Annotated in this window: 56 protein-coding genes and 5 pseudogenes (2 of these 61 cut by a window edge); 46 read left to right on the forward strand and 15 right to left on the reverse strand. The window is 47.0% G+C overall.

Translation table 11 applies throughout. From position 1 onward, the window contains the following. From AC58QD_RS19710 to AC58QD_RS19725, 4 genes and pseudogenes are all read left to right on the forward strand, one after another. Positions 1–196: the 3' portion of a carbohydrate ABC transporter permease gene (locus tag AC58QD_RS19710; RefSeq protein WP_497336407.1), read on the forward strand. 668 nt of this gene lie to the left of the window's left edge; 196 of the gene's 864 nt are visible here — the last part of the coding sequence; its start codon lies beyond the left edge, outside the window; its stop codon occupies positions 194–196. A gap of 51 nt (positions 197–247) precedes the next feature. Beyond that, the gene (locus AC58QD_RS19715; protein WP_497336409.1) at positions 248–847 is read left to right on the forward strand and encodes a YdcF family protein; all 600 of its coding nucleotides are present in this window, start codon (positions 248–250) and stop codon (positions 845–847) included. 139 nt (positions 848–986) lie between these two features. Next, positions 987–2,090, forward strand: coding sequence for an SGNH/GDSL hydrolase family protein (locus AC58QD_RS19720; protein ID WP_497336411.1), 1,104 nt, complete (start codon positions 987–989; stop codon positions 2,088–2,090). Positions 2,091–2,159: 69 nt separating this feature from the next. Next, positions 2,160–2,267 (forward strand): annotated as a pseudogene (locus AC58QD_RS19725) (Nif3-like dinuclear metal center hexameric protein); the annotation flags it as partial. A gap of 16 nt (positions 2,268–2,283) precedes the next feature. On the opposite strand, the gene AC58QD_RS19730 reads toward AC58QD_RS19725, so the two are convergent. Further along, positions 2,284–3,471: a CapA family protein gene (locus AC58QD_RS19730; protein ID WP_497336413.1), complete on the reverse strand. Its 1,188-nt coding sequence runs from the start codon at positions 3,469–3,471 to the stop codon at positions 2,284–2,286. Between the two features lie 222 nt (positions 3,472–3,693). Between AC58QD_RS19730 and AC58QD_RS19735 the strand changes: the two are divergent. The 15 genes and pseudogenes from AC58QD_RS19735 to AC58QD_RS19805 all read left to right on the forward strand — a co-directional run. Further along, a pseudogene (locus AC58QD_RS19735) lies at positions 3,694–4,101 on the forward strand (His/Gly/Thr/Pro-type tRNA ligase C-terminal domain-containing protein); the annotation flags it as partial. Positions 4,102–4,188: 87 nt separating this feature from the next. Continuing rightward, the gene (locus tag AC58QD_RS19740) at positions 4,189–4,863 is read left to right on the forward strand and encodes an RNA polymerase sigma factor (RefSeq protein ID WP_497336415.1); all 675 of its coding nucleotides are present in this window, start codon (positions 4,189–4,191) and stop codon (positions 4,861–4,863) included. Between the two features lie 65 nt (positions 4,864–4,928). After that, entirely contained in the window at positions 4,929–5,327 is a 399-nt protein-coding gene (locus AC58QD_RS19745) for a VOC family protein (protein ID WP_497336417.1), read from the forward strand. Positions 5,328–5,536: 209 nt separating this feature from the next. Then, a complete protein-coding gene (locus AC58QD_RS19750; RefSeq protein ID WP_497336419.1) occupies positions 5,537–5,692 on the forward strand; it encodes a hypothetical protein in 156 nt (51 codons plus the stop codon). Positions 5,693–5,842: 150 nt separating this feature from the next. Beyond that, positions 5,843–6,838: a glycoside hydrolase family 130 protein gene (locus tag AC58QD_RS19755; RefSeq protein ID WP_497336421.1), complete on the forward strand. Its 996-nt coding sequence runs from the start codon at positions 5,843–5,845 to the stop codon at positions 6,836–6,838. Between the two features lie 73 nt (positions 6,839–6,911). Then, positions 6,912–8,780 (forward strand): sensor histidine kinase, encoded by a 1,869-nt coding sequence (locus AC58QD_RS19760; protein WP_497336423.1) that lies wholly within the window; start codon positions 6,912–6,914, stop codon positions 8,778–8,780. Then, a complete protein-coding gene (locus AC58QD_RS19765) occupies positions 8,758–10,320 on the forward strand; it encodes a response regulator transcription factor (protein WP_497336425.1) in 1,563 nt (520 codons plus the stop codon). The genes AC58QD_RS19760 and AC58QD_RS19765 overlap by 23 nt, the downstream gene beginning before the upstream one ends. A 29-nt stretch (positions 10,321–10,349) precedes the next feature. Further along, positions 10,350–12,020: an extracellular solute-binding protein gene (locus AC58QD_RS19770; protein ID WP_497336427.1), complete on the forward strand. Its 1,671-nt coding sequence runs from the start codon at positions 10,350–10,352 to the stop codon at positions 12,018–12,020. Positions 12,021–12,129: 109 nt separating this feature from the next. Then, a complete protein-coding gene (locus tag AC58QD_RS19775; protein WP_497336429.1) occupies positions 12,130–13,161 on the forward strand; it encodes an ABC transporter permease in 1,032 nt (343 codons plus the stop codon). Positions 13,162–13,212: 51 nt separating this feature from the next. Beyond that, the gene (locus AC58QD_RS19780) at positions 13,213–14,085 is read left to right on the forward strand and encodes a carbohydrate ABC transporter permease (RefSeq protein WP_497336431.1); all 873 of its coding nucleotides are present in this window, start codon (positions 13,213–13,215) and stop codon (positions 14,083–14,085) included. A gap of 88 nt (positions 14,086–14,173) precedes the next feature. Beyond that, positions 14,174–15,757 (forward strand): extracellular solute-binding protein, encoded by a 1,584-nt coding sequence (locus AC58QD_RS19785; protein ID WP_497336433.1) that lies wholly within the window; start codon positions 14,174–14,176, stop codon positions 15,755–15,757. Positions 15,758–16,569: 812 nt separating this feature from the next. After that, entirely contained in the window at positions 16,570–17,442 is an 873-nt protein-coding gene (locus AC58QD_RS19790) for a phosphotransferase family protein (RefSeq protein ID WP_497336435.1), read from the forward strand. Between the two features lie 210 nt (positions 17,443–17,652). Next, positions 17,653–18,105 (forward strand): GNAT family N-acetyltransferase, encoded by a 453-nt coding sequence (locus AC58QD_RS19795; protein ID WP_497336437.1) that lies wholly within the window; start codon positions 17,653–17,655, stop codon positions 18,103–18,105. A gap of 26 nt (positions 18,106–18,131) precedes the next feature. Beyond that, positions 18,132–18,722 (forward strand): hypothetical protein, encoded by a 591-nt coding sequence (locus AC58QD_RS19800; RefSeq protein WP_497336439.1) that lies wholly within the window; start codon positions 18,132–18,134, stop codon positions 18,720–18,722. A gap of 104 nt (positions 18,723–18,826) precedes the next feature. Next, on the forward strand, positions 18,827–19,174 hold the full coding sequence (locus tag AC58QD_RS19805; RefSeq protein WP_497336441.1) for a VOC family protein: 348 nt from the start codon (positions 18,827–18,829) through the stop codon (positions 19,172–19,174). 72 nt (positions 19,175–19,246) lie between these two features. Here AC58QD_RS19805 and AC58QD_RS19810 read toward each other — a convergent pair whose 3' ends face one another. Next, a complete protein-coding gene (locus AC58QD_RS19810; protein ID WP_497336443.1) occupies positions 19,247–19,438 on the reverse strand; it encodes a PLDc N-terminal domain-containing protein in 192 nt (63 codons plus the stop codon). A 237-nt stretch (positions 19,439–19,675) separates the two neighbouring features. Further along, positions 19,676–23,704: a right-handed parallel beta-helix repeat-containing protein gene (locus AC58QD_RS19815; RefSeq protein ID WP_497336445.1), complete on the reverse strand. Its 4,029-nt coding sequence runs from the start codon at positions 23,702–23,704 to the stop codon at positions 19,676–19,678. Positions 23,705–23,983: 279 nt separating this feature from the next. Between AC58QD_RS19815 and AC58QD_RS19820 the strand changes: the two genes are divergently transcribed. Genes AC58QD_RS19820 through AC58QD_RS19830 form a run of 3 tightly spaced genes read left to right on the forward strand, consistent with a single transcriptional unit; the run spans position 23,984 to position 25,265 of the window. After that, entirely contained in the window at positions 23,984–24,349 is a 366-nt protein-coding gene (locus tag AC58QD_RS19820) for a VOC family protein (protein WP_497336447.1), read from the forward strand. After that, positions 24,346–24,471: a VOC family protein gene (locus tag AC58QD_RS19825; protein ID WP_497336449.1), complete on the forward strand. Its 126-nt coding sequence runs from the start codon at positions 24,346–24,348 to the stop codon at positions 24,469–24,471. Before AC58QD_RS19820 ends, AC58QD_RS19825 begins: the two co-directional genes overlap by 4 nt. A 20-nt stretch (positions 24,472–24,491) precedes the next feature. Beyond that, the gene (locus AC58QD_RS19830; RefSeq protein WP_497336451.1) at positions 24,492–25,265 is read left to right on the forward strand and encodes a helix-turn-helix domain-containing protein; all 774 of its coding nucleotides are present in this window, start codon (positions 24,492–24,494) and stop codon (positions 25,263–25,265) included. Positions 25,266–25,440: 175 nt separating this feature from the next. Here AC58QD_RS19830 and modB read toward each other — a convergent pair whose 3' ends face one another. Both modB and modA read right to left on the reverse strand, forming a co-directional pair. Further along, positions 25,441–26,118: a molybdate ABC transporter permease subunit gene (modB, locus tag AC58QD_RS19835; RefSeq protein ID WP_497336453.1), complete on the reverse strand. Its 678-nt coding sequence runs from the start codon at positions 26,116–26,118 to the stop codon at positions 25,441–25,443. Continuing rightward, positions 26,115–26,933 (reverse strand): molybdate ABC transporter substrate-binding protein, encoded by an 819-nt coding sequence (gene modA / locus AC58QD_RS19840; protein ID WP_497336455.1) that lies wholly within the window; start codon positions 26,931–26,933, stop codon positions 26,115–26,117. Before modA ends, modB begins: the two co-directional genes overlap by 4 nt. A gap of 211 nt (positions 26,934–27,144) precedes the next feature. Between modA and AC58QD_RS19845 the strand changes: the two genes are divergently transcribed. From AC58QD_RS19845 to AC58QD_RS19855, 3 genes are all read left to right on the forward strand, one after another. After that, positions 27,145–28,098 (forward strand): substrate-binding domain-containing protein, encoded by a 954-nt coding sequence (locus AC58QD_RS19845; protein WP_497336457.1) that lies wholly within the window; start codon positions 27,145–27,147, stop codon positions 28,096–28,098. A 261-nt stretch (positions 28,099–28,359) separates the two neighbouring features. Beyond that, positions 28,360–28,575: a hypothetical protein gene (locus AC58QD_RS19850; protein ID WP_497336748.1), complete on the forward strand. Its 216-nt coding sequence runs from the start codon at positions 28,360–28,362 to the stop codon at positions 28,573–28,575. Then, a complete protein-coding gene (locus tag AC58QD_RS19855) occupies positions 28,511–28,729 on the forward strand; it encodes a helix-turn-helix transcriptional regulator (protein ID WP_497336459.1) in 219 nt (72 codons plus the stop codon). The genes AC58QD_RS19850 and AC58QD_RS19855 overlap by 65 nt, the downstream gene beginning before the upstream one ends. A gap of 155 nt (positions 28,730–28,884) precedes the next feature. Here AC58QD_RS19855 and AC58QD_RS19860 read toward each other — a convergent pair whose 3' ends face one another. Then, complete coding sequence (locus AC58QD_RS19860; protein ID WP_497336461.1) at positions 28,885–29,838, reverse strand: alpha/beta fold hydrolase; 954 nt, start codon at positions 29,836–29,838, stop codon at positions 28,885–28,887. A gap of 191 nt (positions 29,839–30,029) precedes the next feature. Here AC58QD_RS19860 and AC58QD_RS19865 point away from each other — a divergent pair, with 191 nt between their 5' ends. Then, positions 30,030–30,326, forward strand: coding sequence for a hypothetical protein (locus AC58QD_RS19865; protein WP_497336463.1), 297 nt, complete (start codon positions 30,030–30,032; stop codon positions 30,324–30,326). Between the two features lie 298 nt (positions 30,327–30,624). Then, positions 30,625–30,846, forward strand: coding sequence for a hypothetical protein (locus AC58QD_RS19870; RefSeq protein WP_497336465.1), 222 nt, complete (start codon positions 30,625–30,627; stop codon positions 30,844–30,846). 123 nt (positions 30,847–30,969) lie between these two features. Here the strand turns inward: AC58QD_RS19870 and AC58QD_RS19875 are convergent, their stop codons facing one another. Then, a complete protein-coding gene (locus AC58QD_RS19875) occupies positions 30,970–31,776 on the reverse strand; it encodes a hypothetical protein (protein ID WP_497336467.1) in 807 nt (268 codons plus the stop codon). A 240-nt stretch (positions 31,777–32,016) separates the two neighbouring features. Here AC58QD_RS19875 and murD point away from each other — a divergent pair, with 240 nt between their 5' ends. The 4 genes and pseudogenes from murD to AC58QD_RS19895 all read left to right on the forward strand — a co-directional run. Further along, positions 32,017–33,348 (forward strand): UDP-N-acetylmuramoyl-L-alanine--D-glutamate ligase, encoded by a 1,332-nt coding sequence (gene murD / locus AC58QD_RS19880; protein WP_497336469.1) that lies wholly within the window; start codon positions 32,017–32,019, stop codon positions 33,346–33,348. A 278-nt stretch (positions 33,349–33,626) separates the two neighbouring features. Further along, positions 33,627–33,824, forward strand: a complete 198-nt coding sequence (locus AC58QD_RS19885; RefSeq protein WP_497336471.1) for a hypothetical protein — start codon at positions 33,627–33,629, stop codon at positions 33,822–33,824. Then, complete coding sequence (locus AC58QD_RS19890; RefSeq protein ID WP_497336473.1) at positions 33,821–35,008, forward strand: winged helix-turn-helix domain-containing protein; 1,188 nt, start codon at positions 33,821–33,823, stop codon at positions 35,006–35,008. Before AC58QD_RS19885 ends, AC58QD_RS19890 begins: the two co-directional genes overlap by 4 nt. 129 nt (positions 35,009–35,137) lie before the next feature. Continuing rightward, positions 35,138–35,446 (forward strand): annotated as a pseudogene (locus tag AC58QD_RS19895) (AAC(3) family N-acetyltransferase); the annotation flags it as partial. Positions 35,447–35,478: 32 nt separating this feature from the next. Here the strand turns inward: AC58QD_RS19895 and AC58QD_RS19900 are convergent. Beyond that, the gene (locus tag AC58QD_RS19900) at positions 35,479–35,862 is read right to left on the reverse strand and encodes a hypothetical protein (RefSeq protein ID WP_497336475.1); all 384 of its coding nucleotides are present in this window, start codon (positions 35,860–35,862) and stop codon (positions 35,479–35,481) included. Between the two features lie 274 nt (positions 35,863–36,136). On the opposite strand from AC58QD_RS19900, the pseudogene AC58QD_RS19905 reads away from it, so the two are divergent. Together AC58QD_RS19905 and AC58QD_RS19910 are read left to right on the forward strand one after the other, a co-directional pair. After that, a pseudogene (locus tag AC58QD_RS19905) lies at positions 36,137–36,412 on the forward strand (metalloprotease family protein); the annotation flags it as partial. 497 nt (positions 36,413–36,909) lie between these two features. Then, positions 36,910–37,362, forward strand: coding sequence for a VOC family protein (locus AC58QD_RS19910; RefSeq protein ID WP_497336477.1), 453 nt, complete (start codon positions 36,910–36,912; stop codon positions 37,360–37,362). 422 nt (positions 37,363–37,784) lie between these two features. On the opposite strand, the gene AC58QD_RS19915 is transcribed toward AC58QD_RS19910, so the two are convergent. Together AC58QD_RS19915 and AC58QD_RS19920 are read right to left on the reverse strand one after the other, a co-directional pair. Continuing rightward, on the reverse strand, positions 37,785–38,597 hold the full coding sequence (locus AC58QD_RS19915) for a helix-turn-helix domain-containing protein (RefSeq protein WP_497336479.1): 813 nt from the start codon (positions 38,595–38,597) through the stop codon (positions 37,785–37,787). 23 nt (positions 38,598–38,620) lie between these two features. Next, positions 38,621–39,412 carry a VOC family protein gene (locus AC58QD_RS19920; protein ID WP_497336481.1) on the reverse strand — a complete coding sequence of 264 codons (792 nt, stop codon included), beginning with the start codon at positions 39,410–39,412 and terminating at the stop codon, positions 38,621–38,623. Between the two features lie 410 nt (positions 39,413–39,822). Between AC58QD_RS19920 and AC58QD_RS19925 the strand changes: the two genes are divergently transcribed. The 5 genes and pseudogenes from AC58QD_RS19925 to AC58QD_RS19945 all read left to right on the forward strand — a co-directional run bounded on the left by AC58QD_RS19925 (position 39,823) and on the right by AC58QD_RS19945 (position 45,369). After that, positions 39,823–40,506, forward strand: a complete 684-nt coding sequence (locus AC58QD_RS19925; protein ID WP_497336483.1) for a Type 1 glutamine amidotransferase-like domain-containing protein — start codon at positions 39,823–39,825, stop codon at positions 40,504–40,506. Positions 40,507–41,238: 732 nt separating this feature from the next. Beyond that, positions 41,239–42,990 carry a hypothetical protein gene (locus AC58QD_RS19930; RefSeq protein WP_497336485.1) on the forward strand — a complete coding sequence of 584 codons (1,752 nt, stop codon included), beginning with the start codon at positions 41,239–41,241 and terminating at the stop codon, positions 42,988–42,990. 284 nt (positions 42,991–43,274) lie between these two features. Next, positions 43,275–43,811, forward strand: coding sequence for a dihydrofolate reductase family protein (locus AC58QD_RS19935; RefSeq protein ID WP_497336487.1), 537 nt, complete (start codon positions 43,275–43,277; stop codon positions 43,809–43,811). A 176-nt stretch (positions 43,812–43,987) separates the two neighbouring features. After that, positions 43,988–44,944, forward strand: a complete 957-nt coding sequence (locus AC58QD_RS19940) for a sigma-70 family RNA polymerase sigma factor (protein WP_339371163.1) — start codon at positions 43,988–43,990, stop codon at positions 44,942–44,944. Positions 44,945–45,047: 103 nt separating this feature from the next. Then, positions 45,048–45,369: pseudogene (locus AC58QD_RS19945) on the forward strand (SRPBCC domain-containing protein). Positions 45,370–45,448: 79 nt separating this feature from the next. On the opposite strand, the gene AC58QD_RS19950 reads toward AC58QD_RS19945, so the two are convergent. After that, on the reverse strand, positions 45,449–45,865 hold the full coding sequence (locus AC58QD_RS19950; RefSeq protein WP_007729208.1) for a VOC family protein: 417 nt from the start codon (positions 45,863–45,865) through the stop codon (positions 45,449–45,451). A 713-nt stretch (positions 45,866–46,578) separates the two neighbouring features. On the opposite strand from AC58QD_RS19950, the gene AC58QD_RS19955 reads away from it, so the two are divergent. Next, on the forward strand, positions 46,579–48,405 hold the full coding sequence (locus tag AC58QD_RS19955; protein WP_497336490.1) for a glycosyltransferase: 1,827 nt from the start codon (positions 46,579–46,581) through the stop codon (positions 48,403–48,405). A gap of 80 nt (positions 48,406–48,485) precedes the next feature. Here the strand turns inward: AC58QD_RS19955 and AC58QD_RS19960 are convergent, their stop codons facing one another. Further along, positions 48,486–49,850, reverse strand: a complete 1,365-nt coding sequence (locus AC58QD_RS19960) for a hypothetical protein (RefSeq protein WP_497336492.1) — start codon at positions 49,848–49,850, stop codon at positions 48,486–48,488. Positions 49,851–50,053: 203 nt separating this feature from the next. Between AC58QD_RS19960 and AC58QD_RS19965 the strand changes: the two genes are divergently transcribed. Then, positions 50,054–50,209 (forward strand): hypothetical protein, encoded by a 156-nt coding sequence (locus AC58QD_RS19965; protein ID WP_497336494.1) that lies wholly within the window; start codon positions 50,054–50,056, stop codon positions 50,207–50,209. Positions 50,210–50,644: 435 nt separating this feature from the next. On the opposite strand, the gene tgl is transcribed toward AC58QD_RS19965, so the two are convergent. Then, positions 50,645–51,286: a spore coat transglutaminase TGL gene (gene tgl / locus AC58QD_RS19970; RefSeq protein ID WP_497336496.1), complete on the reverse strand. Its 642-nt coding sequence runs from the start codon at positions 51,284–51,286 to the stop codon at positions 50,645–50,647. A gap of 270 nt (positions 51,287–51,556) precedes the next feature. Between tgl and AC58QD_RS19975 the strand changes: the two genes are divergently transcribed. Further along, on the forward strand, positions 51,557–52,192 hold the full coding sequence (locus AC58QD_RS19975) for a hypothetical protein (protein WP_497336498.1): 636 nt from the start codon (positions 51,557–51,559) through the stop codon (positions 52,190–52,192). A gap of 171 nt (positions 52,193–52,363) precedes the next feature. Here AC58QD_RS19975 and AC58QD_RS19980 read toward each other — a convergent pair whose 3' ends face one another. Further along, the gene (locus AC58QD_RS19980) at positions 52,364–53,167 is read right to left on the reverse strand and encodes an HAD family hydrolase (protein WP_497336500.1); all 804 of its coding nucleotides are present in this window, start codon (positions 53,165–53,167) and stop codon (positions 52,364–52,366) included. A 186-nt stretch (positions 53,168–53,353) separates the two neighbouring features. Between AC58QD_RS19980 and AC58QD_RS19985 the strand changes: the two genes are divergently transcribed. The 3 genes from AC58QD_RS19985 to AC58QD_RS19995 all read left to right on the forward strand — a co-directional run bounded on the left by AC58QD_RS19985 (position 53,354) and on the right by AC58QD_RS19995 (position 56,569). Next, positions 53,354–53,713 carry a hypothetical protein gene (locus tag AC58QD_RS19985; protein ID WP_497336502.1) on the forward strand — a complete coding sequence of 120 codons (360 nt, stop codon included), beginning with the start codon at positions 53,354–53,356 and terminating at the stop codon, positions 53,711–53,713. Between the two features lie 225 nt (positions 53,714–53,938). Continuing rightward, positions 53,939–55,108 (forward strand): non-hydrolyzing UDP-N-acetylglucosamine 2-epimerase, encoded by a 1,170-nt coding sequence (wecB, locus tag AC58QD_RS19990; RefSeq protein WP_497336504.1) that lies wholly within the window; start codon positions 53,939–53,941, stop codon positions 55,106–55,108. A gap of 222 nt (positions 55,109–55,330) precedes the next feature. Further along, the gene (locus AC58QD_RS19995) at positions 55,331–56,569 is read left to right on the forward strand and encodes a MerR family transcriptional regulator (RefSeq protein ID WP_497336506.1); all 1,239 of its coding nucleotides are present in this window, start codon (positions 55,331–55,333) and stop codon (positions 56,567–56,569) included. 16 nt (positions 56,570–56,585) lie between these two features. Here AC58QD_RS19995 and AC58QD_RS20000 read toward each other — a convergent pair whose 3' ends face one another. Continuing rightward, a complete protein-coding gene (locus AC58QD_RS20000; RefSeq protein WP_497336508.1) occupies positions 56,586–56,867 on the reverse strand; it encodes a toxin-antitoxin system YwqK family antitoxin in 282 nt (93 codons plus the stop codon). A 71-nt stretch (positions 56,868–56,938) separates the two neighbouring features. On the opposite strand from AC58QD_RS20000, the gene AC58QD_RS20005 reads away from it, so the two are divergent. Continuing rightward, the gene (locus AC58QD_RS20005; protein ID WP_497336510.1) at positions 56,939–57,241 is read left to right on the forward strand and encodes a hypothetical protein; all 303 of its coding nucleotides are present in this window, start codon (positions 56,939–56,941) and stop codon (positions 57,239–57,241) included. A gap of 136 nt (positions 57,242–57,377) precedes the next feature. Next, on the forward strand, positions 57,378–57,671 hold the 5' portion of the coding sequence (locus AC58QD_RS20010; protein ID WP_497336512.1) for a DinB family protein. The gene runs 195 nt beyond the window's last position; only the first 294 of its 489 coding nucleotides appear in the window; the start codon lies at positions 57,378–57,380; its stop codon lies beyond the right edge, outside the window.

Here is a 57,671-nt window from a genome sequence, read left to right on the forward strand (position 1 = left end):
AGTGTTTTTACGTAACATCGTGCTTTCCGGTGAAATGATGAATGGTGAAGCTTCGGCTGCCACTGACCTTCAAATCGTAGGAGAAGCGTTAAAATATGCGACCATCCTAGTATCGACCGTCCCGATTTTGTGCGTGTATCCGTTTATTCAAAAATATTTCGTTCGCGGAGCGCTGATCGGTTCCGTCAAAGGCTAGTCCCAACAGGAAGCACGGATATCGAATTAGGATAGAGAAAAGGAAACCGTTATGACTATACTACTGACAATAGCAGGCATCATCGTCGCATTACCGCTCGGATATTATATTTGGATGCACACGACTGCCCTGCATCATGCGGATGCAGATGCATTAATCGTGCTCGGCTACCGCTGTGACAACGACGAAATGCATACTCTGTTGCGTGAACGACTGGATACGGCTCTATGGCTTATGGATAGGCACAATTACCGCAGCATAATTTTGTCGGGCGGGTCCGTAGGCTCGACGAAGAGTGAGGCGGAAATAATGCGGGAATATTTAATTCACCGTGGCGTAAAGCCGGAGCTTCTTGTGGTTGAAACATGGTCCTGCAACACGGTGCAAAATATGGTCAACTGCGAGCTGCTGATGAAGGAGCGTGGCCTCGAAACATGCCTTGTCGTCTCCAATTCGTTTCACATTCGGCGTATGAAATATATCGTCAAGTCACTCGGGATGGAGGTGCAGTTTTACGCGAGCCGTAAGCCTTCCAATTTAGCTGGTCAAATGAAGCTCACTTGGCAGGAGATCCGGGCATTTCGGCTCACCCTGCCATGGTTGGATAAGGTTGCGGGTATGAGGGAGAGGAAGATTATGGGAAAAATATGAAATGAAACCCGAAAGACGGTTAGTCAGGGAGAAACCCTTGGCCCGGCCGTTTTTTTTCTACGACTGTCCAATTTAGTCACCAGGGTGCCGTTATGATAGTTTTAAATAAATAATAGTATAGTCAGGAGGAGAAGGAACAATGGAGAGAAAAGAAAAACCAGTCAACGCGATACAATTGGACGCTAACATGCGAATTGAACAGTCAGACGACAACAATCTGAATTGGTATGCGCCGACGGAGGAACCGTTCCAGGTGGCGGGTTTTGCCTGGCGGCGGCAGGAGGGACGCTACAGGAGGTTGCCGGCTGCCCCCGCCTGGGCGCTGCCTGAGGCGGTGGATATACTGGCGAATTGCACGGCGGGCGGGCAAATACGGTTTACCACCGATTCCACAGCGCTCTCCGTAAAGGTGAAGCTCACGGGAGCGGCCAACATGTACCATATGCCGGCAACGGGGCAGTGCGGATTTGACTGCTACATCGGTGATGTCGGTGAGCAGTACTATTACAGCACGACCCGATTCGATCACCGGCTTGCCGAATACGAAAGCGTGCTTTTTGCGGGCATGGAAAAAGAACAGCGGACAGTAACGCTGAATATGCCGCTGTATCAGGGCGTGGAGGAAGTGCTCATCGGGCTGGACAAAGACGCGCAGGTCGCGCCGCCGCCGTCGTACTACTCGGATAAAAAAGTCGTCGTCTACGGCACCTCCGTCACGCAGGGCGGCTGCGCCTCCCGTCCGGGAATGGCGTACACGAACATACTCAGCCGCAGGTTTAACCTGGAGTTTCTCAACCTGGGCTTTTCGGGTAACGGCAAAGGGGAACCGGAGCTCGCCCGCATACTTGCGGAAATTGAGGACCCGGCATGCCTGATCCTGGACTACGTGGGGAATGTCTCCACAGAGCAGCTGCAAAAGACGCTTCCGGATTTCATTGCCATCTATAGGGAGAAACATCCATACACACCCATTCTGGTTATCTCAAGAATTACCCATGCGAAAGAAAGATTTCAGTCCCAAATGGCGCAGGAGAGGGCGGAACGGAAGCTGATCCAGATCCGGACTGTTGAGCAATGCCGGGAGAGAGGGGACGCAAACATCTTTTTTTGCGACGGGTCCGAGTTTCTCGGCGAAAACGCGCATGAATGCACGGTTGACGGCGCCCATCCAACGGACCTCGGATTCTTGCGAATGGCTGATGGTTTGGAGCCGGTTTTGCAACGTATTTTTCCCGTTGATTAAAAGCAAACGGCAATGGGCTATTGAACGTGGAGACGGAGAGAACGAAAAATCCAGGTTCAGGATGGACTAAGCCATACATTTACAGAGATATTCGGTGTTAAGTCTCTTGTCGAGAAGTTGAAAAATGAGTTTAACGAGATTGAGGTTATCTATCTTGAAGAGGAACACTTCGAGTAAGGATCATAAAACACCGTCAACGACTGGCCATCCGTTCTTGCATCCGAATAGTTGGACCATCCATGGTCACCCCATAGGAAATCGATTCTAGATAGCTATGTTGCTTACTCACATACTCTTCGCCTTTGGATATAATCTGGTTTTTCTCAATGTAATATGGAGTAAAAGACATATCGATCCGATCACGATATAGCGTAAGAAAGAGCAATCCCGTATCAGCTTTCGGTCCGCTTACATAGTCGGGAAAGAGAAAATTGCCAATAGAATAAGCGATAGGCTTCCCCTGATAGTACTCAAATCCTTGCAGCACATGTACATGGCTGCCGACGATTGCATCCGCCCCGGAGTCGATCATCTGTTTGGCGAACTCTCGCTGCCAAGGTTCAGGCCGATTGTTCATTTCGACTCCCCAATGAATGTAAACCATTAAATAATCGGTTTCATTTCGCTCCCGGGCGATAGCCTCCAACACCGGCTTGCGGTCGTACGCTTGTGCGATCCCAGGCTTGTTAACTCCCGCGAACCATTCTCCGGTAGGGATGAACCGAGAGAACGCGAGAAACTTAACCTTTTTCCCATTTAAAATCACATTTTTGGCGCTATAGGCTTCCTTAGCATTCATACCACCTCCAACATAGAGCAGTTCAGCTTTATCTAGATTTTCAAGTGTATCGAGGAACCCTTTCTGTAAGAAATCCATGCTATGATTATTGGCTACCGAAACCATATCAAACCCGGCATTCTTTAGCCCCATGAGTGATTCTGGATTGGATTTGAAATTATAAATCTGATTCGTATCCTTGGCACTCTCCAGCGTTACAGCTGTTTCGAGATTGACGAAGGCAAAGTCCGCTTTTTCTATTTGCTCTTTAACGTGTAAGAATGGAAAGTCGGGACCATGTTGCGCTATGGCTTCTCTAACAGACCAGTCAAACATTACATCCCCTGCAAATATCAGATTTATCGGATCATCGATCTCGTAGCTGGATTGGGAGAAAAAGCTCGTTGATGGAGAAGGCATAGGAGTTTCCACAGGGCTGAGGTTAGGCAGGTTAGGTGTTGTGCTGTCGAGGAAAGGTGTTTGAGACTGCACCTGTTCCGTTGAAACATTGTCAGCTGTCAACGGGACCTGGGAGAATTGGCAACCATGTAGCACTAAAGAAATTAGCGCCATGATAAGGCAGAGAACCAACTTTCGACTCACTAAAATCACTCCCTTGTCTTGGAAATGGGCTTTGCAAAGAAAAAGGACCCGAGTGGGTCCTTTACTATCCTTGGTCGCTAGAGGTTCGCACTTGGTGTCGCACAATTTGACTAAAACCATTTCTTAACCGCATAATCTCTCTCAGATTATTCGCTGCATAGCGTAATTATGACTTGCGAAACAATCAAGGTTATCTTGATCGGGCATTATAGCGTAAGATAATCGGAAAAATACCGACCAGTTGTTATTCATCGTGCAGTGTATGGCTCAATAGACCGGTTTATTGGCATTTTAACGGAACATTACAGTGGTGCATTTCCGCTTTGGCTTGCGCCAGTTCAAGTAAAGTTGTTACCAGTGTCGGATCACTTCCTTGACTATGCTCTTCGAGTAAAGAATGCTCTTGAAGATGTCGGCATACGAGTTGAGGTGGACGGGCGTAACGAAAAGTTGGGATACAAAATCCGCGAGGCTCAGCTAGAAAAAGTACCGTATATGCTTATAATCGGAGAAAGCGAAAAATTTTCGGGAACAGTAGCTGTCAGAAAACGTGGCGAAGGAGACCTTGGGACAAAAAGTCTACAGGAACTTATTGCCATGATATGTGAAGAAATAAATGATAAAAACTAGTGATATGGTATAATTTGGGCATATAAGCGACGACGGCGGTGATCACCTATCCCACATGTGAAGTTTGTAGAACAGTTAGAGCCTCATTTGGGTGTATTAGAAGCATATTGCAAACGTCTCACCGGCAACGGTACGGATGGCGAAGACCTGTATCAAATTACACTTGAAAAAGCCTATCGGGCTTACAGCGAGAAGTCAGCGATGAACCGGGCTTATTTGTTCCGTATTGCGAAAAACGCATGGATCGATCGCCATCGGACGAAAACCGTTCGCGAGGTGCCGCTGTTGGATGAGCATGTCGCGCATCAAACGGTGAACGATCTGAATGTCAGGGAAGCGTTCGAGGTCATGGCGGAGCGTCTGTCTGTCAGGCAATCCATCCTGCTTTTAATGATAGAAGTATTCAGATTTACAGCCAAAGAAACCGCGGCCCAATTAGGCTCCACGGAAGGCGCTGTGAAGGAAGCGCTAAAACGGGCCCGCCTCCGATTAGCTCGTTATACCCCGGAACCGGATGCCGATACTCGCCCGAAACCCGCTCTGTCTTCTTCGGCTGACGGGATGTCGCGGGAACGGATGGAGCTTTTTATCCGAGCGTTTCGAAGCGGAAACATCCAGCAAATCTTCACTTCATATAGGCAACTTCGCAATTGTGGCATCGACGTGGCCAAAGTTTGCATGCAGGAGGAGTACTTCTACTTTGAATTTCTTGATCCGAACGGTCATTTGATGCGAATCTTCTCGAAAAAAGTTTTGGGATGACCATTTCTTTTATACTCAGGGAACCGTTATATACTATTGAAGAACCATGTTGGGAGGGATCGTAGTTGACGGCAAAGAGATTTCATCTACAAGTAATAGAAGTACCGGTAAGAAATTTGAAAGAATCGGTGGAGTGGTATACGGGCATGTTCGGGCTCGGCTTCTGCTTCCCCTACAACGAAGGTGACGAGGAAGCTTGGCTGAATGTGAACGGGATGGGGTTCGGTTTGATCCATACGAATGAGGTTCCGAAAATGGAATTTGTCTCCGCCAAAGGGGAAAGGAAGATTTTCTTCTCTTTTCAAGTGGATAACATCCATGAACTCTACGAAGAGATGAGGCAGAAGGGCGCTGACGTCAAGGAGATGGTCTATAAACCAGGCGGTGGCTACAGCTTCCAATTTGTCGACCCTGACGGCAATTGCATGGGCATATGGGGTGGGTGGCCGAAAGAGGAGAAGTAGAAGAGGGGCGGCAACCCCTCTTTTAATGAATGAGTGTTGTTAGACAAGCAAACCCCCTTCAGATACATTTGAAGGGGGTTTCTAAATACTATTCTTTCTCGTTGATAACGTTGTGCGGAGGACCGTCCATTACTGCGGAGGAACTGATCAGAATCGCAGGTTCCGTCGTTTGCACCACCCCACGCTTCGAAAGAATAGGCGGTTGGAAGATGAGACTGCTTCAATGGCATGTGCCGAGAGCGAAGGAGATTCTGGACCGCTACGATCAATACGCTGGCGACTGCCAGGAATTCAGACTTGAATACGTCGGAAGCGGTCCGTCTACCTCCTATGAAGCAGGTAATACCGCAACCGTTGCGGCATAAAGGAGAAGAATCGTTAGGTACTTTGCTTCAAATAAAACCTGAACAAACCGACAACCTAAAAATTTTATCCGTTTCTCAATTGTTGCTAGCTGTGGAAGGGTACGAAATCTATTACAATAAGGAGGACATGTAATTAAGGAGGATGCAGCTATGACGCTCATCGGCTCGCTTAAATCCAGCCCGATCATAAAACGCTATCCCGGCAACCCGATTCTGACGGCGAACGATGTCCCCTATAAGCCTGCGCTCGTCTTCAATGCCGGCGTGGCCAAATATGAAGGCCAATACGTGATGGTATTCCGCAACGACTACGGCGATGCGGCGAGTGAAACGCTGCTGCCGCACAATACGACGAACTTGGGGCTCGCTTACAGCAAGGACGGCATCCACTGGGACGTGCAGCCCCAACCGTGCTTCGGGCTTGAGGACGACGAGATTATCCGTACGTACGATCCGCGTGTGACCGTCATGGACGGACGGTGCTACCTCTGCTTCGCGGTCGACACCAAGCATGGGGTCCGAGGCGGCATTGCAGTGACGGATGACTTCGCTAACTTCGAGGTGCTGAGCATGTCGGCGCCGGACAACCGCAACATGGTGCTATTCCCAGAGCGGATCGGCGGCAAGTATGTTCGACTCGAGCGTCCATTCCCAGTGTACGGCAAAAGTGGCCGGGACAGCTTCGACATCTGGATCTCCGACTCACCGGATCTTAAATATTGGGGCAACACCGAGCTGCTGCTCGGTCTGGAGAAGGTACCGTTCGCGAACGACAAGCTAGGTCCAGCCGCTCCGCCGATCAAGACGCCGCACGGCTGGCTGACTCTGTTCCACGCGGTCGACATCGACCCGGCTCGAGGCAAAAACGGCTGGGAGTCCTTCTGGCGGAAGCGGTACACGGCGGGGATCATGCTGCTCGATTCGGACAACCCATACAAGATCGTAGGCATGTACCAAGAGCCACTGCTCGCGCCCGAGGTCGGCTACGAAACGGAGGGCGGTTTCCGCAACGACGTGATTTTCCCGGGCGGCATGATTCTAGAGAACGATGGCGAAGTGAAAATCTACTACGGTGCCGCCGATACGGTGGAATGTCTAGCGACCGCCCACGTAGACGATTTGGTACGCTTATGTTTGACCCAGTAAATAGGTGGGGGCAGGGAAGTTGCGCTAAGGCGGCTTCTCTGCTTTTATTTGGTATCGGAGGAATCCTGGCCCCATGAAGCATCCATCGCTCATCCGTTACATCAATCAGCGGTTCAAGGTCAAGCTCATCCTGAGCCTCTCGGTCATCATCATCGTGTGTTCGATCGTCACCGGGTATGTGTCGTATCGCATTAACTTGAATTTGTTCGAAGGCGAAATCAGCAAGCAATATCGGAAGACGAGCGAGCAGACGATGGAACAGATCGGGTTCAAAATCCAGGACATCTATCGGATCACCGACTTCGTGTTCTTCCACCCGATGGTGGAGCAGTATGTGCAGAGCATGCACGCCGTCCCGGGAGAAGGAGAGAGCGAGGCGTATCGGAACTTCATGCTGGAGCGCGAGCTGTCCTCAGTGCTCTTCCCGCTCAAATACGAGTCGCCGCAGATCCGGGGCCTATATATAGTAGATCTGCAAGGGCGGAACGTCTATTTCAACCAATCGACCGCTTCGATCCAGATCAAATTTCCCGAGTTCTATGAGCTTCTCAAGCAGGCCATGAAGCCGGGCTCGGCGGAGATCGTCTGGCAGCGCATGGAGATTACGGATTCGTCAGAGCCCTCAAAGAAAAAAAGCAATCTGGTCGCGGCGCGGTGGTTGAAGTCGACTAAGCAGCAAACGGTGTACGGCATGATGATTCTGATCCTGGACGAGACGTTCCTCGGCGGCTCGCTTGATCCGCTGATGGCCGGTAGGACGACTGGGACGTACATCTACGACCAGAATAACAAGCTGCTGTACAGCCTGGAACCGGAAGGCCGGAAGGGCCATGAGCCGAAACTGGACAACAAGGCCGGCATGTACATCCAGCATTTGGACGACGAGGACTTCCTGTTCGTGAAAAGCGTCTACGAGCCCCGATCGTTCTCTCTGGTGAGCGGTATCTCGCTCGCGGATATCAAGGTAAAGGGGCGTAGTGTGTACCAACTGGCCTTAGTATCGGGACTGGTCAGCGTCCTTCTCATGGCGCTCAGCGTCTCGTTCTTCAGCGGCAAGATGCTGCGGCCCTTGCATATGCTTGTCCGGGCGATGCAGCGGGTGCGGGAGGGAAACTTCCGGGAGGTGATCCCGAAGACGTCGAATGACGAGTTCGCCTTCCTAGCGGACAGCTTCAATATGATGGTCGCCGACATCCAATCGCTCATCCAAGAGGTGTACGTCAGCAAGCTGAGCGAGAAGGAGGCCGAGCTGAAGGCACTGCAGGCCCAATTGAATCCTCATTTTTTGCATAATGCGCTCAATTCGATTTATTGGAAAATCATGTACCTGTACGACGACGCCGAGACGGCTTCGCTCGTGACCAGCCTCTCGGAGTTGCTGCGCTACTCGCTCGCTTCGGTCTCCACTCCGAGCACGCTCAGGGAGGAGCTGGCCCAGATTCGCAATTACATGACGATCCAGGAAGCGCGCCACGGCGAGGAGCTGACGGTCTGCATCGAAGCCGACGAGGAACTGCTGGAAGGCCGGTTGCAACGACTGCTCCTGCAACCGCTCGTGGAGAATGTGTTCGTCCATGCTTTCCAGGACCAGACTTCCGATAAACGGCTGTCGATCCGAGCGTTCCTGCAATTCCAGCCAAGAGCCCAGCTCATCGTCGAAATCGAAGACAACGGCTGCGGCATGTCGCCTGAGACGATCCGCCGGGCACTGGAAGACCAGGGAGTCTATGAGGAGCGGAGAGAGCGGGAGAGCATTGGTATCCGCAATGTCGCGCGGCGCATTCATTTGGTGCACGGAGAGCCGTATGGCCTGGACATCCGGCCTCTGTCCCCGGGGACGCTAATCCGGCTTACATTGCCTTATGAAATCCTGAGTGAGAGCCATAGGGAGATCTATCTTACGGAAGGAGGAGCGGCAGATGACAAGCATCGTACTGGTTGAAGATGAGCCGTTGTTCCGTAAGGGACTGGCCAAAATGATCGCGGGCTCCGGCACAAGCTGGACCGTATGCGGAGAGGCAGATAACGGACAGGAGGCCGAACTGCTAATCGCGGATTGCCAGCCGGATCTGGTTATGACGGACATTCGTATGCCGATCATGGATGGCTTGGAGCTGTTGAAGCGGGTGAAGGTCCGGTATCCCCAGATTGAATTCATCGTCATCACGGGGTATCAGGATTTCCAATACGCGCAGACCGCTCTAAGGTACGGCGCGCTCGATCTGCTGGTCAAGCCGTGCAGCAAAGATGACATCGACGAAGTGTTGTCGAAGGTGGAAGCTCTCCTGGCAGAGCGTCAGGCGAAGGCGCGCAAGGCCGCGAGCGAGCACCAGCTGTGGCTCGAGAGCACGCTGCGCTCTATCCTCCTGCGGCTTCCGTACCCTGCGGAGCTGCTGGCGGAGCTAGAGGGGAAGGCGGCCGACCAGCGGCTTCTCGTGTTTCAGATCTCGGATTTCTTCCCTGCCCACAAGCAGTTCAAGAAGCAGGATGTACCTCTCCTGCAGTTCGCCGTCCTGAATATCATCGGTGAGATGATGGACACACATGGGATCTCAGGCATGCTCTTGCTGATCGAGGCCGGCCGGTTCGGGCTGCTGCTGCAGCCTTCGACTCAAGAGCAGCCGTTCGGCGAGGCCGTCTGTCGGACGATCGGGCAGCTGCTCGGGCTGGTGGTGCTCGCCTCGCCGGCCGGCCTCGTACCGCGCCTACTGGAGCTGCCCGATATGTACGAGTCCGCAGCCGCTGAGGCGCGATCGGCACAGCCAGAGGACCGCGGCAGCAGTGCAATCGGGAGCGGCGTCTTGGACGCGTTCCCGATCAATCGGGCACGGCAGCAGCTGATACGTGCACAGACGGTCGCGTTCATTGCCGCCGGGCAGGTGGAGGCGCTGCGGGGCTACCTGGATACGCAGATTGAGGAGATCGGCGCGTATTGCATCAAGACCGACACGTGGAAGATCGAGGCGTTGTCGCTCAGCTTCGCCCTGCTGGATACCGCCCGCAAGCAGCTTGAGCGCGTGTACGATCCGCAGGCGCTGACCGAGCGAATCGGCAAGCTTCATGAGTGCCGCACGATGGAGGAGGCGCGCTGCTGGATGGCGGTGGAGACGGACGCGTTCCTGCGGGCTTTTCAGGAGTGGCAGATGAAATACAGTGCTAGCGCGATCAACCGCGCGATGCGCTATATCGAGGAGCACTTTGCCGAGCCTCTGTCCCTGCAGCAGGTGGCGTCGCACATTCATCTGAATGCGGCTTACTTCTCCCATCTGTTCAAGAAAGAGACCGGCCGCAGCTTCGTGCAATTCCTCGTCGACCTGCGGATGGAGCGGGCGAAGCAGCTGCTGGCCAACACCGATATGAATGTGACGGAAGTGTCCGGCGAGATCGGGTACGATTTGCCAAACTATTTTGCCAAGCTGTTCAAGCAAGCGACCGGCCATTCGCCTAAGGAATACCGCAAGCTGTATCAGACCAGACCATAAGTCGATCGGAAAAGGGGGAGACAACGGCTATGATCATTTTCCGCAACAAGGGCTTCTTCCTGCCGGTGCTCTTCGCAACGGTGCTCCTAGCACTAGCGTCCGGGTGCAGGTCTGTCGGGGAGCTATCGAATAGCGAGCCCCCCGCGGCGACAGGCCAGCGGGGAAGTATGTCGGTATCGATCTATGAGCGCGGCACGATTCCGTCCAGCGAAGGGACGGTCGAGAACAATCGGATCACTCGCTGGATCAACGAGAACGGACCCGTGGACGTGAAATTCGTCTCCGTGCCGCGCATTCAGTCGGAGCAAAGGCTGAATACGCTGTTCGCCGCGGAGGAAGCCCCGGATTTGATTCTCGAATACGCGCCGCAGATTAAATTCCCATGGATCGACCAGGGGCTGCTGCGTCCGATCGACGACATGATCGAGAAATACAGCGTAACCTACAAGGAGCAGTTGAAGAAGTATCCGATCCTAGTGAAGGCCGGGACCGGAGCGGACGGCAAGCTGTATCAGTTCGGGCGGATCAACGAAACAATCCCGATGCGGGGGTTGTTCATCCGCACTGACTGGCTGGATAAGTTGAAGCTGGACATTCCGCGCACGACTGATGAGCTCTTTCTCGCGTCCAGGGCGTTCACCGAGCTGGATCCGGATGGCAACGGCAAAGACGACACGTACGGAATCGCCATGTCCTACAACTCCGGGGCGGTGCTGGACGAAATGTTCGGCGTGACGTATCCGGATTTTGTTGTGCGGGGGGGCGAGCTCGTGCATGGATGGGAGAACATCGCGGCTGTGACGGAATTTAAGAAACGGCTGTACACCGAAGGGCTCGTCGACCGCAATTATATCAATGACAAAAACGGGTGGAAAGCCAAACAAGATTTTCTGAACGGGAAGATCGGCATTTACATGGAACAGTTTAACGTCCCGATTACGTTCTACACCGACTTTTATTTGCCGCTGAAGAAAAATGTGCCGGAAGCCGAGCTCACGGTCATGCCTTTTCCGAAGACGTCAGTCGGGCAGTTCAATCCGGTCTTCGTGAATCCGATCCAGATGACGGGGGTCGTCAACGCCCGGGCGAAGGACCTCGAAGCGGTGATGAAATACGTGGACTTTGCCGCCTCGGAGAAATTCATGAAGACGATGTACTACGGGTTCGAGGGCGTACACAGCATGACCGTCCCGGGCAAATGCCCGCAGATGCTCAATCTCGACAGATGGCGGGCGGAGTTCAACTTCGGCACGGGCGATTATGCGATGCTGGCATCGCCGCTCCTGGCAGGCAATTGCTATTACGGGACGCACAAGCTGGACGAGCAGGACCCGCTCCAATCAAAGGTCAAGACGATGTTCGAGATGAACTCGGAGTTCGTCAACTTCGACCTGCAGGTTGCGGGGCCGACGCATTCCGAGCAGATGCCTCAGTTGTCGAAGGAGCTGCAGATGATCTTGACCGCGACTTCGAAGCAGGTTGGCTCTGCCGACGGCGACATCTGGATCAAGGCGATCTTGACGCCGGGCTATACCCCGGACATGGCCAAGCAGGATGCGATCGCGGCATGGGAGAAGGCGGGCGGCAAGCTAGTCGACGACTGGTACCAGCGCTTCTATGCGAACGACAAGGATAGAATCATCCTGACGAAGGATATCTATGATATCTTCAGGCAACAGCGGGCGGAGCAGAAGAAGTAGGCTGGACTAACAGAATTTTGAGAACCACCTTACAAAGTTAGGGGCTTTCCCGGATAGGAGGGAAGCTCCTTTCTGCTTTCTACGCTTCCCCGCCAACAGTACTAAACCCATGTCCCAGACCTCACCTAAAAATCGTATCCATTTCTCCATAGTTCGTAGATGTTCGCCTGGCCCGGAAATCGTACACTTAAGCCAACAACGACGATCCGAGGTGAACGAGATGGGCGTGTCCAGCTGGAAGCAGACGCTTCGCTATTTGAACCAAAAAAAATACTTATACATCTTGCTAATTCCGTGCGTGCTCTATTTCTTTATCTTCAACTACATCCCGATGTACGGCGTCATCATGGCGTTCAAGGACTTCAACTTCGCTAAGGGCATCCTTGGCAGTCCCTGGGTCGGGCTGGACAACTTCCGGTACATGTTTGGGCTAAGCGATTTCTACACGGTTTTCTGGAACTCGTTCTATCTGGGCATCCTGCGGCTGCTGTTCGGATTCCCGTTCCCGATCCTGCTCGCTCTGTTCCTGAATGAGATGCGCAGCATGATTTTCCAACGGGTGTCACAGACGATCATCTATTTGCCCCACTTCATCTCCTGGGTCGTCATCGGGGGCATTCTCGTCAACTTCATGTCCCCAACGTGGGGCGTGGTGAACATTCTTCTGGTCAAGCTGGGCTTCGACCCAATCTTCTTCCTCGCCGATCCAGACTACTTCCGTCCGATCGTCATCCTTAGCAGCATCTGGAAGGAATCGGGCTGGGGCAGTATCATCTACCTCGCTGCGATCGCCGGCATCAATTCGGAGCTATATGAAGCGGCGAGCATCGATGGGGCGGGTAGGCTAAAGAAGCTGTGGCACATCACGCTGCCAGGCATCAAATCGACAATCGTCGTACTGTTTCTGCTGAGGCTCGGACAGATAATGGGCAACGGCTTCGAGCAGATCTTCGTCCTGCAGAATCCGTTGAATCTGGGCGTATCCGAAGTGTTCGAGACGTACGCGTACCGGGTCGGCATCCTGGGCGGGCGCTTCTCCTTCGGGACGACGGTAGGGCTGTTCACCTCGGTCATCGGGCTGATCTTCCTGCTGATCGGCAACACGATCGCCAAGCTGTTCAAAGAGGATGGCATATGGTAATCCTCGAGCCGACATACCAGTCTAACGCATCACGAGGAGGAGGCCGTTGTTTTGAAGATTAGATCCATCAGTGACCGATTATTCGACATCATCAACTATTTGTGCATCGGGATTTTCGCTTTGGCTTGCTTGTTTCCCTTTTATTATGTAGCGGTCCTATCCGTCACGCCTTATTCCGAATATCTTGACAATCCGCTGCTGCTGTTCCCGAGCCACTTCGAGTTCGGCGCATACAAGCAAATTTTCGATATGCCTCTTATGTGGTCCGGCTACCGTAACACGATCCTGATCACGGTATTCGGGGTGGCTCTGAATATCGCGCTTCTGCTCGTCTCAGCTTATCCGCTGTCCAAACGAGATCTCAAGGGCCGCAACGTTATCCTCATTCTCATCACGTTCACGATGTTCTTCAATGGCGGATTAATTCCGAACTTCTTCCTCGTCAAGGAGCTGCATCTGTACAACACGCTATGGAGCATGATCCTGCCGGGAGCGCTTGGAGCGTACAACCTGATCCTGATGAAAAATTTCATTAGTGAAATCCCGCCCAGTCTGGAGGAATCGGCGTTCATCGACGGGGCTAACGAGATTACGGTGCTGACCCGTATCATTATCCCGTTGTCCAAGCCGGCGATCGCGACGTTCGTCATCTTCCATGCCGTGACCCAGTGGAACACGTTCTTCTCGGCGATCATCTACACGTCTAAGCGGGACCTATGGCCGCTCATGCTCATTCTTCGCGATATGGTCGTCGATGACGGGGGGATCGCGAAGGATGCGATGGACGCGAGCAGTGCGGGGGTGACGGTATTCACGATCAAGATGGCGATTATCATTTTCGCAACGTTGCCGATCATTCTCGTGTATCCCTTCCTGCAGCGGTTTTTCATGAAAGGTCTGATGGTGGGATCCATCAAGGGGTAGTTGAGTCGTTCGCATAACCATTTGCTTATAGCTGCAGGCCTCGCTTGCAGTTGTAATAGATCTTACAGTCAAAGGGAGAGTTGGGTATATGGAAAAGAAGGCGGTCAAGCATTTCGTTCGCAGTCTGGCAACACTGACGTTGATCGTGCCGTTAGTGGTGGCTTGCGGCAGCAACGGCGACAGCAAGGACACTGGCAATAACGCGGCTAGCACCACTCCAGGGGGCGTCAAGCCAGCGGTGGCTACTACGATCAAGATGTTTAATCGGGTGAACGCCGGCATCGTACTGGAGAACAATCCGGTTATCGCCGAAGTCGAGAAGCTGGCTAATGTCAAGCTGTCAATCGAAGCGCCTCCGATCAATAACTACGTCGACAAGCTGCAGGTTATGATGGCTTCGGGCGATTTGCCTGACCTCGTGTACAACTGGGGCGGCGCGGACGCCAACATGGAGACGTGGGCAAAGAACGGACTGCTCACGCCGCTGGATGACAAGATTGCTAAATATCCGAACCTCATGAAGAACATCACGAAGGAAATGTGGGACGGTGCCAAATCGACAACGGACGGCAAGCTCTACATGATCCCAAGACCGAATGTCGTCAACCATTGGGGGTATATGATCAACCAGCAGTGGCTAGATAAAGTCCAAATGAAAGCGCCTGTTACACTCGACGAGTTCGCCAACGTGTGCAAGGCGTTCACGAAAAATGATCCGGACGGCAACGGCAAGGCCGACACCTACTGCGTCAGCTTCTCCAACCCAACACTCGGCAACAACTCGATCTGGAATGCGTCGAATTTCCTCGCTTCAGCGTTCAGCCTCCCGATCGTGAACGGGGCGAAGGATACGGATGGCAGCTACAAGATCCGTGAGAAAATGTCCGGATACATTCCGTTCCTGACTTATCTGAAGCAACTGAACGATGAGAAGCTGATCGATCCGGAGTTCCTGATCAATAAGATCTACGTCGACCAAGACAAGCTGAACCAGAACAAAATTGGGATCATCTATTCACACCAATATGCTGTTATGGGCAACCTGGCAAAGGACAAAGAGTCTGACAAGAAATATACGTACCATGGCGTATTGAAGGACTCGAGCGGCGTAGCGAGCGACTGGGTTACACCTGCGGTATGGGGCGGCTGGATGATTCCAAAATCAAGCAAGAATGTCGATGCGGTGTTGAAGTTCCTAGATTGGGGCAATACGACGGAAGCGAACGCGCTGCTTCAAATTGGAGTGAAGGGGATCACATTCGAATCGTATGACCCGGCGACAAAGAAGATCAGCCGCACAGTGGATCAGAATACGAAGCTGTCAACGCTCACGAGCACGTACATGACGCTGGCCAACGCCATCGACGGCAGCGCCTCTACGATCGAGGGTGCAGACACCGAAGAACGCTTGGGCAAATACAAGGCGCAGTTGGATAACGCGCTGAAGCAAATGAAAGTGATCAACATTCCGGCGGTCCGCTCGCCAAAGATCCTGAACTTGAACAGTGCGATCCCGGATCTGGTGAAGAAGAAGGACGACCAGGAGATGAAATTCATTCTAGGTCAAATTACGCTTGCGCAATTCAAGGATTTCCTAGATAAGGAATGGTACCCGGCAACGGCGGATGCGGAGAAGGAATATATCGAGTACATGAACAAGCAGGGCAAGTAAGATAAGGTAATTGAAGGTAAGATAAGGTAATGCAACGATCGCCCTCGTCTCGGCTTACAGTTGGGGGGCGATCGTGTCATTTTCTGAATATAATTTTGTTGCAGACAGCTCAAGGAATCGATTGCTAATCAACACAAGGAACGGCGGCAGGTTTATAATCTGCTGCCGTTTTCTCAACGGGAGTTTAATGTAATAAACGTTTAATTGGATTCTGTAATCTTTACGCCCTCCTTATTACAAAATGTGGTAAAATATTGGGGCAATAAGGTTTTAAGGAAGGATTACAATGAATTCTAAAAATGTAACCATACTTGCAATCATAATTAGTTTAGTGGGTAGGTTACAACTTTAGAAAATATAACATTGACAAGACTAATAATGAACTAATAATCAAAAAAAATATAATAAACTCAGATCAAAGAAGTAAACCTACTTATGAATTTATAAAACTATCAGAAAAAAAATATAATGAAATCTTAAAAGAGGGAAAAATTAGAATTAGAATAACTTATGTCGGTAATGGTTTCTCCCTCTATGAGTTTGATACAAGAACCCAAAACCGTGAACTAATTCAGCGGCAAGAAGGAGGCAAATAAACAATTATAAAGATGTGTACTCATTCTAACACGTCATCGTATTATCTGTTATTCCAGCAATTATATCGTTATTTTTAACAGGTAATATCAAAGCACTACTGGATAAACTTGATGAAGCAGGCTACCTTGGAGGTCTGCTTTTTTTATTCAACAACTGGCAAAATAACACGTGGATGCATCATTAAAACAGTGATAAATATGGAGGCATGGATGCATTTGGATAAATGGAAGAAGCAATTGATTAAGCAAAAGCTGGAACATGTGAAAGCGGAAATGGGGGAACTATCTTTTCAGGAAGTTGAGTTCATCACCACAGGATGTGAGAAAGATGTTTTGATTTTGGATAAGAAAACGGTAATTGCTTTCTTTCGTGATGGATTACAGTTAGAACGATATAACGTACGGCAGGAACTGATTCGCAGATTAGCAAGGCAGAAAGAGGCAGTTTTGCCAGAGTGCCTGTATATTTCTCCAACCCAGAATTTCGTGGTGGAAACATACGTGCCAGGATATCGAATTACACCTCAGTATGTGGAAAAACATTTGGAAAACGCACAACAAATAGGTCGAGTAGCAGGAAGTTTTTTAAAACAACTACATATGACATCAGAACCAAGACTCGCCTTACAAACCGGCTTTGTACAACATGTTCGGAATGACATGGTTGAAGGGGTTAAGTTTCTACAGTCCAAACTGTCACAATCAGAGATGGAACAAGTGAAGGATTTCCTAAATTATTATTATGAAATTTCAACATCGGTTCAGACATGTATTGTGCATGGGGATTTCCACTATGATAATATTCTATGGGATGAGAGTAGCGGTCGAATCGGAATTTTAGATTTTAGTGAAGCTGGAATTGAAGATCCGGCATTGGATTTTATGTATATGTACTATTTTCCTAAAGAATTCAGGCAAGAGGTATTCGAGGAGTATGGTTCAGAAGATGCAAAACTATATGAGAGAAGCCAAATGTACGATAAGATCTATGGTTTGTATGATATGGTAGAAAATATCCAGGGAAATCCCAGAAAACCCAACTTTGAAAAAGGGTACACAAGATTTTTTCGCAGATCTCAAGCTTTTTAAACTTAGGAATTTCGAGTGATTTTTAACTTTAGAAAAACTGTTCAATTAACGGAGTTGAAGGATGGTGGCATTATTAGGTAGATATTTACGAACGGGCACAAGAGCTAAACCAACAAGAGGCCGCTGACAAGCATCAGCGGCTTCATTCAACAAACGGGCAGGATAATTCATGGTAAAATGAGAGGTACCATCTTACCTAAGGAGAAAGAAATGAATATTAGAAAACTTAATTCAAACGAAAATTACCCATTGGAACTGTTGTTATTAGCAGACCCTTCTCGAAAGCTTGTGGAGGAATACGTTAAAAGAGGAGAGTGTTTTGTAGCTGAAGAGGACAATCAAATTATCGGAATTTATGTGCTTCTACCTACAAGACCTGGAACACTTGAATTGGTGAACATTGCCGTTATTGTAGCGATGCATGGTAGAGGTATAGGGAAGCAGTTAGTATTACATGCAATTGATACAGCCAAAACGAGTGGATATACAACAATTGAAATTGGTACTGGAAATTCAGGCATAGGACAATTAGCTCTATATCAGAAGTGTGGCTTTCGAATTGTTGGTGTTGAAGTAGACTTTTTCATTAAGCACTACCCAGAAGAGATTTATGAGAACGGAATTCAGTGTAGGGATATGGTTCGATTATCTCAAGATTTATAAGGTAATAAAAAGGAGGTAGGACGACTTTGCAAGTGTTGCGGAATCGGCAATTCTGGGTATTAATCGCTTTAGCAGAACTTATTGTCTTAATAATAGTATCGTGGGGGTTGATTGTAACTCGGCAGGAGGTGGCCCGATACGAAGGTTATTACGACACGTCGCTGGGTAATCAAGTAACGGTTCTGTTCACAGCCGCCTTCGATAATCTTAAACTGATGGAGCGACTAATCGGAGGTGAAACGTTATCCGTTGAGGAAATGCGTAAACTACGTGAAGGGACCCTTACGTTTTCGAAATCGTACAGTGATCTACATGGTTTGGTAATCCAGCGCTTGGGAAAACCTCTGGAGAAGCTTTCAATGGAACCTGCCGTGATTGCCTATACAATGACACAGTACTTAGATAAAAAGGTATTGCTGCCTGACTCCGATTCATTTCAGATCGAAGGAATACAAAAACAAATCCAAGTCATGCACGACATTCATCAGCAGTGGACAGAGGCTTTAGGTGGGGGGAAATCCGTACCTGATCCGCATCAATGGAAGGGGATTGCGGAAGAGTTATCCAATGGAACAAAATATAAGTCTTTGGAGTTTGAAACAATGCTGTTTCGGTGACTGCGTAGATTCAACTAATGGAGAACGTTACTTCAATAGGGATTCACTGGCTGCTACGCAGTCAGAGGATCCTAAAATTTGATGACAGACAGGAGTTAGATACGATGATAAAAGGTTTCGGAGGAATATTTTGGAGAACTAAGAATCTTGAAGTTATAAAAAAATGGTACAGTGAAGTGTTGAAGATTGAAATAGAAAATTGGAATGGGACTGTGATAAAACCCCAATTAGGAAATGAAACTATCTTTTCTTTCTTTACCGAGAATGACAGTTATTTTCCAACAGAACAACAAGTGATGTTAAATTTCCAAGTATATAATCTAGACGAGACTATTAAGCATCTTGAACATATTGGTGTACCTCTTGCAAAGAAAAAAGAGATTAGTGAATTTGGAAAGTTTATTTGGATTGAAGATCCTGAAGGTCGACTGGTCGAGCTTTGGGAGAAATAACGAGTTGTAATTCATTTGCTGTTGAACGGAGAGCGAGAACATAATTCCAGTATAACGAGAGGTTATTTAAGTTCAATCATTACGGATAAGGAGATATACGATCAAACCTAAGACAGGAAAAAACATAAGTCCAATTAGAGTAAATAGTGCAAATTCCTGACTCTTTCCTCTACTTACACAATCCCGATAAGCCCAAACAACTAGAGCGATATGAATCACTAATAGAACGATGGAGATAAGTAAGAAAAGACTAACTATTTCCATGCACAAACCTCCTCAAAAGTAAAATAATACCTATTATTACGTAATGGTGGGGAGGAGGTTGCAATGACCATATCACAAACTAGGCTGCCGAGGAGATCCAATCGGCAGCCTTTGCTCTGCTCTGTGCCTTGAGGAAAGCCAACTTTTAATAGGTATCTTCGCCAATTTAACAGTGTAGTGTTTACCTTTTAACAATAGGTTTAGTAACCGTTAATGCTGTCTGCATCAATCGAATAACTATTTGTTACCACCGCTGTTGTTACCACCGCCGTTGTTACCACCGCCGTTGTTACCACCGCCGTTCGACTTCACTTTTCCGTAGGCTCCAATGGCAATTTTCTTAACGTCCTCGCGTGGAGAAGCATCCATTGTTGTTGGATTCACCACATCATATGCAACGCTCAACAACGGATTTGGGAATTCGTTATCCGAGTTTTGCGACTCAACAGGTTGCCCAACATAAGTACTCATATCGAATCCTGCTTTTGGCCATGGAGCCGGATAGTCATACAACGTATTCTGCCAATCGTCCCATGTTGCGACAGTATGTTTAATGCCAATACCTGCCCCAACTAATGGGCTATCCTCAGTTAGTTTAAAGTTTTTCACAGCAGCGCTGGCATCGATGAATCCTGGATTCGACCCTGTTATTGTTCCTTTCCATTCTTTCTTATCAGGTACACCAAGAGCATCGGTTTGAACCCAGTTATTCGCTCCCGTGACCTGCCTGCTGCCGGATGCCCAATTTGCCTTATTAATAGACTGAGGATCCGTATTTTCCGAGACAATGATCATTGGTCTGCCTTCCGGCTTATAGAACACGTTATTGTACATCTCAACGCTCTCTACACCGAACTCAATGCGGATCGCCTGTACCGGTGTATTCGTTGCTCCAGTGTCGTCCATATAATGAACAAACGTGTTATTTACAAAACGATATCGTCCATACGTCTGGCCAAAGGAAGGTCCGACTTTGCCTGTATACTCGGATAAATCCGATGTCCCGTCACCGCCCACGCGAACGAGCGAGCCTTGGGTATGAATAATAACGTTTCCGACAACATCCGAATCTTCCCTCCGGAACAATTCGCCATATTCAGGGTTCGTCTTCCTTAATTCTTCAGTAGATACGAAAGCGTACTTTTCGACCCCGTTGTCGTCTATAGTACCGAAGGCTGGGTCGGGACCGATGAGTTCAAGGCTTTGGTGATAGTTGTTTTCAAACCAGTTAAAATATACCTCGTTGCGGCGTGCTCTCGTTTTTAGACCGTTCCCTGAATTGGAGTCATGAATGTAGTTATATTGCACCCTCGCTACAGAGTCCGGGTGGGTAGCCTCATCTGCAGCCAGATACAGATTATGATGTCCTCCGTTTGTACCATTGCGGTATACTTCGTTATATTCGACCGTAATGCTGCCGGAACCAAAGTCGGATCCGAGTATGCCCATTCTAGCATCGTGGATCACGCTGTTTCTGACAACCAGGTTGTCGGCTTTGTGGAAGATTGCCCGATAAACGGTCTGATTTGAAATATCCGTTCTAACGGAGCCTGGCTGAGACATAATGTTGCCGTAATGAACGTCAGGGAATCTTGCCAATACCTCAGCCAGATTACCAATTACTTCGAAGTTATCAAATACAATGTTATCAGCGGCGATATCCACCATATTCGTTGCGTTCAATGTTTTGAGAATCGGTCTGCTGCCATGCTTGGATAAGCCTTTGATCGTTATCGGCTTTACTTTCGTTCCCGCATTCGAGGGGTCTATGAATATTGGAGCCGGATAAATCGTATCCCCATCGACTTCTACAATATCACCTGGTTGCAACAGCGCAACGACATCCTGCACCTTCTTGAATTTGTGCGTTGGACCTACAGAATATACATTTACTCCATTGACTATAACTGGGTTGGTCGTCTCGTTCAGTCCAATCTTGTTGTTATCGACAAGTCCGATCAGCTTCTCACTAAAGTTCGTCACATTGAAGCTGCCACCTAGCGCTACCACTCCCATGACGCCGATGTTATTTTTTGCTAATGCCGCATTACTGCGGAAAGTATAATTATCGGCAAGTGTTACTCCATCCACCGCAGCGCTATACTTTTTATTGGCGAGGTCAATCGTCACTTCAAAATGATAGGTCTTATCTTTGACATAGGGAATCACATTTGCAGCTGTTGTTGCTGTATTGTTGTTTGCGGAAAATCTGCCATTTGTTGCAAGCATTAAGTTTATTCTTCGATCACTAGAGAAGCTCATGACGGAATTCGCTGAGTTGAACGCGATATGCCCATTTACATTGTCTGCAAGCGGTGTTACGTCAAATTCCAGTTTAACCATTCCTGTTCTCGGTTGTGCAAAAGCGTATGTCGTAACAGGTGCATTAGGAGTATAGGGAACATGGGCATAGAAATTACCGTTTGGAGACCGGCCTCCCAGTTGCTCCATAAGCCATGAGAATTGGCCTGTCGTCCTCAATTGCCAGCTGTATTTACGAGGGGGAGTTACCCGGTAAACGTATACATCTGGATGCGCGTTTAACGGAAGAATCCAATAATTAATTCCTACTTCGTAAGTATAGTATAATTTGTTAGCAAGCCTTACTAACTCTTCGTCCGCTGTCCCCAGCTTTTTCGAGAAATAAGCAGCCCAGGCTACGACCCCAGCAACATCGATTGCGTGTTCAACGTCGTCCGACCAGCGAAGATTGCTTGTCCCATCTATATTCATCATGTAATCAGGGAATACGAGCGCTCCCGGATGAATACTGGAATAACTGTGCGGACTAGTTGCGTATGGTGGATTTTCCGCCCAAACTTCACCAGTCGTGGTCGACTTGCTTGCAGCTTTTAAGAAATTGCCCAGCCTTATTACAAACTGCGGGATATCAAGATTCTCGGTAAATGCATAAGCGCGTACCATCGCGTCATTGACAAATACAGACATCCACGGAGATGCAACCGTCCCTGGCATTCCTTCACTATGCTGCGCACTTGTGTGATATAACCCTCCGTCCACACGCTGTGCTGGAATTTCTCCGTCTGCTCCATTTTGATGCCATATCAGTGCATCGACAATATCCCTCATCGTGTCTTTATACTCCTGGTCCCCTAACACTTCATAGGCGACAACGTTAGCCAGAAGCTTCAGACCCACGATTCGTTCCGTCCAAAAACCTAATTCAGGGCTCCATTTATGAGCTGAATTTTTATAAGCGTTGACAATCTTGGAAATATCGCCTCGCATGACATTATCCCCTGTAAGCCAGTGGGCATATGCAAGATTTTCATTGGTGCTATACATAGCGCTCGTTCTTAAAGAAAATGTCCCGTTCGGGTTAATTTTCGTCCGATAAAATTCCGTGCTGCGTACCGCTTCGCGCAATACTTTGAACGCCCCGCTCCGCATATATGTAACAAACATGGTCGAAGAACGATCAAAAAGCCAAACGTCCCCTACGGTTTTATAATTCATTAACCTGGTTTCTTTCGGATCATCTTCGTTAATAGCCGTATAAAAATTGTTAATGGAAGAATGATCATAAGCCAGATATTCATCCATATGAAGCTGGGATTTCATGGATTGTGGATCTTGTCTAGTTAATGGGACGCTGTCGTCCATAGGGTTCATCAGATGCGGTCTTACGGCTCCATCACTCAGGATATCTTTAGGCAAAACCGCATAAACATCAGGCTCGTGCACGTTATCAGCTTCGACAAATGTTCCCGTTGTGACTTTATGCCACGCACTGCGTGGATCTTCGAGAGTACTGACGTTTTGTCCCCGAGCTTCACCGCCCCATTCGACGGTAATTTCTTCAAAGCCGGGAAAAGCATTAGTAAATGTGTAGTGAATCTGAATACGTGCGATCCGAACGGATTCATTATCGACACTTGAATTTGTAGCATGACGCCAAGGAGTAAGCTGCTCAACAAATGCAGGAATTTCCACTCCGTTCTTCAATACTCTCACTTGACCAAGCTGCTGTTCTTTCACTGAACCCCGCGTAAACGGAATGCCGAAAGTAACTAGAGTAGACGTTCCCGCACTTACAACTTCCGTTGGATAAAGCTTCACTGCCATGCTTCCTGTACTTTGAACTGGAGCGAAAAAATCTTGTAATTCTGCTGCCTGGATCGGGGGTTGTGGTACCGGTGCGTCCTCCGCCATTACCGGCAAAGCTCCACCCATCATGGATAAAATCAACATGACGGACAATAGCCAGCTAAACGAAGCTTTGCCTTTTTTGAGGGCTTTGTACATTCAGCAACTCCTCCAATATCATTTTATTGATCATTCCTCTCCATCTTATTTCATGAAAGCGCTATCGTAAATCGTCGAATTTTTCACTTTTTCATTTAATTTTTCTATAGAGAATAAGTAATAAAAGAGTGAACTTTCGAAAGATTCGTTAAGCCTTTTTATTCTTTTTTATCTAGGTGAACGTTGCATCAATGGTATATCGCAGAAAAAAGTGTTGACCTTGAAGTTGCTTTAAGGTGTATGATACTTCCATATAATTGAAAAACGGAGGGGAAATCATTGGACACACCTTATTTTAAATTTGACGGTGGATTTATTATGGTTCCGTGGAATCAGTTTGACGAGGCGGTTGAGTGGTATCGCGAGAAAATGGGATGGAAACTAAAAGGTACAGGTACTGGCCCAGTAGGAAGAAAGGCTTTTTTTAAGCTGCCAGGTCCAGGACAAGTTAATTTGAAGTCGTTTGAGAGCAACATTGAGCACTTTACATTGGAAGGGTATGCAGAAGGCAATTGCCGGTTCTGTTTTCGTACAGCGAATTTAGAGCAAACTCTTCTTTATTTTAAGCAGCAAGGGGTCGATTGTTCAGAACCACTAGAAATGCCAGGCTATATTTTCATATTAAACAACAAGAGGACTTTGTGAAGGCAAATCACTGGCTGAAGGAACAGAATATTGAAGTATCCGATATCATAGGCGAGCGTTGGCAAGGATTTCATTTTTACGATCCGGATGGGAATAGGTTGAACGTTTGGACTTATTATTAAATAGAATAGGGGAGGTCCTGGTGCAAGATAAAATGACAATTCAATCCTTCTCTGATCGAACGGGTCTCCCCTCTAGTACATTGCGTTATTATGAAAAAGAAGGATTGTTGCACCCAGATATACGAGCAGAAAATGGATATCGTCTTTACCGTGAGGAACAAATTCCTAAAGCAATAAAAATCCATTCATTACGTCAAGCGGGAATTAATCTAGCTGATATTCGGGAGTTTCTTAATGCTGACGAAGCCAAGCAACTAGAGTGGATGAATAAGTGGCGTCGTGATATTGATGCGAAACTCTCTGTACTCCACGTCGCAAAGCAGTTTTTATTTGGTATCGAACCTAAGGATGAACATATTCGTTTGGTAAAATGGGATACCCAGGTACATATGATGTGGTTTCGCCACCAAGTTAAAAGGCAGATGAATCCTTTTGCACGAGTGATCGAAGAGAGAGCAGAATTGTTGAGGAGTAAGGGACTATTACATGCACAAGAGGCGTTTGTAAAACAAGAGCATATTGTTGGAAACGAGATGATTGGTAAAGTTGGGTTTCGCCTTCGCAGTAAGGTTTCACTGCCTGATAAGCTACTCAATGATGTAGAGATCGAAACGATCGAACCTACACTATTCGTTGTCATGGACAGTTTTTCCAACGATCCCTATGCTTGTTTTAGTCTCATGCTTCTCTTGCAATCATTCGGATTTGAGCCTGCGGGACCTAATTTGGAACGTTATCAATTAAACGATAAATTGCATTATGAATGGATGATTCCAGTAGTTCATGGAACATGATAATTTTTAGCAACAAAACATATCTGATAAAGGAGAACGTCGTTCTCCTTCTTCTTCTACTAAACGGGCATGTTAGCGCGATGAAATGGATCGGGCACGAATTTGATATTCGAGCAAAAGCATGCCGAGCTGCCGGCGGCGCAAACACCAGTACACCCTAATTAATCCAACTTCTCTAATTCTTAGCTCTGTGGTTAACGATAAACATCAGTCCGAATGAAATGAATATAATGGCTACTGTCCAGCACCATGCAAGAATTTGATCACCAGATTCAACAGCAATATAGATGGCGGTAGGCAAAGTTTGGGTTTTGTGAGGGATGTTGCCCGCGATCATAAGTGTGGCACCGAATTCTCCCAGCCCTCTGGCAAAACCAAGAATGTAAGCTGCTATGACAGAACGCCATGCCAAAGGCAAGGTTATGTATCGAAGAACTTGCCACTCATTTGCTCCGATTGATCTCCCCGCGTCCTCCAAATCTTTGTTGACTAGTGAAAACCCGGTTTTCATCGTTTGATAAACTAAAGGAAAAGCCACGACGATCGAAGCGATCACGGCAGCCCCCCATGTAAATATGATAGACTGATCGAAAAAGCTGTCCATTAGGTATCCAATCCAACTCTTTTTACCCAATAGAACTAATAAGATAAAGCCAACGACTGTTGGAGGGAGCACTAAAGGCAGGAGAAAGGTAGTTTCTAACAATGTCTTTCCGCTAAACTTACGCCGCGACATGCTCCAAGCTGCTATTCCTCCTATTAGTAGAACAAAGATGCTGGATACAACAGATACCTTTAACGAAAGTAGTATAGGAGAAGCAAATTCTGTCCAGTTAATGTGCCCCATCCTCATTTTGGAATAGAAAATCCGTATTTGACAAATACATCTTGTGCTTCTTTACTTTGAAGATAAGCGTAAAAGTCAGCCGTTTCTTTGCTGTGTTTAGTTGCTTTTACAACACCAACAGGGTATTCAATCGGTGTGTACGATTTTGGATCAACGCTGAATGCTACTTTGACACTTTTTGAAGTCATTGCATCCGTTTTATAAACAAAACCAGCTTCTGCATTCCCAGTCTCTACATAGGTAAGTACTTGGCGTACATCTTTGCCCTGTACGATTTTGGCTTGAAGCGCGTCCCAAAGTTTCGCGTTAGTCAACGCCTCTTTCGCGTAGCTGCCAGCAGGAACTGTCTGCGGTTCTCCAACTGCTAAATGTTTGATATTTTCATTTGTTAAATCTTCTACTTTTTGAATGGCCACTTTGCCATCTGTTGGAACTATGACGACTAATTCATTGATTAACAAGTTTTTTTGCTGTGTTGTATCGATCAATTGCTTATCGAGTAGGGCCTTCATATTTTTGGTTGCTGCCGAGAAGAATAAGTCTGCAGGAGCCCCTTGTTCGATTTGCTGTTGCAGCGCCCCGGAAGCTCCGAAGTTAAAGTTGAGTTTAATATGTTTGTTTTTGTTCTCATAGTTGGTTTGAATTTCTTTAAATGCATCGGTTAAGCTTGCGGCTGCTGAAATAGTTAGTTCTACTTTCTCGGTGGGAATTGGTGTTGTACTTACTGCTGGTTGTTCCTTTTGACTCGTGCAACCTGTGATGATCATGGTTGCGATAACAAAACAATACAAAATATATCTAAACTTTCTTAAACTCAACATTACGGACCCTCCAATGTTAAAATTATATATATATGATTATAATTAGAAAAGTATAATCATTGATCATTATATTAAACTAGATTTAATTAGTAAACAACAGGATTGAAATGCCCTATTTATCAGCATATGATAGATGATGGTGGTTCCTGATGGATGTAGGAGTGAGTAAATCTACGCTACTTTTTAGAAGACAAGCTTATGGAGGTTTACAATGACAGCTGACATTTCCTATACAACTGAAGAAATATCTAAACTTTTGAAAATATCCAAACTTACCGTTTATGATCTAATTAAAAAAGGTGATCTTCCTGCTTATCGTGTTGGCAAGCAAATGCGTGTGGATGCATCAGACCTTGAAGCCTATAAAACACGTGCAAAAGATGGTATGGTTTCTACGATTAAAAGTGAACATGTGGAGCCTCTTGCCCAGCATTCTTTCCAAGCAGTTTCATCTTCCAAGCACTCTCTTGTGATAACTGGACAAGATGTTAGCTTAGACATCTTAGCCAAACATATTGAAAGAAGTGTAACCCATTACAGACCGCTTCGTTCATATGTTGGTAGTATGGATAGTCTAATCTCGATGTATAAGGGTGAATCGGATATTGTCAGCACTCATCTGCTGGATGGTGACACAGGTGAGTATAACCTCCCATATATCCGAAAATTATTGATTGGTTCTTCGTACATTGTTGTAAATCTCTTGTCACGATCGGCTGGTCTATACGTTAAGCTTGGAAATCCTAAACAAATTCAAGGCTGGGCTGATCTCAAAAAGCCTGGGCTTCGATTGGTTAATCGTGAAAAAGGTTCCGGCGCACGTGTACTGTTAGATGAACAACTCCGTCTTCATGGGATTCCACAACAGCTGCTAAATGGTTATGAGCAGGAGGAATCGAATCACTTAGGCGTGGCTGGTAAAGTTGCAACAGGTGAAGCTGATTTCGGAGTGGGAATAGAAAAAGCAGCATCTATGGTTAGAGGCGTGGATTTCATACCGCTTATTCAAGAGCGATATGATCTTGTTATGTTAAAAAAACCAGAAAATCTTGCATGGATTGAACGAGTTAAGCAAGTCTTGCAATCGGAATCCTTCCATAATGAGCTACGTCCTATCCAAGGTTATGATTTATCACAAACAGGACGCATTTTATTCGAGACTTAACGTATGGAAGGAACGCATTTCAAACAAAAAGCTTAGAACTAATTGACATCCTTTGCATATCGTTTTGTTTTAGACTGAGTCATACAGAAGTCAACGACGTGCTAAGACATGATTGGAACCTTCTATAATGCCCTTTATTGAAGGAATGGAAGCATGCCTAACCGCGTTATTTTATATTAGGTCTTGATAAACAATCGCGGCAGTATCCGGAATTGTTCGACGTACTTCCGGACGACATTGTATTAGACGGGGAGGTTGCTTGTGCCGATCGTACCGGAACCCGGAGTTTATTTTGCGGAAATTTTTAAAGGAAAAAAGCCCCTTTTGGAGCAAATGATTCAGCTAAAGGCAAGCGACGAGCTGGAAAGATGGCTAATGGAGCAGATTATACATCCGTTAACCGCGTATTTTGATGCTGCGGCGTTTGTTCCTGGAGGAGACTGGTATCAATTTTGGCGAGTATCTCGTTCGCTATAGGATGGATAAAGCCAAGCAGCTTCTGGTGGAAACCGATATGCGGATAGCGGACATTGCGGAGAAGCTGAGGTACAGCAACTCACAAAACTTCACCCGTCAGTTCCGCAAGCAAGAAGGGATTTCGCCTGGCGAGTACCGCGAAACCAACAAATGAGAGTATTTCCCCATTCCTTGTTACCTTCTATCGTAGGGCATGATTCATCGTCTATAAATTCATAGACAAAAAAGCCCAAGCATCGTAAGCCTGAACTTTGATCTACAGGACCTCGCCGGATTACACTACAATGATGTGCGAAATTTGGCTCCCGATCAGTCCCGGCCCGCCTCGTAAAGCTTCTGCGCCACCATGGCCGGCCTTGTGCGCGTATCCGTAAAGTGGTCCCCGTCGCCGACGATCAGGCGGAACAGGCCGAGCCGTGTGGACATATGCGGATTCCAGCCGAAGCCCTCTCCTTGTGGCAATGCGTTGTCTTGGTAGAAATAGACATAGCTTTTGGGCGTAGGCAGCGTATAGAACGTTTTAAGATCCAGTTTCTCGAAAAGTGGTTTCGCCGGTTCCGGACTGACACTTGCATAAAACCGTTTGGCTTCCTCCAAGGTTGCCGTATTGACGAACAAATCCCGAAACAGCGGAAATGGAAGCATGATTGTATCGTCCTTCGATCCGGCTCTGAGCTGCTCGAAGCCTTGCCTCGTTTGAGGCGGTAACTCGTCGGCAACCGACTCGTCGTCTTTCAGTACAAACGCGTCCCAGAAAACGAGGCGCTTGATGCGATCCGGTACCTGTTCGGCAACCTTCTGGATGACTGATCCACCGAAGCTGTGCCCAACGAGAACGATGTAGCGCAGGTTCAGCCTCGTTATATAATCGACGACGGACTTCGTGATCATCGCATGCGTGACATTTTTGTTCGGATCTGTGCCGTGACCTGCGTACTCCGGCGTATGGACGGCATGCCCTTGACTGCGCAGCACCGCAGCTACGCCGTCCCAGAAGTGAGCGTCGGCCCAAGAGCCATGCACAAGCACGAATGTAAGCCGCTGCTGCTCAGGCAGACGGCAGCTTTCGTCCGATTCAATAGCGCCACGCCACCAGAGCCATTCGCCTTCGGTATAAGGGAAATAATAATACCCGCGGGGAGTAAACCTGTAATCGGAATATGGGAAATGATGAATTTCCGGGCGATAAGGAAACATGTTAAAACATCCTCTCAAAATGACATATATCAGCTTATGCCCAATGCGTTTTAGAGGTACCCGCACAAGATCCTCCGGCAAAAAATGCTTCCCCTCAGGAACAATCGATTAGCCATACGACAATTGGTCAGAATATCAGCTGCCTTGCTCAACTATAGGGTAGGATTGCATAATAACAAAGTCAAAGAAAAGGGATACTCGTACCGGTTCACGAATTGTAGAATGAAGATGAACTTGACAGATATGGGGTGCCAACTTTGTCATTTGTAGACCCATGGTTCGAAGAGTATTCTGAAACCTTTTTACAGGAATTGCGAAAAGAGGCATCGGTTAGCCACGTATTATACGCTATATCTTTACGTGTAATTGCGAGAAGAATGGACCGGGACGACGTATTGTTTATGTATGAAAACTCTACTGAAGTAGCTCAAGTGCATTTAACATGGAAAAGTAAAAAAGAAGATGACCCTAGGTGGCCTAAAACAACAATTTATGAGTCCATTGAGGAATGGAAAGGCCAAGTTATGATTCCTGATAGTAAGGAATTCACCTAACGGGACACAATAGTTCTGTAGTGTAACAGAATTGAAATCTTATTTTCATCCAGTTTTAATGAATTAAGTCTATACTAAATTACGACCCCCTTTTAATATACAATCTTAGACCCTCAGCCCGTTGCTGTGGGTCCTCTTTTTGCTTTTGAACTAAGCTAACGGGCAGGATAGTTCCAAAACATGGAAGGATTATATATGCTTATGTCGAATATTTCATTTTAAAATTAACTGGCGGTGAATTGGATTGGGGTTATCGATACGCAAAGCAACAGAAGCAGATTTGAAACTGCTAGCCTAAATGAATAAAGAACTAATTCAGGACGAGGGTAGTCGTAATCCAATGTTTGTTGAGCAACTTGAAGAAAGGATGGGTAGATGGATACTTGGTCAATGGGAAATAGAGATTATACAAAATGAAACCTTCGATATTGGCTATGCTGTTTATCAATCTAGAGTAGATGATTTTTTTCCAGATGAGAAATACATTTACCTTTTCGAAAAATATTGGTTCGTTTTGTAATATCGATACATGTTCTTGCAAAAACAAAACGGAAACCCTTAACCCCTCACCGCTCTAGAATGGCGGAATGACTTAACTGGCCAGACGGATTCCAAAACACAGTATGGCTCTCCCAATTCTATTTTAAAATCCTAAACCTGCCCATGAACCAACTTTAGTCTTGGCTCCCCAAGTTTTTCTCCAAACAAAATGTGGATTATACCAAGGGCCTCCCACTGTTCTGTGTTGCATCTCTAATTCTACCCATAACGTTTTATTTTCGACAGATACACTAAACACATATCGGGATGCTTCTGGGATAATTGGCCATGTTGCACTTGCACCTTTTTTTGTTTTATTTAGTTCGTAAGTGCCACCAGTATTGATACCCGCTATCTTTGGCCTTACAATAATGGCACACTGATAAATGGTATATTCCAGATCAAGGACTCTAACTCCAACTGTCCCGGAGTCTAACTTTTTACCTCTTCCTCCTCCTGAACAATCCGAAACCTCCTCTGATTCTTCTCCGGGCTGCCCATCTGTCTGTCCACCGTCTACTTCTTGCAAACCACTAATTTCATCAGGCATATAGCTTAGATTTCCGTAGTTTATTCCAGTTCTTTCACTAACGATGTTTAATAACTGAACTCGATTTGATGCGCCATTATATTCTCCAACCGTCGCGGTTACGGTGCCGGCTATGTTTGGTAAGGTTGTTCGAATTCTTTTTCCCTTTAATTGTGTAAGTTCGTTTGGTGTCACCGCATACGTTGGTCGCAAATATGGTACCGGATAACCCTGTGGTGCCATATTTATTGGTATTCGTGGTGTGTAAAAATACGGGTGTGCAACCGGGCTTCCATAAAAATAATAAGTAGGGGGAACAGGGGGGGACGGGTACAATTGCCCTCCATAGAATGACTGATTACGTACATGAGATCGATACATAAAAGTGAACCTCCTTGATTAGGCATCTGTGCCTAAATTAGTTTTATGCATTTTACGGTTTTAGGGTTCATGAATTAATGAAATAAATTGCCGCTCTCAAGCTAACGGAACACGATAGTGCAAAGACCAGGAACAGATCGCCCCGGCTGGCAACTGTTCCTTTTCCATTGAAGTAACGGACAGGATAGTTCCAATTTGTGGTATATTTTATTTAATGACATTTTCTAAGCGGAGGTGCCTATGAATCCTGCTTTTGACACTTATATCCAATCGCTGGCCGGTCGGGACGTGACCTTCATCGGCGCCGGCGTCAGCAATTCACCTCTGATCCGCATGCTGTGCTCGGCCGGGGCGCGAGTCACCGTGCGCGACCGCAATCCGGCCCTGCCCAGAGAGGAGTGGGACGATCTAGGCGTCGAGTTGCGCCTAGGGGAGAATTATTTGGATCGCGTTGGGGGCGACGTGGTGTTCCGCACTCCGGGCATGCGTCCAGACCATCCGGCGCTGGACTCGGCGTGCGCTAGTGGCAGCCGTGTGACCAGTGAGATGGAGGAGTTCTTTGCGCTGTGTCCTTGTCCCATTTTCGGCGTGACCGGTTCGGACGGTAAGACCACCACCACGTCGCTGATTGCAGACATGCTGGCTGACGGGGGACGTACGGTACATCTGGGCGGCAACAATGGCACGCCACTGCTGACGCGCGCGGGTGAGATGTCGCCGCTGGATGCGTGCGCGGTCGAGCTGTCCAGCTTCCAGCTGATGGACATGACGCGCTCTCCCCATGTGGCGGTGATCACCAACCTCTCGCCCAATCACCTCGACTGGCACCGCGACATGGATGAATATACCGCCGCCAAGCGCCGCCTGCTGGATTTTCAGACTGCTGACGACTTTGCCGTCTTAAACGGCGATAATCCGGCGACTGCCGCACTTCGCGGACGGGGGCGGACCAAGTATTTCGGCGGGCACACTGTCCACGATGGGGTGATCGACGGTCTGTTACCCATCAGTGACATTCGTTTGCCGGGGTGGTACAACGTGGAAAACGTTATGGCTGCCATGAGCGCTGTGCGGGGGACCGTGTCGGATGAGGCAATCCTGGAGACGGTGCGCAACTTCGTCGGCGTGGAGCACCGAAACCAGTGGGTGGCAACTGTGGGCGGCGTGCATTATTACAACAACTCCATCGGCTCCAGCCCCGCCCGTACCGTCGCCACGCTGCACGCGCATGTGGGCCGAGTGCTGCTGATTGCAGGAGGGCGAGATAAGAAAGTACCGTTTGACGAGATGGCTAGGCTGCTGCCTGATCATGTCAAGGTGCTTCTGTTGATCGGCGAAGCGGCCAGTCAAATCGAGGCTGCGGCGCGTAGAGTGCCGAGTTGCCCGCCCATTGTCCGCTGCGAAGGCCTGGCCGAGGCAGTGGCGCAGGCGCACAAGCTGGCCGCACCGGGCGACACTGTGCTGCTGAGTCCTGCATGCACTGCGTTTGACCAATACCGTAACTTTGAAGAGCGCGGGCGTCACTTTGTAGAACTGGTCGGGGCGCTGCACCGGTCAAAGGGAAAGGATTAAACAAGATATGGGCGTTTGCCGGGAAAACCTGATTGCCCCGATGTATTTTCATTTATAGATGGTTCTTAAAAGGAACCGATCGAATTTACCATTATGCTAACGGTGAACGATAGCTCAACAGTCAAATACAGCGAGGCTGCCGAACGATTCGGCAGCCTCGCTGTGCTAACGGGTAGTTATTTTTCAATAGCTCTTGTTTTTATGCTCGAGACAATGGTAACATTTTGTAGGAACATGTGTTTGTTTTTTGTATTATCCAACGGATAGGGGGAATTGGCGTGGTTGAAATCATTGAAAAAGAGCAATTTTCGGTTATTGATAAATTAGGAAAGGGGTTTGCTAATGAAGCTCCCCAATGGTTACCATCATTATGGAAAGAAGCAAATAGTAACTTTATTGAGATAAGCAACCTCGCCATCCATCTTCAGGTGCAAGCGGCCCCCGTTTGTTTCGTTAAGGAGCCGATGTGTACATGATCCAATTGACGAACCGCCAGGCACGGCAATTTCTGCTATTGAAGCACGGGCTGTTGGGCGAATATCAATTTGCCGGAAAGCAGGGAGTATTGGATTTTGTGCGGCAGGTCGGCTGTATTCAATACGATCCAATCGATGTTTGCGGAAAAAACGCCGAACTGGTTTTGCAGTCGCGAATCAAAGGATTTACCAAGAACATGCTCGCCGAGTTGTTGTATCAAGATAGAAGCCTCGTCGATTATCCCGACAAGAATTTGGCCATTATCCCTGTCGAGGACTGGCCGTATTTTGAGCGGTACAGGCAGGCCGCCCGACATCATGCCAAGCGCTATCCCGAAATGGAAGCGTTGATAGAGCAAGTACGGGCTCACATCCAAAATCACGGTGTGCTAAGTTCGGATGATCTAAAATTGGATGGAAATTTCGCTTGGCAATCGGCCATCCACTGGAGCAGCGGAAACAATTCATCCCGGTCGGTGCTGGAGCAGATGTACTCGACAGGCGAGTTGATTATACATCACAAAAAAGGAACGCGTAAGTATTACGATATCGCCGGGAAGTACATACAGCCAAATCTGCTGAATGCGCCGGAACCGCTGGAGGGCGAGCATGAGCATCACAAGTGGCGGGTACTGCGTCGAATCGGTGCTGTTGGCCTTTTATGGAATCGCGCGTCCGATGCCTGGCTGAACATATGGGGATTGAAAGCGGAGCAGCGCAATGAGGTTTTCCGCCTGCTGTTGCACGAAGCTCGCATTGTTGCTGTTGCCGTGGAACAAATGAAGGATATACTGTACTGCCGCGTAGAGGACTTGCCGCTTATTGAAGCCGTCCTGCAAAATCCGGCGCCGAAATGGCGCTGCGAGCTGATTGCCCCACTAGATAATTTCATATGGGACAGAAAACTGATCAACGAATTGTTTGGATTCGATTACACCTGGGAGATTTACACGCCTGCAATCAAACGGAAATTCGGCTATTATGTGTTGCCTCTAATGTACGGAGAAAGCCTCATCGGACGAGCCGAGCTAATTGCGGAGCGAAAAGCCGGGACGCTCGTTGTTAAAAACATCTGGTACGAGAACAACATAAAGCCAACAAAGCAATTGCGAACGGCCTTGAACAATTGTTTTCAAAATTTTGCATTATTCAATGGATGCGAGACGATTTCGACAAAGTTATGAACTGATATTTCCAGTTCCCCGGTAACATTTGCCGACAAGTTTCCGTGTATGAAACAGGTAAGCCGACGCGTCTGGTAGCGCCGTTCTATTTGTACATGAGTTTTTAGTGGGGGCTTCAAGGGGCTTCGGCCATGTGGCAGACGCCCGATCGGGGTGATCCAGGCGATTAAAGAAACGGTTACAGAGCGCGGAACGGTCGTATTTCCGACGTTCGTGCAGAAGGGCTTCTTTAATGCTTACCGAAATTGGGATATCCGGAATTCCCCTTCCGATGTCGGCCGGATTACGGAGGTATTTCGGCTGCTTCCGAACAGCATAAAAAGCGATCAGGCGACACATTCCGTGCCGGCAAGGGGAAGAAGGGCGGCGGAGCTGACTGCCGAACATTCGGCGTATGGTCCGCGAATTCCGATAAGTGACTCACCCCGGCTTCAGTAGGAAGGCGGGGTGATCATGTTTGACTTTGGATTTCAGTTAAAAGGACGGCGAATTACTTTAATAATGCGTCCCCCTTTACTAATCAATTTCTGGGCCTGAGCCACGTTGATTCTTACGAGTACCGCTTCATCGGTAGAATTTTCAACGTCGAATACAGAAAATATTTGACCATTCGCGAATAATACGCCTTTCAGCTCAACATCTTTTCCACGAGTCGGTCTCGGAACAGTATTTTGAATTTTGCAGCGCATTACACCCGCACGTATGAGACGGCTTGCTTGTTTAGCAGTCGCTCTAATAGCGAATAACGGGTCGATTTCAACGCCTGGTACTTTTGCTTCAATTTCTGCTATTAGAAAAAACTGATTTCCTATTTTAGCGATACAATTGGAGCCAATGAAAACCGGATTTGCCACTGTTCATCACCCCCTGGTCACATGGTATGGGGATCAAGAACATTTAGATACGGATAATCGCATAGGGATACGTGATTTGATTTTGGCCTCCAAATTTTTCCTTAGGCTCTGTTATACTTGATTGTTGAACTCCTTCATTAAGCTCCATCGATATGATTTAATTTTCTCCGCGTTTAGCCTTTACTTCATCCCTCTCTCTAGCCCGGACTCCGTCCCCCAACTGCCTAATGAATACAAGGATCTATTGGATTAGTAAGGCTTCCCCTACTTAAACTTGATGCAGAAGAGATTTTGGGTCTTTATGAGCTTACCTTTTATCGTATTACCGGTAATACCAGCTTTTACATCGTTCTATCTATCAGGTAATATCCAATCACTCCTGTTATTTATTAGTTGGATAAACCTGATAATCTCTTCTTCTGATATCGCTAATTCGTTTTTAAGCCTAATAATTGGGAGCTTAGACTCTGTGAGACTTGGGAGGGTAGACCTCCGTGAGATATGTGGAGATCCACCAGTGCGATCATACTTTAACTTTTCATCCATTTAATGGTTATTGGATGTTAGGTGGCTATTGATCTTTTGCTCCTCAGACCCAATATTATCCTTTAGTACAGCATAATTCCAATATTCAGATGACTGATGAATTTTGAATGTCGAGTAAATTTGAGAAAACATGAGGAAAACCGAGATATGCTTTTGTTCATAGAGGGAGTTTAGTTTAATGATGAAAATAATAAGCAGGAGATAATATCGTAACTCCGAATTGTTAAAGTATAAAAATATTAGGAGTTTAGAAAAGGGGTATCTACGTAATTTTATTACGTAAAACGATCTTATTACGGTAATTACGAATTGAATTTCGTAGAATAAAAGTTAATATGACATATCCGAAAACCAAATTTCACATTTTACTATACTGTGACTTATCTTTGTTATCATGAACTGTGACAAGATGTTAATCGTTTGGAGGGAATTAGTAATTCTTGATAGAATAAATATGAAGATGATCAGGTAATAAATTTGTACACATAAGGAGATAAAACTATGACAAAAAACAAATTACTAAGAATGGACAATGTTGGCATCGTTGTAGAATCCCTTGATGACGCAATCTCTTTCTTCGAGGAGATTGGCTTGAAGCTCGAAGGGCGAGCTACTGTCGAAGGTGAATGGGCTGGTCGCGTAACCGGGCTGGGTTCACAGTGTGTAGAGATTGCTATGATGGTTACCCCAGATGGCCACAGCCGACTTGAACTTTCGCGATTTCTCACCCCACCTACTATATCAGATCACCGAACTGCTCCTGTAAATGCCCTCGGTTATCTACGCGTCATGTTCACCGTTGAAGACATTGACGAAATGGTATCCAGACTCACTAAGTACGGTGCTCAGCTCGTTGGCGAAGTGGTTCAGTACGAGAACTCGTATCGGCTCTGCTACATTCGTGGAAATGAAGGACTTCTAATCGGTTTGGCGGAACAACTCGGTAATAAATAAGTGACGTTTAAAAGAAGACTTAACTGAAATATACATTACTAGAGTAAAAATAGAAACAGAAAAGCAGTGTGAAAGTATCTCGAAGAAGTCGGGTGCATCATATAAACACCGCATTCACGCTCCGGGTCTGGGCGACCCTCGGTCCCGGAAACAAGGTACGAGGAAGTAATTGCCGGGACACATCCGCACCGATTAACCGCATCGCGGCCGGCAGCAAGCTGCCTTAACTCGGTGGGACTTCGTGATGCATGAACTTTAACGGAAATCAATGCAAAACCAAATTAAAGGGACTCAACTAACGGAGAACGTTAGTTGAAATAATCTAGGGAGCAGACCGCCGCCACGGCAGCTGCTCCCAGAAAACGCTCGGCAGTTGAACATGAACAAGCAATACTAACCTCACCAGTTGTCGGTTATCTCTCTCAATAATCTTCTGTTTTAGGTTCCGTTCCTTGATTATGAACCACAGGAATCAACCATTGGTATCGCAGCTTATCATGAAGCTGATAACGCTCAATATTCGGTCCAGCCGGCTCGAATCCGAACGATTGCAAGACAAGCATTAAACTAAAACATGCATAAAGATCATTCGACAAGCAATCCATTGAAACGAACAATGTAGGTTGTAAAACTTCAAACTCGACTTCAAACTCCGCTTCATTCTTCCAATCATCCTTCAAGACCGTATTTGCGGGTAGCCGAAAACCAACTTTGCCAATCATCTCATCGCGAATGATTTGTTCCTGCTGCACAAATGCCTCTTTCGCATGCAAAAGCCCTAGCTTTTCCAAGTAAGCCGCACTTTTCTCAATAGCCTGAGCAAACGGATGAAGCTGTCGCTTGACGCGATGACGAAACCAGAGCATCCTCGAAGAATGAGTCCATCTGACTAATCGGATATGCTCATCTACGGAGTCGACGCCATCAAGATATTGTTTGGCCACATTAAGCGCCAACAACTTCGTATCTACATCCTGACGCCATTTGCTTAACCAGACTGCCTGCTCGTCGGAATCCGCACCAAGAAATTGACGGATCTCAAGCAGACTGATGTCTGCTTGGCGCAGCGTATGAATCTTCAAAGCGCTTGAAATCTGATCCTCTTGATAAAATCGATAATCATTTTCCGCCCGATAACTCGGCTTCAACAGCCCTTCTTTATCGTAATAGCGAAGTGTGCTGGCGGTCAGACCCGTCCGCTCGGCAAAGCTCTGGATGGTCATATTGGTTTTCAACGGATCCCCTCCTACCAGTCTTATTAATAATAACTCCACACATTCAATCGATTTCCGTCCGGATCATAGAAATGGAATCCCTTCCAACGCTCCCCTACGATTTCCGACACTTCGATTTCCTGCCCTTTGAGCCATTCATTCGTCCTGTACAGATCTTCTTGCTTTTTGATCCTGAAGTATAACCTGGCTCCGGGATTGGCCTTTTTCAATGATCGCTCGATATTTACTTCTTCCAGCCAGACAAAGTCCCATGTTTCGCGCATCAGACCAAATCCTCGATCTTGAAAATTTTTCTTCGAACGTTCCCAACCGCATATCCGCTCATACCAATTGATTGAAGCCTCCAAATCGGAGACGCCTAACCATAGTGGTTTGGCAGCGTATTGAATGACGCGCGATTCAGGGAATTTACCTTCCAGCTTCCTGTCTTCGCTTAACGTCAGGCGAACATTCCCGAATGCGAAAATGTCGGCAGACCGTGTGCCATCCGGCATTTTTAGCGGCGCGGTGCATTTAATGCCTTGATTATCGAAGTACTCCAGTGTCCGATCCAGATTGGCCGTGCGAAAACAAAACCTGCAATTTCCTTCAGAATAATCTTTGGACGTGAAATGGTCTAGTTCGCTTTCGAACGATTTCAAATTGGCTTGTCCAGACCCGGGCATCTTAAAGAATGCTTTCCTACCGACAGGCCCATGGCCCGTACCCTTCAATTGCCAACCCATTTTCTCGCGATACCATTCTATTGCCTCATCGAACTGATCCCAAGGTACCATAATAAAACCGCCATCAAACTTAAAATTTGGTATCACCACGTATTTAACCTCCACTTTCTGGAATATTACTTGAGATTACTATACACCTTGAAGTAACTTTAAGGTCAATAGCTTTTTCCAACTGCCTGGAATAGAGACCAACATTGCGATTTGGAAGGGAATGTTGTGATTCTAGTGGACTCGTTTGCCGCTCCACTGGCCGGCATGTGCTCGGTGTCCCGGCGAACAGCGGCAGGGTAGTCGGTCCTAATCCATCGATGAGGCAGCCGGCCAAAAGCGATCGGCTACCTTTGTTCAACTAACGGGCAGATATCTTCAACGGACAGTAACGGGCAGGATAATTCAATCATTTTATCGAACACCTAGGCAATGGGGGAAATTACGACACCCTACTTTGAAAAGTCTAAAGGAATAAACGACAAACGCACACAACGACAAGGAGTGAAGTTATGAAATTATTGCTCACCTCTGCAGGCATTAATAACAAAAGCATACACGACGCGCTAGTTGACATGCTGGGCAAGCCGATCGCCGACTCCAACGCCCTGTGCATCCCCACCGCGATGTACGGACACCCCTGGGTCGGCCCCGGCGTCAAAGCCTGGCAGTTCATCAGCGGGAATTCCGAGAATCCCATGGTCAAGAATCCCATGGTCGACCTGGGCTGGAAGTCCGTCGGCGTGCTGGAGCTCACAGCGCTGCCAAGCATCAACAAAGACCGCTGGGTGCCGCTGGTCCGGGAGACGGACGTCCTGCTGGTGGCGGGCGGGGACGCCCTCTACCTGTGCCACTGGATGCGGCAGTCCGGACTGGCAGACCTCTTGCCGTCGCTGCAGGCAGTTTATGTGGGAATGAGCGCCGGGAGTATGGTGATGGCACCTAACATTGGGGAATTCTTCGTTGGCTGGACTCCACCCACCGGTGGTGATGAAACGCTGAGTCTGGTTGATTTTGCAATATTTCCGCATCTGGACCACGAGATGCTGCCTGGAAACACCATGGCTGCTGCAGAGAGATGGGCCGCTGGGATGCAAGGGCCGACGTATGCGATTGATGATCAGACCGCCATCAAAGTAATCGACGGAGCAGTCGAAGTTGTTTCCGAAGGGAATTGGAAACATTTTTCGCCCTGATATACTCCGCTGTGGAGTTAACGGGGAACTATAGCTCAACCAGAACGAGGCTACCGGCATTGTCGGCAGCCTATTAACGGCAGTTGAATTCGCATCTCGAATATCCACTTATTGAGTAAGTGAGTAGGGAAGTTCATTAATGTAAAATAGAGGTTTTGGATGAAGTCCCTGAAAATAATGTTATTAGGAATAAGCATCATGTTATTTGCAGCAGTTTTTGACGCTCGACTCCAGTGCTAGATTAGGTGGAGCAGAATCTTTTTTATTGTTTATTGGTTTGATAACTTCACTAATTGGATTCTTTTCTGGAGATGCGAAAAATTAGAGTTGGTTCTTAACTAACGGATACGTTAGTGAAATGAACGAGGGAGTAAACCGCCGGGGAGTTGCTCCCTTATTTCGTCGAAGTAACGGGTTAATGTGGAAGCCATCTGTTACAGAAGCAGAATTTTAAGATATGCTTCAAAATGGGCACAACCAGCACCCAGCAACTAAGTCAGGGTATACCATAAGAACTTACATTAAAGAGGAATAACGGAATCTATGTCCGAAACGAAATCTACTGATCGCAACAGACTGTTCGGTAGTTTTTTTTGAGTTCACTAGAATTATTATAATAAAATGGAGGATTATTACAGATTTTGTCGAAATCAAATAGTCGCCAGCACCAAGTCAGATAAAATGAAGTCATCTACTTTATGCAAGTAAAAATTAAGAATACGAGGTCCACAGATGAATGAACAACCTGAATTAACTGAATCCGGAACAACCACGGCTGCAATGGGAAAAGAAGGTGTGCTGTCTCGAATATGGAAGTATAAGTTTCATTACGTGCTGGTCTTGCCCGCGATGTTATTCATTTTCGTATTCAAGATCATCCCATTGCTCATTGGCTTAATCTTGCCTTTTAAAGATTACAATATTGTCAAAGGTTTATTTGGCAGCAGGTGGGTAGGAATGGACAACTTCACTCGGCTATTCCATGATCCTGCATTCTTAAATATCTTATCGAATACGCTGCTAATCAAAGCGGGTTATGTCATCGGTAGCGCACTTCTTGCACTCCTGCTTTCATTAGCTCTCAGTTGTATTCGATCGGGGAAACTTAGAGGTGTGTTCTCGACGCTATTCCTCATTCCTTATTTCATTCCTTCGGTCATTGTAGGATACTTAGTCATCCTACTATGTTCGCAGAACCAATCCCCACTAGGCACCAATGACACACTTTTGCTAACAAACACCCTGGCATTTCGACCGTTACTCATTGTGGTAGAAGTCATCAAAACCTGCGGCATTCCCACCCTGCTGGCACTCGCAGCAATATCAACTAAACAAGCGGCTTTTGCACAGAGAGAGAGTGGAACGTCGTCGGAACTCAAGGCCAGCTTTATGTTTCGGAACGTAATGCCAGCAGCCAAAGTAATAACTGCCTTCATGCTTATGCAAATGTCAACCTTGATGACTACTGATTTTGAACTGATCAGTCAGTTATTGAACCCGATTGTGTATACCGTGGGAGATACGCTGGACACCTATCAATTTCGAATGGGCATGATGCAGCTCAAATTTAGCGCCTCTGGGGCTGTTTGGCTGCTTCAGTTCGCTATACAGCTTCCACTTACACTGGTCGCTTATTGGCTCATCCAAAGTCTGTTCGTTAAAGAACTGTTCAACCGGATAGCGCCGGCCAGGGACCTGCATAAAGAGAATAATGGGATACGTACTGCTGGAATCGGAGTAACCATTCTGTATGCTAGCTTGATTGCATTCTTCGGTTTCTTACTGTTTGTTTATCCATTCTTATCCGATAAACCATCGGATGCCACACTGTCCGAACTGTATTCGTCATCACCTTTTATCTTGTACCTGGCTGTTAATATGGCTACGGTCGTCATTCAACTCCCACTGATCCTGACACTGGCTTATCCGTTAACCGTGCGAGATCTGCCGGGTCGTGGCTTCTACAAAGTGTTCCTGCTATTTGCTTTAGTAGTGGGAGCAGGTTCTCTACCGGAGTATATGTTGATCCGAAATATGGGGATGCTGAATACGATTTTCCCGCACCTGTTCTACGGCTTTATACCAATTGTGCATGTATTCGTATTGAAGAGCATCTTCAACAGCAAGTATGCGGAACTTAAGGAGAAAGCCTCGGCAGAAGGACGCGGGGAGCTGCACTCGTTCTTCTTCTTGTTCATCCCGAAGATATGGAAGAGTTGGTTAGCGCTAGGGATTCTCCAGTTCATATCCCTGTGGAATTCCTACTACGATTCCCTTCTTTATCTAGTACGGAAGGATCTGTACCCTCCAGTACTAGCGTTCAGGATGAGCTCCATTGCAGTATCGAAGACAGGCGGATTATTCGGAGATCCCGTTATATTGCAGTACGGAGCGTTAATATGTTTCCCTTCGTTAGTGCTATTCTTAGTATTCCGGAAGCTAATAACACCAGAAGTGCTGATTAGTCAGATAAGAAAATTGTAAGTTTCGTGCGGGATATGGGACAGGGGCATGATTATGAAATAGGGGATTATGCAGAAGCGACCTCCGGGCTGCACCGAGACGCGCTAACGGGCAGAATTGTTTAATTTACCATCCTTCGTTAAATTAAATTTGTATTCGGTCAGGCCAGGACTGTGCACATTAGCAATCCATGAGAAACCGGACATGCTGTTGGATGATAAAATGTAGACATAAAGGAGGCTGCATATGGACAGTGTAATCCTGATGATGAATGTGCGAGAAAACCAGGGAGGAGAGTCAGTCGCATGGCAAAGATTGTTTTCGCATTGAACCAGTCTCTGGACGGGTTCGTCGACCACGACCACACGGCATTTCAGCCCGACCCCGTGCTATTCCGTCATTTCATCGACGACGTGCGCGGCCTGGAGGGCTGCCTGTACGGGCGCCGCATGTACGAGACCATGCGGTATTGGGACGGAGACCATTTTGAATGGGATGCGCCGGAACGGGAATACGCAGCGGCGTGGCAAAGCAAACCGAAGTGGGTGGTGTCGAGGACGTTAAAGTCCGTCGGTCCGAACGCTTCTCTGATCGAGGGCGACCTCGCAGCGGCCATACGCGGGCTGAAGGCTCAGCATGAAGGGGAGATTGAAGTTGCCGGGCCGGAGTTGGCCCACAGTCTAACGGAGCTCGGTCTCGTTGATGAGTATCGACTCTATCTCCATCCAGTCGTGCTGGGTCACGGCAAGCCGTTCTTCGCCGGTCCGCGGCCGCCGCTGCGCCTCGTGGCAAGCGATCGAATTGGCGAGAAGGTGATCAGGTTGACCTACGTTCCAGCTTAGTTGTGCGGTTGACCCAGCGGCCTAAAGGGCACGTTGCCCACATATGGCCGTCCAAGTCCTCGAAGGCCCATGATAAATGAACCCATAATCCTGCCTATTTATTCTATTGAGGCTGTCCGATTCATTGCATATAATGAAGGTACCGCCCTTCGGGGAGATCGTTAAGGGAGGCCACGATGAACGAGACCGCATTTGACGAACCATTATTTGCAAGCTTGAAGCCGGGCTTAACCTCGTTCTGTTACCGAATGCTAGGCTCCATGGACGATGCGGATGATGCCGTTCAGGAGACGAGTATTCGGGTCTGGCAGAGCTGGAGCACGTTCAGACAGGATTCCTCGTTCAAAACTTGGGTCTATCGGATTGCCTCCAACCTGTGCTTGGACAAGCTGAGACAATCCAAACGCCGCGCGCTTCCCGTTGACCTGTTCGATCCGGCCGTCGCCATCGTCGAGCCGCGCGACACGCTGCCGGACTCTGCCTGGATCTGGCCGTCTCCCGACTTTGGGGGCAATCCGGAGGATCGGCTCATCCGCAGAGATACCCTTCAACTGTGCTTCATCGCTCTCCTGCAGACCTTGCCTCCGCGGCAGCGCGCGGTACTCATTTTGAAGGATGTATTTGAATGGTCCTCCAAGCAGATCGCGGAAACGTTGGCGATGTCGCCGGCAGCGGTGAACAGCGCCTTGCAAAGAGCCCGAGAGACGATGGACCGGGCGCAGCTTCGCTCGGATGAGCTCAGCAGCATGGACGTTCAACCGGAGCAGCAGCTGCTGTCCCGGTATGTGGAGGCCTTCGAGCAATTCGATATTGCTGCGCTCGTCGCGTTGTTCCACGAGGAAGGCTGCATGTCGATGCCGCCCTTCGAGATGTGGATCCGCGGCAAGGAAGATTTGTCCGCCTTCTATTCGCTTACTCGCTGGCATTGCGAAGGTTCGCGATTTGTGCCCATTACGGTGAATGGCGGTTATCCGGCGTTGGCCCAGTATATGCCGGGCAAAGAGGGCTCTGGCCTGGTACCCTGGGGCATCCACGTCATCGAAACCAAAGAAAATCAAATCCTGCACGTTCAAAACTTCATTCATACGCCATTATTTTCGCGATTTGGGCTGCCTGAGCGAATTGACCAATGAATTTCGTCATTGGCTTACGTCTATATCATTGAGAATAACCAAAGGACGAATATCATGAGAGAGGTGTCTATTTAAATTAACGAGTCAACCGACGAAAGTAACCGTGCAAGCCGTCATTCAAGCCCCTGTCGAGAAGGTATGGCGCTATTGGACCGAGCCGGATCACATCACGAAGTGGAATCAAGCGTCCGAGGACTGGCATGCGCCGAGAGCCAAAAACGATCTGCGGGTCGGCGGCAAGTTTCTGACACGGATGGAAGCGAAGGATGGCAGCATGGGCTTTGAATATTGCTTTCGTCGATCAAGGGAATGAGACGAAGGTCATTGAAACGTTCGACGCGGAAAGCTCCAATCCCGTCGAGTTCCAGCAAGCAGGCTGGCAAGCGATCATGGACAATTTCAAAGCCTATACCGAACAAAACTAATCATCGCGAAGAAGACGCCGGGGAAGATGCCCGGCGTCTTTCTTTTTGAACCCTAGTACGAGCGTGCTCTCCGTTAGCCTTAACCTTGTGCCGCATCCATGTTCATGTAGTTAATGGCCCACAGATGGCCGTCCAAGTCCACGAAGCCCCAATGATACATGAACCCATGATCTTCAGGTTCAGCGTGCAATTTCCCGCCCAAGGAGACCGCGGTATTCACGATTTCATCGACCTTTTCCCGGCTCTCGAAGGCCAATGCGATCGTCATCTGCGCATACTTGCTCGTATCGACGGATTCCTTCTCCGTGAGCGTATTAAAGAATGCTTGATTGATCAGCATGACCTGCAGGTTGTCGCCGATCACGATGGCTACCGAATTCTCGTTCTCGGGGAATTGCGGGTTGAGCTCGAATCCGAGTCCGGTGAAGAACGCTTTCGATTGTTCTACGTTTTTTACAGGCAGATTGAAGCTCGTGAATGCGGACGTTAATGCCATTTTCAAAACACCTCTTCGTCAAATTAGTTTGTGTTCATTTATGCCTTCGTTTATATAGACGACAGCCGATCCGGGAATTCATCGGTCTCATGGATTCGGAAGCGTAAATTTTGAAAAATAACTTGGTATTGAGTTCGGATACCCGCCATTCCCGTAAGGTTGCTTATTCTTATTGTGCAGGGATAAAGATTGAACCTCTCTAAAAAGGAATTCGTCTGAATATATGACAATTAAAGGGTGGGTATCAAGTGACGGGGAACGTTTGCTCAATAAACATCAAGAGAAGGCCGCCGATTAGTCAGATCGGCGGTCTTCTCCACTAATGGGTAGTTTAGTTAAATCTAAATTTATTGATGAAACACGTTTATTAAATGCGAAAGCTCGGGCTGATCCAGGCTTTGGCTTTTTTCTTCTGGCGTTACCGAGAGTGCCCAACTTACAAACATTTCGCTTTTCTAACGAATAAGGTGTAATCGTGAAAGGAGTGAATGGATTGACGAAAATCTCGCTCCGCCTGGGAAGCCCGACGGAAACTGACTCCTCACGATCGATGGGTAATATTGGATACCTGTCTAGCAGGGGCGAAAATAATAAATGGGTTATTGTTCTGGTTCAAAAGCGGAGTCTGATCATATCCGTGATTTATAAAATAACAGCAAACGCATAGACCTTTTGATGTAATGCTTAATGAAGCAAGACTCTAGGAAAGGTGGGTGTCGAGAATAAAAACCAGCATCATTATCTTGACCCATAATCAATTGGAGTTAACGACACAGTGCCTGGATAGTATAAGAAAATACACACCGGAACCATATGAATTAATTGTTGTTGATAATAACTCGACCGATGGAACAGTGAGTTACCTTGAGCAGCAAGCTGATGTGAAAAAGATTTATAACAAGGAAAATCTTGGGTTTGCAAAGGGTTGCAACCAAGGAGTAGCCATTTCGACAGGAGATAATGTTCTATTTCTAAATAATGATACAGTGGTAACTGAGCATTGGTTTAAGAATATGCTGCGCGCACTTTACAGTGATGAAAAAGTGGGAATGGTAGGTCCTGTTACGAACTATGTAAGCGGCCATCAGAAAATCCCGGTTACTTATCAGGACACCATTGGACTTCATAACTTTGCACAGGAATATTGCAGTCAACATGCGGGACTTACCAGACGAGTTCATCGTTTGGTTGGTTTTTGCTTATTAGTTAAAAAAAAGGTGCTCGACGATATTGGATTATTCGATGAACGATTTGGTATTGGAAACTACGAAGATGACGATTTATGCTTCCGAGCTGTGAACAGAGACTATGTTCTTATGATTGCCCTTGATTCTTTTATCCATCATGTCGGTCATGCCACTTTTAACAACACGCCTGGAATTAATCTTGCGCAGCTGCTGCACGAAAATAAAATCAAAGCATTTCAAAAGTGGGGATTTGACCTTCCCTCTGCACTTCTGTCAAGAATCACCATCAGCCTGTGTATGATCTTAAAAAATGAAGAAGAAACGATCGCGAGATGTCTGGACACAGTAAAAGATGCCGTAGATGAAATCATCATTGTCGATACCGGTTCTACAGATCGCACCAAAGAAATAGTTCGACAATATTCTGCTAAAATCTACGATTTCGAATGGATTGATGATTTTGCCGCTGCTCGCAATTTTGCATTCAGCCATGCAACGATGGATTACCTCATGTGGCTGGATGCGGATGATGTGCTTTTAGAAGAAGACCTCCAAAAATTATTAAAATTAAAAAGTGCATTTGACCCTTCCATTGATTCAGTCACTATGAACTATCACCTTGCGTTCGACGAATCGGGAAAACCTATGATGAAACTTCGACGAAATAGACTTGTTAGAAGGGTTAGAAACTTCCGATGGCATGGGGCTGTTCACGAGTACTTGGAAGTTCACGGAATTATATATAACAGTAATGTTGCCATTACCCATATAAAACAACGTCAAGACACATATGACCGCAATCTTATGATATACGAAAAACGTTTGGCCAAAGGTGAGCTATTTTCACCCAGAGATCTTTATTATTATGCCAAAGAATTGCATGAGCACGGGTTTTATGAGAAAGCGATCGAATTTTATTTGAAGTTTTTAGATACCAATCAGGGCTGGGTTGAAGATGTGATTTCTGCTTGCGGGAAAATAGCTGACTGCTATAATACATTAGGGGACAAAGAAAAAGAAATTGAATTCGCCTTAAAATCTTTTGAATACGATACTCCACGAGCTGAATTTTGTTGCAGACTTGGTTACCATTTTCTTCAAGAGAAGAAGCATCATACGGCTATATTTTGGTATAAACTTGCCACACAATTGGAAAAACCGGACCAAAGCTGGGGACTGTTGAATGAAGCTTGTTGGACATGGCTCCCTCATTTGCAATTATGTGTATGCTACGACCGTTTAGGGCATCATGAAGCCGCCTGGGAGCATAACGAAATCGCTCGTTCCTACCAACCCAATAAGTCGCAAATATTGCACAATAAAAATTATCTTATGACAATTTTGAAGAAATAAACAAAGAGCATGCGATATGAGTACGAATTCGCATGCCCTTTGTTTTGTTTATTTAATCTTCTGCTCCTTATTGACACTTATTAACCGGTAAAGTCCCCGAGTCTTATAAGGGTGATATAGGAGTTAATGACAGTTCTACCATCTTCCAATGTAGCTAGAGTGTCGGCGTCACCAGTATTCCTAAGTTGAATTGTTGCACCAGTTGGAATACCAATGATCCCCTGGCCTGTGACTAAATCATCATTATTAGCTTGATTTCGAATTCCGAATTGAGATTCATTGGTTAGCTCTGTACCGTTTCGAACTAATACATATGCCGCTTGTTCGGCTCCCTGTATAAGAACTCCATATTCGTATGCATAGTCGCCTGCTATATTCACAGTTATAGTTTCACTAGGAGTTGCAGCGGTCCCTGTGAAGACGAATGCTCCAGTGGGTATTGATTTAATCGCTGTGTCAAAATCTACTTCGTCACCTGCAGCAACCGATTGGGTTCCGGTGGCAACTACAAAGAAATAGGCTTGGGAAAAGGTTCCTGTCGCTCCCGTAGCTCCCGTAGCTCCCGTAACACCAGTTTCACCGGTAGCGCCAGTTGCGCCCGTAGCGCCAGTAGCACCGGTTGCCCCTGTAGCGCCAGTAGCACCGGTTTCACCAGTAGCGCCAGTAGCACCGGTTTCACCAGTAGCTCCTGTGGCACCGGTTTCACCGGTAGCACCAGTAGCGCCGGTTGCCCCTGTAGCACCGGTTTCACCGGTAGCGCCCGTAGCACCGGTTTCACCAGTAGCTCCTGTGGCACCGGTTGCCCCTGTAGCACCGGTTTCACCGGTAGCACCAGTAGCACCAGTAGCACCAGTAGCACCAGTAGCACCAGTAGCGCCGGTTGCCCCTGTATCACCGGTTTCACCGGTAGCGCCCGTAGCACCGGTTTCACCAGTAGCTCCTGTGGCACCGGTTGCCCCTGTAGCACCGGTTTCACCGGTAGCACCAGTAGCGCCGGTTGCCCCTGTAGCACCGGTTTCACCGGTAGCACCAGTAGCGCCGGTTGCCCCTGTAGCACCGGAAGTACCGGTTGCCCCTGTAGCGCCAGTAGCACCGGTTGCCCCGGTAGCACCAGTATCACCCTTTGCCCCTGTTGCACCGGTCTCACCCTTTGGGCCAGTAGCACCTATAGTACCTGCTTCGCCTGCAGCGCCCGGTGCTCCAGTTGCCCCTGTTGCCCCTGTAGCACCGGTAGCACCTCTAGGACCTGCTTCGCCTGCTTCGCCTGTTGCTCCATTTGGTCCTGCTGCTCCTGTCGCTCCTTTTTGGCCATTGATGCAACAACAACATTCTCTGTTACAATGATGGCATTTATCGGATAACTTTCGGTACTTTTCTTTATAAAACCTGTACCTTCCTCTAATATGTTGGTACTTTTCTTTATAATATTCTTCTTTATTAGACAAGAGATAAACACCTCCATTTCATCATTTTAATATATGTCGTCCAAAATTGGAGGTCTGTACAAACGTACAAAATCGGGTAATATAATTTTGCAATTAAAGCGACTCCCAAAATTTCCGATCTTAGGGGTGCAATTTTTATGACAAATCATAAAAGTAGGCTAAGAAGATAAAGCTGCAAAAGCAAAGATGAAGGAGTGTCATCGGTGAGTTACCTGTTACTATTGATAGCTACGTCTCGGAGCTTTTTTGGGCATATTGGTCAAAGCAGCCTCTACGATGCTGGACAGCACGACGATAACGTTCTTCCGATTCGCGATCGCGCTTTGCAGCCTGTTGAACTATTGGGCATAGCAGAATAGTTATGGCTTTTGAATTTAAGGTCAAAATAGATTAATGAATATTTCAAAACAGGAATAGGAGAGCAATATTGTGATTATAAATTGGTTCCCCGTAAATTGGGTTTTTTTATTTTTATGCACATATGTTTGTGTCGCGAGCATACGACCCAAACATATGTGCATAATCGATTTACGACCCAAACATATGCTCATAATCGCAAAGGATTTGGTGGGCAGTTCACATTTCATTTTTATTAATGCCTGGCTACGCTAACGGAAAAGATACTTAAACAAAGGATCGCCGGCTGCCGTGCAGTCAGACGATCCTTTTTCTTTGCTGAAGTAGCGGCACTAATGCTTCACGGCAACAATATATACGTTTTATTTTTCGCTGACCCTTTCACATAAAATCCCATTTGGGTTACGTTTATGAGTAGAAGCTGTTGCTCCTTTGTCTTACCAAGCTTCAAATCGGCGTATTTCAGCTGGAGCGAACTGGGATAAATATTGGTAATCCGGGAAAGAAACTTGGTCTTTCAAATATGCCGATTCGTTAGCGTTTGCGCGTCTATGGCGATTCAATGCCTTAATCATACCTTCCGATGTTTTAATACCAAGACCATGACCATAATACAAATCATCCCCCATCTTGATGACATTCTCCCCTTGCCATTCCATCTTATCGGGATTTACATCGGGATTCTTAAAATATAGAACATCACCTGGAAGAGCATAAGCGCTGCCGCCTTTACGGTGGGTAATGCCTAAATCACTGTCATTATGCCAACTGAACAATAACAAATTAGGGAAGAGGGTGTTGAACTGTTCCTTTCCTATGGTGTCTAGCACTGCCTTGTATAATAGGATGACAATAGCAACTGCGCATTCAAACGCGTATTTTTTACCATTAATGAAAATATCCCTGATTCCAGCGGCTGGAGTCACCCCTTTCCTTAGAAGAAATCCTCCTTGATTTGTTAAATGCCAGTATTTTAAGTTGCATCGTGATGTTCTATAGGTTGCAAATCTTGTTCCTCCTTGACTCATGTCTTTTGCCGCTTTCATGATATTTGACCTTAAAGTCGTTTCAAATGACATATGGATAGCCCCTTCACACGTTTTCTCCTAGCTTATTTCATTGTATGGATGATGGAAGGGTGGTGTGATGTTTTGTTTTCGATTTGATTATCTCATACTCTTTAACCTCATTAGCGAGGGCATCTATCAGACCAACGAGGTTCTTCGATTGGGTTATTTGTATGGAGCCGGTACGAAAGCAGTCTTGGCTTAGATTTGCTGATGCCCATACCTAGACATGTTTCGCCACATATAATAATTCAGACTTCATGACAAGGATGTGATCGGGACATGATTCTGAAGGGTATATTAGACGTTACTGTACTCCGCAGAGTAACCAATAACGTAAGTCTTCTAGTCGAATGTGGGGGAGCTCCACAAACACCGTTAACCTCTATTACATCTGGACCCGTTACATTGAGGAGAAGAAATAGGTCTGCCAAAGTAAACTTAACGCAGGAGGAGGGTGGAGAATGTATCGAGCACTCTATCGATGTGGGACGCAACGTTGCGCAGCAGCTTAATCTAAGGAACGATCAACGCTACCGCGTGGAGTTCGATACGGTAACCAGAGCGATGCGCTTTTTCCGAAAGCCGGTCACAAGAGCGAGACTTCTCTTGGCGGTTGGCACGCAAGTTGTTGAAGATAGAGAATCCCCTAACCCTACCGTCATTACGATTCGGGACGACCAGCTCTTTGTATCTGCCATTGGCCGTGTTACGCTCGGGATCATCGGTGAACGACTTTTGTTGAAGCACGGATTAAACAATAAAACACTCCAAATTTTACGGGGAAGAGACATATTTATTGAACCGTTCATCCAAGTTACCCCTAAGACTGCAAGGCAGTTGGGGTTAAGAGAGGGCGATACCCTGATGGAATTCAATCAAGTCACGTCCGTACTTCGGATCAATCCCGGCAAGTAAGGGAGGTGCGAGATTGCGCTTAATCCCAGCGTATACGATAAAGTGAGCGAGGTGGATGACTGCCAAAGAAATTTTGAACATGATTGATTGAGCACATTTGTACCAGCTATTGCAATAACGAGGAACGATTGCAATAACGAAGGGGTTACCACGTGGTAGCCCTTTGCTCCGCTAAATATGAAATAACTCTTCAAGTACAACCGCTACGCCGTCATCGTCATTTGTCTCCGTTATTCGAGCGGCTTTAATCTTCAATTCATTAATAGCGTTCCCCATTGCCACCGGATACCCGCAAAGATCAAACAGCTCCAGGTCATTATAATCATCCCCGAAAACCATCACCTGATCGGGATGAAGTCCTCTTCGGCTTAAAACCTGTCCCAATGCACCCGCTTTGGATACGGAAGAGTTCATAATCTGAACCAGCCTGCTTCCATCTGTTAGAATTAACTTAACCCGGTGCGAGAAGCTGCTATTCAGCTCTGAGTAAATATTTTGCACATTGGGAAACAGCAGCTTTGAAGGACATAGACGGCTAATTTCTTCTCTGGACAGTACCGTAGGAACCGGAGCGTCTGAAGGCATGCCGAGAATATCAAAATGCTCCGAAGCCAAGGAACGATCACTGAACATGGTGTCCTGCACTTCAAAGCAAACTAGAAGCCCACCACTTCGGGCGGTAATGGCGTCATAAAGATCAGTGACAGTTTCATGGTCAATCAGCATATGGTCCTCCATTTGGTACGAAGAGTCCACGGTATGGGCGCCGTTATAGTAAATCATGCAGCCTAATTGCAGAAGTGCTTCCGGCAGCAGCATTCGCACCGACCGCGAAGGCCTTGCAGTAGCAATAATGATTTGAATCCCGTTTTTGTGACAGTCCAATACAGCGCGAAGGTTTCGCGGGGAAACCTCACGCCGGGTATTCAACAGCGTTCCGTCTAAATCCAAAACAACAGCTAGTATATTGTTCATGACGCCTCCCATTGAAAATTTTATCAATAGTATCACAGGATAGCTTCAACTGTAAATCATTAGTAATATGGGATCTCAACTTTTTTCAATAAAGAGAGAAGAGCTCATTGGGGGGGAATAAAGTTTGGCATTCTCGATATCAGGGTAAATATATGTATGCTCGTTTATTTAAGGAGGTTACCCGATATGAAGAACGAGAACAATAGTGGAGTTAAGGGTAAAAAGAGACTAGCCATATTCGACGGTCTTACGCCAAACGACCAAGCTATGCCTGCTTTACAGGCTGTATTCGGGAATGAGTCTGATTCCGGGGATATTAATGTAAGTAGAGAGGATCGCATGGATGGGTATCATGATGCGAACAAAGAGCCGTCCGAAAACTCGGGGACAGAAGACGGTGAGATAACCGATACAGACTACAGTCCGGTAGCAGAAGAGGGCACTCCGGTTGACCCGGTAGCACCCCCGATCAACGTGGTGAATGGAATCGACCTTATCAACGGGGCTGGTGCGGAACTGCTTGATGAAGATGAGGAACGGTGTTAGGCAGCCGTATAAAAGGCAAATGAGTATTGCCTAAGAATATAAACGATAGTGCTGGAGTCGCCTTGTGGCGGCTCCTTTTTAATTATTTAACGGGCGGGCGTGGCGGTTCCAAACGTTGACGTAGGCATCGGTTATCGATGCAGTGCTTTTGCCCTTGCATATGACGTAACGTCATGCCCTACACTTACCCTGTAGCACAAACTAAAGAAGAGGGAAGGTTATGCAATGACCAGTTTTCCAAAAAATCGTAAAAAAGTAATGGTGATTTTCGGCACCCGTCCTGAGGCAACAAAAATGTGCCCAGTGGTCCAAGAATTAAAAAAACATCCGGAATGGTTTGAAACGAAAGTTGTTGTTACAGGGCAACATAGGGAGCAACTCCATCAAGCGCTCTCTCATTTTGATATACATCCAGATGTCGACTTATGCCTCATGAAAGTAAACCAAACTCTTGCCTATATTACGTCTGCGGCAATTACTGGGTTAGATAAAGTCATTTCCGAAGAACGTCCAGATCTAATATTAATTCACGGAGATACTCAAACAGCAGTGTGTGGGGGGATGGTTGCATTTTTTCATAAAATACCTGTCGGGCATATTGAGGCAGGATTACGTTCACACAACAAATACTCACCTTGGCCAGAAGAGATTAATAGAAGAATCGTTGATGTGGTTTCAGATTTTTTGTTTGCACCCACATCTAATAGTAAAGACAACTTAATTAGAGAAGGTTACAGTGAAAAAGATATTTATATCACGGGACAAACTGCAGTTGATGCAGCAATTTTGACAAATCGCTCTGATTACGTATTTAACGAAGCTAGACTAAATCACATTGTAAAACAAAAGAGCAGAATCATTACAATGACAGCTCATCGGAAAGAAAATTATGGACCACCCATGATCCAAATGTTTAGTGCGATACGACGTATTACGGACGAAAATCCAGATATATCAGTAATTTATCCCATTCATTTAAGTCCAATTGTTCGTAAAACAGCACATAAAATACTTTCAGGGCATGACCGAATCCATTTGCTTGATCCAATAGATTATCCTGATATGATCAATTTATTGTCCCGTTCATTTCTCATACTAAGTGATTCTGGAGGTCTTCAGGAAGAAACACCCGTATTTAACAAACCTCTTGTTCTAATGCGCGATACAACAGAACGACCCGAAGCTGTTACTGCTAATGCTGTTTACCTTGCGGGGACTGAAGAGGGGGCGATCCATGCCGTAACGACTAGACTTCTCACCGATATGAATTTTTATAATATCATGTCAAATGCCGTAAATCCTTTTGGAGACGGACATGCTTCCAAACGCATTGTACAGATCATTGCCCACCATTTTGGATTTGTTTCTGAGCTTCCACTAGAATTTAGTGTTTAAACTGTCCAGTACGGCAACGAGCAGAATTAGGATAGGAACCCGAAAAATAAAATGACCATTTTAAACAAACGCAGTAGAATAATGATAAGCACTCACAAACCTTTCCATCCATTCGCGGAGAGGTTTTTGTTTTTCTAAAAAAACTTGCAGATGACGTAAGGTCATCTAATATACTGGCTCTAAGCTTGTAAGCAAGAGTGATAGCCAACGGGGGTCAATATAATGCAGTTGCGAAACGGAGATTGGATGACCGCAGGACAATTTGCGGATAAGGCGGGCGTAACGATACGTACAGTACGCTTCTACGATAAGGTTGGGCTTTTAAATCCGAGTCACAGAACGAGTTCGGGGCACCGGTATTACACAAAGCAGGATTTGGCCCGACTCCAAAGAATATTGACGCTTAAATATATCGGTCTGACTATCGACGAGATCAGTAGAATCATTCACAGGGACGAGGGCGAGCTGGATCTAAAGGAATCCTTAAGAGTCCAGAGCACGATTATCGGTCAGAAAATGGAACATCTTCGCCTTGTCCAAAAAACGGTGAAGGAGACGCTTTCGTTGCTGGAAAGTTTGGAGAATGGGGAGGAAGAAAATCAGGGTCTGACAGCAGGGGACAGTGAAAGCAGTCCTGCATGGGAACTGTTCGCCTCCATCATCCGCATCGTGAATCAGGAATACGAGAACGCATTCAATCTTCAAACGAGGATTCGTCTGCATGACGAATTCAGTGCAAACCCGTACAAGTGGCATCATTGGCTGTTCGATCGCTTGATTATGCCTGAACGAAGTACAATCCTTGAGTTGGGCTGCGGGGATGGGACTTTGTGGCAGCGCAATGCGGACCGGATACCGGCTGATTGGGACGTTACGCTGACCGACCTGTCTGAAGGAATGCTGAATGATGCAAAGGAGCGGCTCGAACTTTGCGTGCCTCCTGACCGATTTCGCTTCACACCGGCTGATGCACGTTCGATTCCTTTTCCGGACGCAAGCTTCGATGCAGTTTTGGCCAATCATATGCTTTATCATGTAAGTGAGCGCCACCAATCTTTGAAAGAAATCCGACGTGTTCTTAAGCCCGGAGGCGTACTGTTCGCATCGACGATGGGCACGAGCCATATGAAAGAAGTAAAAGGCCTCCTAAGCGAGTTGAATCCAAACTATGATTTGGGTCGTCAGGATTTCGCCTGCGAATTCGGCTTGGAGAACGGAGAAGACCAACTGGATGCTGCTGGTTTCGTAGATATTGGTTTACAACGTTATGAGGATTTTTTACAAGTGACGGATGCCAAGCCGCTTATCGCATACATTCGAACAACGCCCGGCGGCCGGGAAAATTTGACCGACAGCCGCTTGTCCAAATTAGAGGCTATGCTGAACGAAACCATAAGAGAGGAAGGTGCTGTTCAGATAACCAAGGAAGTCGGTCTGTTCGTCGCATTTCGCAAGCAATAGAATCTACCCTCTCATTTTATTCTTTATCACGAATGGTAGTTTTGTGTTTATTGCCTTTGCTGTCATAGGTGACCCATTCACCAACAGGCTCGCCCATGTCAAAATATCCTGAACGCTTTATGGTTCCATCGGGACGATACCATTCCCAGTAGCCGTCCGGCTTATCATCAATTATTTTTCCCTTTGACCATATTGTTTTTCCGTTTGCGTGGTACTTAATCGTGCAGCCATCAATTACTTCCAGTTTCTTTTCCTTGACACCGTTTGGGTGTATCAAGTCACATTTTTCATTTTCCATGACTTGCCTCCAATAATCAGCTTTTTGTTAATATTATCACATTGTACGCCAGATAATGTAGGGGTGAATCCGTGAAAAAAATAGTATTTAGCGTGATGGCACTTGTTGTTATCGTCTCAGCGTTTTTATTTTCACCGTGGGTAACTGAAAGTTTTGCACAACAGAGAGCTATTAATGCTTTTGAGGTGCAATGGAAAAACGTACAGGACGGATGTGGTTTTAACTGCAAAGATTGTGGTTTTAAAACCTCAGAAAAAGCACTGTTGGGCCGAAGAGTGATTATAGAGTATGCATGTGGTTTGCTGCCTTCTGATTCCCCTGAATACCATAAGAAGAAAGAACTGTTTGTATCATTTTTAGGAACCGTCCATTAACATCGCCAGGCCCGGAACAACTGGCCCTCTTTCCGGGAAATAACCCGGTACCCATCGGCCCGATAGCTGATATGATTGGAGAGAACGGGATTAATGCAGGCTGTGACGTCGGCGAACCGGAGAGGATGGATGAGAAATGTCGGAGCTGCTTAAGACGCAATACAGATTTATTCGAAGGACGAGGGAAGTTTTGTTCGCTTATTTGGAGGAGCTTCCGCCGGACAAGCTGCATAGCGCCGTGCCGGGCTTCGGACGCAGCAGCATCATAAGGACTCATATTCACGTGGCCGATTGTTACCGGTATTGGCTCGGGTCCTTCGCCTTCGGGCTGAAGCGAGCCAACTTTTCCTTCGCGACGGAGGAAGAGATCGGGCAGGCGGACGTCCGGAAGGTTCGCGCCCGTTTCGGGCTCGCGGACGATGCGGTTGAG

It is taken from the genome of Paenibacillus sp. J2R1T-4, assembly GCF_059692235.1.

Bases quoted from the DNA above. Each gene is read 5' to 3' on its own strand.
- AC58QD_RS19815 (WP_497336445.1), bottom strand. From the start codon at position 23,704: ATGTACAAAGCCCTCAAAAAAGGCAAAGCTTCGTTTAGCTGGCTATTG.
- AC58QD_RS19760 (WP_497336423.1), top strand. From the start codon at position 6,912: ATGAAGCATCCATCGCTCATCCGTTACATCAATCAGCGGTTCAAGGTC.
- AC58QD_RS19765 (WP_497336425.1), top strand. From the start codon at position 8,758: ATGACAAGCATCGTACTGGTTGAAGATGAGCCGTTGTTCCGTAAGGGA.
- AC58QD_RS19750 (WP_497336419.1), top strand. From the start codon at position 5,537: ATGAGACTGCTTCAATGGCATGTGCCGAGAGCGAAGGAGATTCTGGAC.
- AC58QD_RS19805 (WP_497336441.1), top strand. From the start codon at position 18,827: ATGATAAAAGGTTTCGGAGGAATATTTTGGAGAACTAAGAATCTTGAA.
- AC58QD_RS19875 (WP_497336467.1), bottom strand. From the start codon at position 31,776: ATGTATCGATCTCATGTACGTAATCAGTCATTCTATGGAGGGCAATTG.
- murD (WP_497336469.1), top strand. From the start codon at position 32,017: ATGAATCCTGCTTTTGACACTTATATCCAATCGCTGGCCGGTCGGGAC.
- AC58QD_RS19795 (WP_497336437.1), top strand. From the start codon at position 17,653: ATGAATATTAGAAAACTTAATTCAAACGAAAATTACCCATTGGAACTG.
- AC58QD_RS19870 (WP_497336465.1), top strand. From the start codon at position 30,625: ATGAATAAAGAACTAATTCAGGACGAGGGTAGTCGTAATCCAATGTTT.
- AC58QD_RS19715 (WP_497336409.1), top strand. From the start codon at position 248: ATGACTATACTACTGACAATAGCAGGCATCATCGTCGCATTACCGCTC.
- AC58QD_RS19775 (WP_497336429.1), top strand. From the start codon at position 12,130: ATGTCCCAGACCTCACCTAAAAATCGTATCCATTTCTCCATAGTTCGT.
- AC58QD_RS19755 (WP_497336421.1), top strand. From the start codon at position 5,843: ATGACGCTCATCGGCTCGCTTAAATCCAGCCCGATCATAAAACGCTAT.
- wecB (WP_497336504.1), top strand. From the start codon at position 53,939: ATGACCAGTTTTCCAAAAAATCGTAAAAAAGTAATGGTGATTTTCGGC.
- AC58QD_RS19950 (WP_007729208.1), bottom strand. From the start codon at position 45,865: ATGGCATTAACGTCCGCATTCACGAGCTTCAATCTGCCTGTAAAAAAC.
- AC58QD_RS19995 (WP_497336506.1), top strand. From the start codon at position 55,331: ATGCAGTTGCGAAACGGAGATTGGATGACCGCAGGACAATTTGCGGAT.
- AC58QD_RS20000 (WP_497336508.1), bottom strand. From the start codon at position 56,867: ATGGAAAATGAAAAATGTGACTTGATACACCCAAACGGTGTCAAGGAA.
- AC58QD_RS19925 (WP_497336483.1), top strand. From the start codon at position 39,823: ATGAAATTATTGCTCACCTCTGCAGGCATTAATAACAAAAGCATACAC.
- AC58QD_RS19910 (WP_497336477.1), top strand. From the start codon at position 36,910: ATGACAAAAAACAAATTACTAAGAATGGACAATGTTGGCATCGTTGTA.
- AC58QD_RS19890 (WP_497336473.1), top strand. From the start codon at position 33,821: ATGATCCAATTGACGAACCGCCAGGCACGGCAATTTCTGCTATTGAAG.
- AC58QD_RS19935 (WP_497336487.1), top strand. From the start codon at position 43,275: ATGGCAAAGATTGTTTTCGCATTGAACCAGTCTCTGGACGGGTTCGTC.
- AC58QD_RS19940 (WP_339371163.1), top strand. From the start codon at position 43,988: ATGAACGAGACCGCATTTGACGAACCATTATTTGCAAGCTTGAAGCCG.
- modB (WP_497336453.1), bottom strand. From the start codon at position 26,118: ATGAGGATGGGGCACATTAACTGGACAGAATTTGCTTCTCCTATACTA.
- AC58QD_RS19855 (WP_497336459.1), top strand. From the start codon at position 28,511: ATGCTGCGGCGTTTGTTCCTGGAGGAGACTGGTATCAATTTTGGCGAG.
- AC58QD_RS19720 (WP_497336411.1), top strand. From the start codon at position 987: ATGGAGAGAAAAGAAAAACCAGTCAACGCGATACAATTGGACGCTAAC.
- tgl (WP_497336496.1), bottom strand. From the start codon at position 51,286: ATGTCATTTGAAACGACTTTAAGGTCAAATATCATGAAAGCGGCAAAA.
- AC58QD_RS19845 (WP_497336457.1), top strand. From the start codon at position 27,145: ATGACAGCTGACATTTCCTATACAACTGAAGAAATATCTAAACTTTTG.
- AC58QD_RS19810 (WP_497336443.1), bottom strand. From the start codon at position 19,438: ATGGAAATAGTTAGTCTTTTCTTACTTATCTCCATCGTTCTATTAGTG.
- AC58QD_RS19975 (WP_497336498.1), top strand. From the start codon at position 51,557: ATGATTCTGAAGGGTATATTAGACGTTACTGTACTCCGCAGAGTAACC.
- AC58QD_RS19985 (WP_497336502.1), top strand. From the start codon at position 53,354: ATGAAGAACGAGAACAATAGTGGAGTTAAGGGTAAAAAGAGACTAGCC.
- AC58QD_RS19770 (WP_497336427.1), top strand. From the start codon at position 10,350: ATGATCATTTTCCGCAACAAGGGCTTCTTCCTGCCGGTGCTCTTCGCA.
- AC58QD_RS19930 (WP_497336485.1), top strand. From the start codon at position 41,239: ATGAATGAACAACCTGAATTAACTGAATCCGGAACAACCACGGCTGCA.
- AC58QD_RS19785 (WP_497336433.1), top strand. From the start codon at position 14,174: ATGGAAAAGAAGGCGGTCAAGCATTTCGTTCGCAGTCTGGCAACACTG.
- AC58QD_RS19980 (WP_497336500.1), bottom strand. From the start codon at position 53,167: ATGAACAATATACTAGCTGTTGTTTTGGATTTAGACGGAACGCTGTTG.
- modA (WP_497336455.1), bottom strand. From the start codon at position 26,933: ATGTTGAGTTTAAGAAAGTTTAGATATATTTTGTATTGTTTTGTTATC.